The organism is Pseudoselenomonas ruminantium, from assembly GCF_900113715.1.
GTDB classification, from domain to species: Bacteria; Bacillota; Negativicutes; order Selenomonadales; family Selenomonadaceae; genus Selenomonas_A; species Selenomonas_A caprae.
In genome coordinates, this window is sequence record NZ_FOQK01000007.1 from 57,672 (window position 1) to 115,342 (window position 57,671).

47 protein-coding genes and 2 pseudogenes (2 of these 49 cut by a window edge) are annotated in these 57,671 nt (G+C 54.4%); 41 read left to right on the top strand and 8 right to left on the bottom strand.

From position 1 onward, the window contains the following. Positions 1–444, bottom strand: the 5' portion of a protein-coding gene (locus BM181_RS05210) for a nitrous oxide-stimulated promoter family protein (RefSeq protein WP_075442748.1). Its footprint begins 18 nt before the window's first position; only the first 444 of its 462 coding nucleotides appear in the window; it begins with the start codon at positions 442–444; its stop codon lies beyond the left edge, outside the window. Between the two features lie 161 nt (positions 445–605). Here BM181_RS05210 and BM181_RS05215 point away from each other — a divergent pair, with 161 nt between their 5' ends. The 14 genes and pseudogenes from BM181_RS05215 (at position 606) to BM181_RS05275 (ending at position 15,833) form a co-directional block, all read left to right on the top strand. Further along, positions 606–809 carry a hypothetical protein gene (locus tag BM181_RS05215; protein ID WP_075442749.1) on the top strand — a complete coding sequence of 68 codons (204 nt, stop codon included), beginning with the start codon at positions 606–608 and terminating at the stop codon, positions 807–809. Between the two features lie 28 nt (positions 810–837). Beyond that, positions 838–2,118, top strand: a complete 1,281-nt coding sequence (locus BM181_RS05220) for a sensor histidine kinase (protein WP_075442750.1) — start codon at positions 838–840, stop codon at positions 2,116–2,118. Next, on the top strand, positions 2,115–3,590 hold the full coding sequence (locus BM181_RS05225; RefSeq protein WP_075442751.1) for an aminotransferase class I/II-fold pyridoxal phosphate-dependent enzyme: 1,476 nt from the start codon (positions 2,115–2,117) through the stop codon (positions 3,588–3,590). The genes BM181_RS05220 and BM181_RS05225 overlap by 4 nt, the downstream gene beginning before the upstream one ends. Beyond that, positions 3,587–4,258: a dTMP kinase gene (locus BM181_RS05230; protein WP_075442752.1), complete on the top strand. Its 672-nt coding sequence runs from the start codon at positions 3,587–3,589 to the stop codon at positions 4,256–4,258. Before BM181_RS05225 ends, BM181_RS05230 begins: the two co-directional genes overlap by 4 nt. A gap of 21 nt (positions 4,259–4,279) precedes the next feature. After that, positions 4,280–4,828 carry a ribonuclease M5 gene (gene rnmV / locus BM181_RS05235; protein WP_075442753.1) on the top strand — a complete coding sequence of 183 codons (549 nt, stop codon included), beginning with the start codon at positions 4,280–4,282 and terminating at the stop codon, positions 4,826–4,828. Next, entirely contained in the window at positions 4,825–5,697 is an 873-nt protein-coding gene (rsmA, locus tag BM181_RS05240; RefSeq protein WP_075442754.1) for a 16S rRNA (adenine(1518)-N(6)/adenine(1519)-N(6))-dimethyltransferase RsmA, read from the top strand. The genes rnmV and rsmA overlap by 4 nt, the downstream gene beginning before the upstream one ends. 112 nt (positions 5,698–5,809) lie before the next feature. Beyond that, the gene (locus BM181_RS05245; protein ID WP_075442791.1) at positions 5,810–7,315 is read left to right on the top strand and encodes a Na+/H+ antiporter NhaC family protein; all 1,506 of its coding nucleotides are present in this window, start codon (positions 5,810–5,812) and stop codon (positions 7,313–7,315) included. 157 nt (positions 7,316–7,472) lie between these two features. Then, positions 7,473–7,874: pseudogene (locus BM181_RS15090) on the top strand (flagellin); the annotation flags it as partial. 2,094 nt (positions 7,875–9,968) lie between these two features. After that, complete coding sequence (locus BM181_RS15515) at positions 9,969–10,313, top strand: flagellin (protein WP_256211302.1); 345 nt, start codon at positions 9,969–9,971, stop codon at positions 10,311–10,313. A gap of 279 nt (positions 10,314–10,592) precedes the next feature. Beyond that, a pseudogene (locus BM181_RS15725) lies at positions 10,593–11,222 on the top strand (flagellin); the annotation flags it as partial. An 846-nt stretch (positions 11,223–12,068) separates the two neighbouring features. Beyond that, positions 12,069–12,413 (top strand): flagellin, encoded by a 345-nt coding sequence (locus BM181_RS15730; RefSeq protein ID WP_231473926.1) that lies wholly within the window; start codon positions 12,069–12,071, stop codon positions 12,411–12,413. Between the two features lie 207 nt (positions 12,414–12,620). Further along, positions 12,621–13,901 (top strand): glycosyltransferase family 8 protein, encoded by a 1,281-nt coding sequence (locus BM181_RS05265; RefSeq protein ID WP_075442756.1) that lies wholly within the window; start codon positions 12,621–12,623, stop codon positions 13,899–13,901. Between the two features lie 11 nt (positions 13,902–13,912). Beyond that, positions 13,913–15,100 (top strand): glycosyltransferase family 8 protein, encoded by a 1,188-nt coding sequence (locus BM181_RS05270; RefSeq protein WP_075442757.1) that lies wholly within the window; start codon positions 13,913–13,915, stop codon positions 15,098–15,100. A 13-nt stretch (positions 15,101–15,113) separates the two neighbouring features. Then, positions 15,114–15,833 carry a class I SAM-dependent methyltransferase gene (locus BM181_RS05275; RefSeq protein ID WP_075442758.1) on the top strand — a complete coding sequence of 240 codons (720 nt, stop codon included), beginning with the start codon at positions 15,114–15,116 and terminating at the stop codon, positions 15,831–15,833. Between the two features lie 38 nt (positions 15,834–15,871). Here BM181_RS05275 and BM181_RS05280 read toward each other — a convergent pair whose 3' ends face one another. Beyond that, positions 15,872–17,095, bottom strand: a complete 1,224-nt coding sequence (locus BM181_RS05280; protein WP_256211300.1) for an MFS transporter — start codon at positions 17,093–17,095, stop codon at positions 15,872–15,874. 89 nt (positions 17,096–17,184) lie between these two features. Between BM181_RS05280 and BM181_RS05285 the strand changes: the two genes are divergently transcribed. Next, positions 17,185–17,607, top strand: coding sequence for a GtrA family protein (locus BM181_RS05285; protein WP_256211301.1), 423 nt, complete (start codon positions 17,185–17,187; stop codon positions 17,605–17,607). An 85-nt stretch (positions 17,608–17,692) separates the two neighbouring features. Here the strand turns inward: BM181_RS05285 and BM181_RS05290 are convergent, their stop codons facing one another. Further along, on the bottom strand, positions 17,693–19,576 hold the full coding sequence (locus BM181_RS05290) for a sensor domain-containing diguanylate cyclase (RefSeq protein WP_075442760.1): 1,884 nt from the start codon (positions 19,574–19,576) through the stop codon (positions 17,693–17,695). A 170-nt stretch (positions 19,577–19,746) separates the two neighbouring features. Between BM181_RS05290 and BM181_RS05295 the strand changes: the two genes are divergently transcribed. From BM181_RS05295 to BM181_RS05350, 12 genes are all read left to right on the top strand, one after another. Continuing rightward, positions 19,747–20,013, top strand: coding sequence for a TIGR03905 family TSCPD domain-containing protein (locus BM181_RS05295; RefSeq protein WP_075442761.1), 267 nt, complete (start codon positions 19,747–19,749; stop codon positions 20,011–20,013). Positions 20,014–20,019: 6 nt separating this feature from the next. Beyond that, the gene (locus BM181_RS05300) at positions 20,020–20,793 is read left to right on the top strand and encodes a histidinol-phosphatase HisJ family protein (protein ID WP_075442762.1); all 774 of its coding nucleotides are present in this window, start codon (positions 20,020–20,022) and stop codon (positions 20,791–20,793) included. 67 nt (positions 20,794–20,860) lie between these two features. Beyond that, positions 20,861–20,998 carry a six-cysteine ranthipeptide SCIFF gene (gene scfA / locus BM181_RS05305; RefSeq protein WP_075429106.1) on the top strand — a complete coding sequence of 46 codons (138 nt, stop codon included), beginning with the start codon at positions 20,861–20,863 and terminating at the stop codon, positions 20,996–20,998. A 101-nt stretch (positions 20,999–21,099) separates the two neighbouring features. Next, entirely contained in the window at positions 21,100–22,503 is a 1,404-nt protein-coding gene (gene scfB / locus BM181_RS05310; protein ID WP_075442763.1) for a thioether cross-link-forming SCIFF peptide maturase, read from the top strand. 278 nt (positions 22,504–22,781) lie between these two features. Further along, entirely contained in the window at positions 22,782–23,792 is a 1,011-nt protein-coding gene (gene gap, locus BM181_RS05315) for a type I glyceraldehyde-3-phosphate dehydrogenase (RefSeq protein ID WP_075442764.1), read from the top strand. A 107-nt stretch (positions 23,793–23,899) separates the two neighbouring features. After that, entirely contained in the window at positions 23,900–25,093 is a 1,194-nt protein-coding gene (locus BM181_RS05320) for a phosphoglycerate kinase (protein WP_075442765.1), read from the top strand. Between the two features lie 30 nt (positions 25,094–25,123). Further along, positions 25,124–25,873 (top strand): triose-phosphate isomerase, encoded by a 750-nt coding sequence (tpiA, locus tag BM181_RS05325; protein ID WP_075442766.1) that lies wholly within the window; start codon positions 25,124–25,126, stop codon positions 25,871–25,873. Between the two features lie 24 nt (positions 25,874–25,897). After that, positions 25,898–27,427, top strand: coding sequence for a 2,3-bisphosphoglycerate-independent phosphoglycerate mutase (gene gpmI / locus BM181_RS05330; RefSeq protein ID WP_075442767.1), 1,530 nt, complete (start codon positions 25,898–25,900; stop codon positions 27,425–27,427). Between the two features lie 160 nt (positions 27,428–27,587). After that, complete coding sequence (locus BM181_RS05335) at positions 27,588–28,283, top strand: iron-sulfur cluster assembly scaffold protein (RefSeq protein WP_081342189.1); 696 nt, start codon at positions 27,588–27,590, stop codon at positions 28,281–28,283. A gap of 55 nt (positions 28,284–28,338) precedes the next feature. Next, a complete protein-coding gene (locus BM181_RS05340) occupies positions 28,339–29,340 on the top strand; it encodes a GGGtGRT protein (protein WP_075442768.1) in 1,002 nt (333 codons plus the stop codon). Between the two features lie 187 nt (positions 29,341–29,527). Continuing rightward, complete coding sequence (locus BM181_RS05345) at positions 29,528–30,421, top strand: NAD(P)-dependent oxidoreductase (RefSeq protein WP_075442769.1); 894 nt, start codon at positions 29,528–29,530, stop codon at positions 30,419–30,421. 117 nt (positions 30,422–30,538) lie between these two features. Further along, complete coding sequence (locus tag BM181_RS05350) at positions 30,539–30,916, top strand: RidA family protein (protein WP_075442770.1); 378 nt, start codon at positions 30,539–30,541, stop codon at positions 30,914–30,916. Positions 30,917–31,012: 96 nt separating this feature from the next. Here the strand turns inward: BM181_RS05350 and BM181_RS05355 are convergent, their stop codons facing one another. Genes BM181_RS05355 through BM181_RS05375 form a run of 5 tightly spaced genes read right to left on the bottom strand, consistent with a single transcriptional unit; the run spans position 31,013 to position 40,454 of the window. Continuing rightward, the gene (locus BM181_RS05355) at positions 31,013–32,743 is read right to left on the bottom strand and encodes an MATE family efflux transporter (protein ID WP_075442771.1); all 1,731 of its coding nucleotides are present in this window, start codon (positions 32,741–32,743) and stop codon (positions 31,013–31,015) included. Continuing rightward, positions 32,740–34,326 carry an anti-sigma factor antagonist gene (locus tag BM181_RS05360; RefSeq protein ID WP_075442772.1) on the bottom strand — a complete coding sequence of 529 codons (1,587 nt, stop codon included), beginning with the start codon at positions 34,324–34,326 and terminating at the stop codon, positions 32,740–32,742. The genes BM181_RS05355 and BM181_RS05360 overlap by 4 nt, the downstream gene beginning before the upstream one ends. 31 nt (positions 34,327–34,357) lie before the next feature. After that, a complete protein-coding gene (locus tag BM181_RS05365; RefSeq protein WP_075442773.1) occupies positions 34,358–35,815 on the bottom strand; it encodes a DUF3329 domain-containing protein in 1,458 nt (485 codons plus the stop codon). Continuing rightward, positions 35,809–37,329 carry a DUF3329 domain-containing protein gene (locus tag BM181_RS05370; protein ID WP_256211303.1) on the bottom strand — a complete coding sequence of 507 codons (1,521 nt, stop codon included), beginning with the start codon at positions 37,327–37,329 and terminating at the stop codon, positions 35,809–35,811. The genes BM181_RS05365 and BM181_RS05370 overlap by 7 nt, the downstream gene beginning before the upstream one ends. A 2-nt stretch (positions 37,330–37,331) precedes the next feature. Beyond that, positions 37,332–40,454 (bottom strand): efflux RND transporter permease subunit, encoded by a 3,123-nt coding sequence (locus BM181_RS05375; protein ID WP_075442775.1) that lies wholly within the window; start codon positions 40,452–40,454, stop codon positions 37,332–37,334. Between the two features lie 177 nt (positions 40,455–40,631). Between BM181_RS05375 and BM181_RS05380 the strand changes: the two genes are divergently transcribed. The 14 genes from BM181_RS05380 to ccsA form a co-directional block, all read left to right on the top strand. Beyond that, positions 40,632–41,396 carry a TSUP family transporter gene (locus BM181_RS05380; RefSeq protein WP_075442776.1) on the top strand — a complete coding sequence of 255 codons (765 nt, stop codon included), beginning with the start codon at positions 40,632–40,634 and terminating at the stop codon, positions 41,394–41,396. A gap of 13 nt (positions 41,397–41,409) precedes the next feature. Further along, positions 41,410–42,876: a DUF3375 domain-containing protein gene (locus BM181_RS05385; protein WP_082336183.1), complete on the top strand. Its 1,467-nt coding sequence runs from the start codon at positions 41,410–41,412 to the stop codon at positions 42,874–42,876. Next, positions 42,876–43,541 carry a DUF4194 domain-containing protein gene (locus tag BM181_RS05390; protein WP_075442777.1) on the top strand — a complete coding sequence of 222 codons (666 nt, stop codon included), beginning with the start codon at positions 42,876–42,878 and terminating at the stop codon, positions 43,539–43,541. The genes BM181_RS05385 and BM181_RS05390 overlap by 1 nt, the downstream gene beginning before the upstream one ends. Next, entirely contained in the window at positions 43,516–46,908 is a 3,393-nt protein-coding gene (locus tag BM181_RS05395; protein WP_075442778.1) for an ATP-binding protein, read from the top strand. The genes BM181_RS05390 and BM181_RS05395 overlap by 26 nt, the downstream gene beginning before the upstream one ends. Before the next feature lie 268 nt (positions 46,909–47,176). Further along, a complete protein-coding gene (locus BM181_RS05400) occupies positions 47,177–48,886 on the top strand; it encodes a methyl-accepting chemotaxis protein (protein ID WP_075442779.1) in 1,710 nt (569 codons plus the stop codon). A 279-nt stretch (positions 48,887–49,165) separates the two neighbouring features. Then, a complete protein-coding gene (locus BM181_RS05405; protein WP_082336184.1) occupies positions 49,166–50,854 on the top strand; it encodes a methyl-accepting chemotaxis protein in 1,689 nt (562 codons plus the stop codon). 200 nt (positions 50,855–51,054) lie between these two features. Continuing rightward, positions 51,055–51,576, top strand: coding sequence for a hypothetical protein (locus BM181_RS05410; protein ID WP_075442781.1), 522 nt, complete (start codon positions 51,055–51,057; stop codon positions 51,574–51,576). A gap of 175 nt (positions 51,577–51,751) precedes the next feature. Beyond that, entirely contained in the window at positions 51,752–53,386 is a 1,635-nt protein-coding gene (gene hcp, locus BM181_RS05415) for a hydroxylamine reductase (protein WP_075442782.1), read from the top strand. A gap of 217 nt (positions 53,387–53,603) precedes the next feature. Further along, entirely contained in the window at positions 53,604–54,284 is a 681-nt protein-coding gene (locus BM181_RS05420) for a Crp/Fnr family transcriptional regulator (protein WP_075442783.1), read from the top strand. A gap of 3 nt (positions 54,285–54,287) precedes the next feature. Further along, a complete protein-coding gene (locus BM181_RS05425; protein ID WP_075442784.1) occupies positions 54,288–54,917 on the top strand; it encodes an ABC transporter ATP-binding protein in 630 nt (209 codons plus the stop codon). Next, positions 54,889–55,560 (top strand): heme exporter protein CcmB, encoded by a 672-nt coding sequence (locus BM181_RS05430; protein ID WP_075442785.1) that lies wholly within the window; start codon positions 54,889–54,891, stop codon positions 55,558–55,560. Before BM181_RS05425 ends, BM181_RS05430 begins: the two co-directional genes overlap by 29 nt. A 26-nt stretch (positions 55,561–55,586) precedes the next feature. Continuing rightward, the gene (locus BM181_RS05435) at positions 55,587–56,243 is read left to right on the top strand and encodes a cytochrome c biogenesis protein (protein WP_439653954.1); all 657 of its coding nucleotides are present in this window, start codon (positions 55,587–55,589) and stop codon (positions 56,241–56,243) included. Beyond that, the gene (locus BM181_RS05440; protein WP_075442786.1) at positions 56,240–56,605 is read left to right on the top strand and encodes a cytochrome c maturation protein CcmE domain-containing protein; all 366 of its coding nucleotides are present in this window, start codon (positions 56,240–56,242) and stop codon (positions 56,603–56,605) included. The genes BM181_RS05435 and BM181_RS05440 overlap by 4 nt, the downstream gene beginning before the upstream one ends. Before the next feature lie 18 nt (positions 56,606–56,623). Then, a protein-coding gene (gene ccsA / locus BM181_RS05445) for a cytochrome c biogenesis protein CcsA (protein ID WP_075442787.1) crosses the window boundary here: on the top strand, positions 56,624–57,671 show its start. Its footprint extends 1,052 nt past the window's final position; the window shows 1,048 of its 2,100 coding nt (coding positions 1–1,048); it begins with the start codon at positions 56,624–56,626; its stop codon lies beyond the right edge, outside the window.

Consider the following 57,671-nt stretch of genomic DNA (forward strand, 5'->3'; position numbering starts at 1 on the left):
GTCTTTGGCGCGTTTCTTGGAAGCCTCTTCCTTGGCCTTGACCTTATCGTCGATTTTCTTGGCCTGCTGGTATTTCGCATAATCGACGCCCATGCTGGCCAGCTTGTGCTTGACAGTCATGATGGGGTGGGAGAAGAACATGCGCTTCTGGCTCGAACCCATGATGTGCAGGAACTCCTGCGCCTGCTTGGAGCCGAAGCACTGCACCGTGCGGTCACAGCGGTCGCAGATCGGCTTCGTGATGCCATAGGGGCAGCGGTTCATCTTCGTCATGACCGTGGCCAGAAGGGCCTGGCACTGCGGGCAGAGTTTATCGCCCGATGTCTTGTGATGGCTGTGGCAGTAGATGCCGAAAGTCTTTCGGATGGTGGCCTTTTCTTTCGGCATGTTGTTCTTTATTTCTACCGGTTTCCTTTTCGGCAAGAAACGAGAAAAAATGCTCATGTTGAATCACCTTTCGCTAGTTGGAATGTACCGTGTGGAGGCACTCTATATATTTTAAAGGTATTTAACGATAAAAGCAAGTCTCCCTTGACTTCTGTAACTTTCATAGTAAAATTTATAAGTAAGAGTATTTTGGGGGTCGTGTACGTCATGGCCGGGAGGTGAGTACGATTTCTTTTTGGAAACAGCATGGCAAGGCCATCTCGAATGTATTGGTGGTGCTGCTGGTAGTGGGCGCAATCTATGCGAAGATCCAGGACAATGGGGTCGATTCCCTGTTCCGCCTGACGGATCTCTATATCCTGGCGGGAGCCCTGCTGGGCCTCGGCGTGATCCGTTGGCTTGGCAAGCGTCACAATAAGTAACACACTGGCGTGAGAATGGAGGCGTCGTATGTCAGCCCTCAAAGAGGAAGCCCTGCTGAACGGGGCAGGCGGATTGAAGACCGATTCGCTCAAGAGTATCCTGACCAATACAATCAATACCATCGAGGATAACAAATCACAGATCTTTGATATATATGAGACGGCGCGCGCCGAGGTGGAAAGCAGCAAGCAGCAGCTTCAGGAGCTCAAGAAGCAGGCGCAGCAGACCATCGACCGCGTGGATGACCTGGTGAAGCAGGAGCAGCGGGAGAAGCAGCAGCTCGTGCAGGTCAGCAGCAATTTCCAGGACTATTCGGAGGAGAAGATCCGCGAATGTTATGAGCAGGTCAAGAATGTGCAGGTAGAGCTCGGCGTGCAGCGCGAGAAGGAGCAGAATCTGCGCCAGCAGCGCGACCGCCTGGAGCTGCGCCTGCGCCACTTGCAGGTCATGCTCGTGCAGGCCGAGCATCTGGCGCTGGCCATTGGCTCAGTGCTTTCGTATCTGAGCTCGCAGGTCAGTGGTGTCGTTTGGAAAATCGAAGCAGTGCAGAAGGATAAGTTCGTCGGTGCGCGCATCATCAAGGCACAGGAGGAAGAACGCTATCGGGTTTCCCGTGAAATCCACGATGGCCCGGCACAGGATCTGGCGAACCTCATCTTCCAGACCTCGATTGCCGAGAAGCTCATCGACTACGACCCGGAGGAGGCCAAGAACACGCTGCGCGAACTGCGCCAGCAGATCCGCGACTGCCTCGTCAATGTGCGGCAGGTCATCTTTGACATGCGGCCGATGGCGCTGGATGATCTGGGCCTTGCGCCGGCGCTCAACCAGCTGGTCGGACGGCTGGCGTCGCGCGGTGTCCTCTCAACGGAGTTCAGCATCGATGGCAACGCCTATGAGCTGCCCAAGCATGTGGAGATCGCGATTTTCCGCATCGTGCAGGAGGCACTCAACAATGTGGCCCATCATGCCGGTACGGATAAGGCGCGTCTGCGCCTGCTCTATACGCCGCAGGCTTTGTCGGTGCTCGTCCAGGATGAAGGCAGCGGCTTTGATGCCGAGGCTGAGCCGGAGATCCCCGACATGGATCATGCGGATGAGATCCTTGACGAAGATGCCGAGCATGTAGGCAAGTTCGGTCTTATGGGCATGCGGGAACGCGCCAAGATCATCGGTGCGGATCTCAACATCGTCTCGGAGCCCGGCAAGGGGACCCGCGTCCATCTGCGCGTGCCGAGCAAGATCCCCGCGCCCAGCGTGGACAAGGTCAAGGCCATCAAGACACCGGACAAGGGCAGAAGGAAATGACGGATAAACAGACAAAACTCAATCAGCTAAGAGCGCCGATTGCGGAGGCCATGCAGGCCTACGCGCGAGACGGCGCTCTCGCTTTTCATACGCCAGGGCACAAGCAGGGACTCGGCGCGCATCCGCTGCTCAGGAAGCTCATCACCGCGGAGGGGCTGCGCGAAGAAGTCTCGCTGATGGAGGAGCTTGACGACCTCCATGAGCCGACGATGTGCATCCGCGAAGCGCAGGAGCTGGCCGCGGATCTCTACGGTGCCGATGCGGCGTATTTCATGATCAATGGCACGAGCGGTGCTATCCATACGATGCTGATGGCGGCGCTGATGCCCGGCGATACTGTGCTGGTGCCGCGCAATGCGCACCGTTCGCTGATCGGCGGCATCATCTTGGTGGGGGCAAGGCCTGTCTTCATCCAGCCAGAGATTGATGAAAGGCTCGGCATTGCCATGGGGCTGCGCCTTAGCGACATCAAGAAGGCAATTGCTGCCCATCCCGAGGCCAGGGCCCTGGCCCTTGTCTATCCGACGTATTATGGCGTCACGGTGGACTTGCCGGCCATCGCCGACGAACTGCATGCGCATGATATGCTGCTGCTCGTCGACGAGGCCCACGGGCCGCATCTGAAATTCTCGGACAAGCTGCCGCTGCAGGCCATCGATGCTGGTGCCGATATGGCGGCGCAAAGCACGCACAAGATCACCGGCAGCATGACGCAGACCTCGCTGCTGCTCGTGAAGGGGCCGCGGGTGGATCAGGAGCGCGTGCGCCAGGCGGCGAGCCTGCTGCAATCGACAAGCCCCAACCAGCTGTTGCTGGCTTCTCTCGATATCGCGCGCTTGCAGCTGGCTGAGGTTGGCCGGGAAAGGATTGGCCGCGCTGTGCAGCTGGCCGAGAAGCTCCGCCGGGATATCAATGCGGTGGATGGCCTGTGGTCCTTTGGGGCCGACTACCTGCAGACGGAGGGCGCCGCAGGACTTGACCTCACGAAGGTCACGGTCAGCCTGCGCGGGCTGGGCATCAGCGGGCCCCAGGCCGAGGAGATCCTGCGCCATGAGTACAAGATCCAGTGTGAGCTTTCTGATGCGTATAATCTCCTGTTCATCATCTCGTATGCCGACACGGAGCATGAGACTGGTGTGCTGCTGGATGCTTTGCGGGCTTTGGCAGCCAGGTTCCAGGGCAAGGCGCAGTTTTCGGTGCCGGCGGCTATGCCTGCCGTGCCGGCGCTGGGCATGACGCCGCGGGAGGCATTCTTTGCTGCCTATGAGCTGGTTCCGTTCCCCGTGGCGGCAGGCCGCATCGCTGCCGAGCAGCTGATGTTCTACCCGCCGGGCATCCCGATATTGGCTCCGGGAGACAGGATCAATCAGGCAAGCCTTGACTACATCCGGGCGATGCAGGAGCTCGGGCTCAAAGTGGTAGGTCCGCAGGATACCAATCTGAAGACATTGAAAGTAGTGAAAGAATCGTGAGCAAAGGAAAACTCATCATCATAGAAGCCGGTGACGGCTCAGGCAAAGCCACGCAGACCAAGGCGCTTTACGAGCACCTCGTGCGTGATGGTCATGAAGTACGCCGCATCGAGTTCCCGGACTACGCGGCGGATTCGTCGATGCTCGTGCGCATGTACCTGCGTGGTGATTTCGGCGGTCATGCTGAGGATGTCAATGCGTTTGCTGCATCGACGTTTTTCGCTGTGGACCGCTATGCCTCTTTCCGCATGAAGTGGAAGGACTTTTACGATGCGGGCGGCATCATCCTGGCTGACCGCTATACGACAAGCAATATGGTTCATCAGGCCGTCAAGCTCACCGATGAGGGGGAGCGCGCTGCGTTCCTTGACTGGCTCTGGGATTTCGAGTTCGTGAAGCTCGGCCTGCCGGTACCTGACAAGGTCGTCTTCCTTGATATGGACCCGGCGGTGGCGGATAAGCTCATCGCGGCGCGGGCCAAGGAAACGGGAACGGCAAAGGACATCCACGAACAGGACACGGATTATCTGCATCGCTGCCATGCTGCCTATCTGGAGCTGGCCGCTAAATATGGCTGGGCTAAGGTGACTTGCAGCCAGCAGGGTGAGCCGCGCGCAATCGAGGCCATCCATGCAGATGTCTATGCTGCAGTCCAGGCGTGTCTATAATATAGAAGGTAAGGAGTATTTATGATAAAAGAAGTATTGGTCGTCGAGGGCAAGATGGATGTTGTCGCCATCGACAAGGCCGTCGAGGCTGACTGCATCATCACCGAGGGCTTCAACCTCAAGCCGCAGGCCTTGAAGAATATCGAGCAGGCCTATAAGAAACGCGGCATCATCATCCTGACTGACCCGGACTCGGCTGGCGAGCGCATCCGCACCTATCTTTCGCGCCGCTTTCCCGAGGCCAAGCATGCCTTTGTGCCGGTCGAGGATGCCACGGATAATGACGATATCGGCATCGAGCAGGCCAAGCCCGATGCTATCCGCAAGGCACTGGAGAAGGTGCGTACGCTGGACTGGGAGCCGACGGATGAATTCAGCGGTGCCGATCTCATCGTGAACAACCTGTCGGGGGCTGCTGATGCGAGCCAGCGCCGGGCAAGGCTCGGTGCGATCCTGGGCCTGGGCTTTGCCAATGCCAAGACGTTTTTGAAGCGCCTCAACCATTATGGCGTGACGCGGGAGGAATTTGCTGCTGCGGTTGCACAGCTTGACAAGGAGGATGGGAAATGAGTGGAGAAACCATACAGCCGAAGATTGCCAGCCGTGAAGTCACGACGCATATCCTCAAGGCCTTCGGCCTGCGCATGAGCAAGAAGCTCGGCCAGAACTTCCTGATCGATGCGGGCATCGTGCAGGGCATCGTCGATGCGGCGGAAATCGAGCCGGGAGACCGCGTGCTCGAAATCGGGCCGGGCATCGGCACGCTGACGCAGGGCCTTGCCGAGGCTGGAGCCGAGGTCACAGCCGTCGAGCTTGACAAGAAGCTGCCGGCTGTGCTCGCCGAAACGCTCAAGGCTTATGAGAATGTCACGATCGTGCCGGGCGATATCCTCAAGGTCAATATTCCGGCCATCATGGGCGATGCGCCGTTCAAGGTGGCGGCCAACCTGCCGTATTATATCACGACGCCAATCCTCATGGCCCTCTTGGAGCGTCATCTGCCGATAACGCGGATGGTCACGATGGTGCAGAAGGAAGTGGCTGAGCGCATGGTCGCTGACCCGGGATCCAAGACGTACGGTGCCCTGTCGGTAGCAGTCCAGTACTACACCGAGCCCGAGATTGTGCTCAATGTACCGCCGCGCTCCTTCATCCCCGCGCCGGAAGTCGACAGCGTCGTCATTGCCTGCAAGGTACGTGAGACGCCAGCCGTTGACGTGATGGAGGAGAAGATGTTCTTCCGTGTTGTCAAGGCGGCCTTTGGCCAGCGCCGCAAGACCCTGGCGAATGCTCTTTGCGGTGGCGGCTTCCCGAAAGAGCAGGTCCGCGATGCCATGGAGCGTGCTGGCATCGACCCGACGCGCCGCGGCGAGACGTTGTCGCTGGCTGAGTTTGCGCAGCTTGCTGACGAATTCAGCAAGATTGCAAAAAATGCTTAATTTTTTATTGCTACTATGCAAAAAATGTTATACAATAGTACACGTGAAAAATAACAAGCAAAGCATTGTAATGTTGTAAATGTACAAGTATAACAGAAAGTAGGTTATGTTCATGGCAGAATCCGTCTGGTCCGTACTGCCGCCACTGATTACGATTGCGCTGGCGCTCTGGACAAAAGAAGTATACATGTCCCTGATCATCGGCATCTTTTCGGGTGCGATGTTCTTCACGGGGGGCAACATCATCGAGTCGATCCTGACGATGTTTGCCGTCATGGCCGATAAGGTCGGCAGCAACGTCAATATCCTCGTGTTCCTCGTTATCCTCGGCATCCTGGTCGCAGCCATCACGCGCAGCGGCGCGACGCGCGCCTATGGTGAGTGGGCTGCGCGTTCGATCCGCGGCAAGCGCAGTGCCTCGCTGGTCACGGCGCTTTTGGGACTGGTCATCTTCATCGACGATTATTTCAACTGTCTGACCGTTGGTACGGTCATGCGTCCGGTGACGGATAAGTTCAAGATTGCGCGCACGAAACTCGCGTATATCATCGATGCGACGGCGGCACCAATCTGCATCATCGCCCCAGTATCGAGCTGGGCCGCTGCTGTCGGCTCCTCGCTGCCGGAGGGCAGCGACATCGACGGGTTCTCGCTGTTCCTGCAGACAATCCCGTTCAATCTCTATGCCTGGCTGACGCTGCTGTTCATGGTCTTCATCATCTGGACGGGCCGTGACTATGGTACGATGGCCAAGAGTGTCCGCGAGAGCAATGAGAACTTCGTAATCCCGAAAGAGTATCAGGACACGACGGGCATCAAGCATGAAGAGGAAGGCAATGGCAAAATCATCGATCTGCTGCTGCCCCTCATCGTCCTGATTGCGGCCTGCGTCTACGGCATGCTCTATACGGGCGGCATCCATGAGGGCAAGAGCATTGCCGATGCCTTTGCAGATTGCGATTCGTCGAAATCGCTGGTCCTCGGCTCGTTCATTGCCTTTGTCTTTACGGGGCTGCTGTACCTGCCGCGCCGTGTCATCACGTTCAATGCATTCTGTGACAGCTTCGGCTGGGGCTTCAAGGCCATGACGCCGGCTATCTTCATCCTGTGCCTGGCGTGGACGCTTTCGGGCATTTGCAGTGACAAGTATCTGAACCTCGGTGGTTTTGTCGGCGGTATCGTCAGCGCCCATGCATCGCTGATTATGTTCCTGCCGCCGATTTTCTTCCTCGTGGCCATGGGCCTGGCCTTTGCGACAGGCACATCCTGGGGCACGTTTGGCATCCTGATCCCGATTGCCGTGGCAGTTGTCGGTGCTGACCCGAATATGCTCGTGGTCTGCGTGGCAGCAATCCTTTCTGGCGCTGTCGGCGGCGACCATGCTTCGCCGATTTCCGATACGACGATACTCGCGTCGGCCGGTGCTCAGTGCCACCATATCGACCACGTCGATACGCAGCTGGCTTATGTGCTGACGGTGGCTGCCTGCTGCCTTATCGGCTACGCCGTCGGCGGCATCACCGCAAACGGCTGGATCGGCCTCGGCGCATCCCTTGCCTGCCTTGCCATTGTCATGGCCGTCATCGTGGCGAAAGTGCCATCGTTAGAAAAAGAATAAAGCCTTCCCTTTTGGGGAAGGTGCCCGTAAGGGGCGGATGAGGCAAAAGCCTTCCCATTGGGGAGGCTTTTTTTGATAGCGATATTTATTATTTCGCGAAAAAATACGATAATATAATAGAGGTGTCTGTAAAAATAGCTTCAAAGGATGAGCGGCTATGATTATCAACAACAATAGTGCGTCCATGATGACGTTGGGTGAATTGAACAAAAACATCAGCAAGGGAGCCAAGCAGCTCAAGAAACTCGCCTTAGGAGAACGCATAACCAGTGCCGGCGACGATGCGTCGGGCTATTCGATTTCTGAGCGGATGCGGGTACGGATTCGTGCGCTTGATCAAGATGAGCAAAATGTTCAAAATGGCCAGGCCCTTTTGAATGTCGCCGAGGGAGCTATCCAGTCACAGATAGAACTTATGAAGACCATCAAGCAGAAGGTCATCGATGCGGATAACGATACGAACACGGATGTCGATCGTGCGACCATCCAGAAAGAAATCAATCACGCCTATCAGCAAATCGAAGACATTGCGCAGGAGACCAACTACAACGGCGTCCGTCTGCTCGTAGGCGATAGCGTAGAGGAAACCGTCCGCAGCTGGGTGCTCAAAAGCAACTCGTCGCTCCTCGAGGGCAGTGACGCCATGAATATGATAAACGTAATTCCCAACGTCTATCCAACTCTCAATGGCATTACGGGGCCATTTGATTTGTTCCAACCTGCGAAGCTGGAGCAAACATCATTAGCTAGTATTGGATTTTCGCCAACGATTCAGTTTACAGGCGGTGTAGACAATACCTATACATTGGATAGTTCGTTTACTTCAGTAGATTCTTTTGATGGTGTATCATTCAATACTGCAGCGTATAGCTATGTTTTGACAAAAACGCCGAGCAGTACAAATGAATATCGTGGTGCTATTACGGATTACCTCATTGAGTATTCCGGTACAGGGGTCATTGAAATTGACATTAGTGCGTGTAATTCGGTGGAGGATGTGCTGACAACTATACAGGGAGCAATTCCTAGTGTGAAAGGGCATGGTGTTGATGCTAATGGAGCGAACTATTTAATTAGCGCGATGCAGATATCAGGGGAGGCATACACTGGATATAATGCAACGGTAGCTGCCGCTGCCCCGACGGGGATTTTTACTAGTCCACAGAATTTTAGTGGAGGAAGAGATAAATCAGGTGGTGGGACAGACCAGGATGCATCACCACTCCAGCCGGCAACAAGCGCTAAATTTGAATTGACGGGATTATCAGCTGATACAGGAATTACGATACATATCAATACTGGTCATGACTCACTACAATTGATGAAGTTTGTTTCGGGCAATAGCAGGCCTACTGCGTCGGTACCTCCCAATGGTGTTCTTACTGTTGGGGTTGATTATGTGGGAACCTTTAGGTATGGTAAGCTTACGGCGTCGATGGAGAATGGAAATTTGACCCTTACGGCGAATCAAGAAGGCGTACGGGGAAATTCTTATTATGTGGAAGATGGCATTTCTGCGAAAACATATGAATTTTTAGCGACAAGTCCGCTCACAGGAGCAAATACAACAACCTATGCATATGCAACGGTGGATGTTTCTGGCTATAATGATGTGGAAGATTTGATTGATGACTTAAAAGGAAAAGCCATAGCATTTACGGGGGGCGGAACAGAGGCGATGCAGGCGTATTTTGGAACGCATTGGGCAGCTGATTCAAGGTATACTTATTTTGAATTTGTGGATTCTGCCTCTACGAATCCGGTGGAGGGAATGTATACAATAAATAGATCAAAAGTTTTTGATTTAGATACTTTACGCAGTTATGTCGCAGGTGGAATGTCTATTGGAAAAGCCTTTGCAGAAATGATTGTCAGTCGTATGGATATATATGATTATAGGGAAAAACGCGTGGAAGAGGCGAAGGACAGTAATGGTCAAACCCTTGGTATAAAATTTAAAGCTTCAGAAGGGGGAACCCTGGGGAATAGAGAGAATTTATTTTTAGCCCAAGGCCAGCTGCGTTCTTACACGCTAGACTACGGCAAGTGGTTTACCAAAAATCCGAATCTTTCTATACCGGACTTCCTCAATAATAAAGGCTTTCGTGCTTATTGCGCAAGTTGTGACAATCAGGTGTTTAATTTCCATTTCATTACCGAGGATTTACCAGAGGGGCCACGTCCGGAGTCTGACCCGAATGGCGAGGATATCAAACATATTTATATCAATGTCTCAAATGTGACAGACGCATCATCGTTAGTACAGGCCATTTATGAACAGGCAACGCCGGAGCTTACGGGGGACGACCCGGATTTGAACCACTTTATGCGGTTGGTGGCTGACGGCGATAAATTGATTATTTATGATGAGCGGCGGCTTACTGATGATTACTTGCGCTATGGAAAGGATGCAAGCGGCAATCTTTTCTACGAATACCAATGGGACGATACTTATAATGTCGGTGGTGCCAAGATTGCTGATGGTGTTTGGGACAATGTGGAAATCGGCGAGCGCAAGATTTATGCTAAGGATTTGATTATTCATCATACCGATCATGCGAGCATGAATATCCATTTGAAGATTCCTCAGACCACGTTGGACCATCTCTTTGGCTATGAGCCCGGTTCGCAGAATTGGACGGATTTCAACGTGATGACCAGCAAGAGCCGTGAGGAGTTATTGGGCAATCGGGCAGGAACTACCCGCAGTGGCAAACATATCACCAAGGATGAAGAGGGGCTGTTGGATAAGGCGCTGAATTATCTTATCGGGGCGAACTGTCTGGTGGGCGCACAGAATATGCGGCTCAAAATGACGGAAGAGAATATCGTGGCGCAGCGCGAGGGAACAGTCGCCTCGGAGTCTACCGTCCGCGATGCGAATATGGCAAAAGAGATGACCGGCTACACTAAGGCAAATGTATTGGCCCAGGCCTCGCAGTCTATGCTCGCACAGGCCAATCAGAATAGTTCGGGTGTGCTGCGTTTATTGCAGTAGAGAAAGAAGCTATCCGATTATAGATTCGTAGTATCTTTTCTTATATCGTATTTTATAGTAAAATATAACTAGGAAAGTTTACGCTGGCTATTAAGGGCAGCGGACTTTTTGACGATATATAGATTAGAAATATCTGTCAGTAGAGGGCGGGGGCTTCCACCGCCCTTTGAGGTAAGGGTATATGAGCCTCGAGGAACCACAGGGACGGTATGGACGGGGCTATCATGAGGATGTGACTAGGTAGTCGGCAGACTGCTCATCAGGGAGGATGTGTCGATAATGGCAATGGTGGTTAAGAATAACATGTCGGCGGTGCAAACCTTAGGGACACTGAACAAGAATTCTTCGGCATTGGCAAAAAGTTTACAAAAGGTATCGAGCGGCATGAAAATCAATTCGGCCGCCGATGATGCTTCGGGCTATGCGATTTCTGAGCGTATGCGGGTCATGGTGCGTTCGCTGGACCAGGCGGATGCCAATACGCAGAATGGCGTGAGCCTGATGAAGGTCGCGGAGGGGGCTGTGAGCTCTACGGTCGATATCCTGCGCACGATGAAGGAAAAAGCAATCAATGCGGCCAACGATAGCAATACGGACGCGGATCGCGCGACTATCCAGAAGGAAATCGACCAGTCCATCGACCAGATCGATGACAATGCCAATGTTACCTATAACGGTAAGAGTTTGGTGGATGGTTCGAAGATGACCGAGGGTACGGCAACTAAGACGTCTATGACGAATCAGAGCCTGCATAAGGATACGTTGGGGGCGACAAGAATCGTCGATTTGCAGAACCGCAATGGCGAGAGTCTCAATATCCAGACGACGGATACGCTGACGATTTCCTATGTCATCCAGGGGGAGACCTACAGCTTTGATGTCGATATTACGGATACGACAACGCTGGATAGTGCTTTGCAGGATGCCAGCGAACCCTATACGCGCAACAATCCAATGATGCGGGCGGCCTATGCACAGTATGATGCATCGACAACGGCGGCTAATTCTACCTATAATAGTTCAGTAGGGGTGGCGAATAGTACATATAGTACTGCGCTTACGAATGCTACTGCCAACTATAATGGTAGTATCCAAAACACCTTGAGTACGATGAATTCTGCATCGACGAATGCGATTTATTATAAGTCGTTGTATGATTCTGTATATCAATCGTATGTCAATCGAGGATTTACGCCAGATGAGGCTAATACGCAGATGCAGCATGGAGCTGGTTCTACATATAATTCGAATTATATATCTGCATCAACATTATATTCAACATCGTTGTCTAATTATACATCTACGGAAGCATCGGCGGCTGCTGTTAGGGCATCTTCGGAGGTATCAGCATTAACAGTAAAGAATTCTGCTGTTGCGGTAGCACGTTCAACCCTTACCGTTGCCCTTAGTACCGCGGCATCGACTCTGGCAGATTCGGTTGGTGAATTGATTCCTTATAAACTTTCAGTTGATACGGGCAATGTAGTCGGCATCGGTGCCTCTGGCGATACGGTCTATACCGCCAATCGCGAAAATGCCATTACGATTTCCTCGGGTTCGGCAGGTCTTCAATACCAGCTGTCGGGGATTACCTTTAGTGTCAAGGACTCCAAAGGACAGGTTAAGAAGTCCGTCAACTCGGTTCTCGATAACTTTACCGAGTCGGTACGAGCCTTCAATAAGTCCAACGATAATGCCATCAATCTGCAGGTTGGCACGAAAGCCAACCAGACTATCCGCATCGGCCTTACCGATATGCGCTCCGAGGCTCTTGGCCTTAAGAGCTCGACGGGCATCACGCTTGGCGTTGGCACCCAGAAACAGGCTAATGCCGCCGTCAATGTCCTCGACAATGCCATCCAGAAGGCCCTCGACCAGCAGACGGATATTGGCTCGATTGAGGCTCGCCTCGAGATGACCTCCTCGAATCTCGTGATATCGAGTGAAAACGTTCAGGCATCCGAATCCACCATGCGCGATGCCAACATGGCCAAAGAAATGACCGAATACACCAAGAACAACATCCTCATGCAAGCCGCACAGGCTATGCTGGCCCAAGCCAACCAGAGCAGTTCGAATGTACTGAGCCTGTTGCAATAAAGAGCGAATTCGCTTTAGAAGCCCCCAGAAGGACCGCAGTCCCGACTGGGGGCTTTTTGCGTATCCGCGTTCATCTAAAAAATAACCCAGTCAATGCCGTATCAAGTGACCGATACGGCTCCTTTTATGTTTCAAGGAAGGATTTTTAGAGCCGATGGCAAACTATATAAATGAATATTTATAGATGTTATAGATGGGGTGGGTGTAATGGAACGGAAACGGATTGGCGATGATGCGCGCATGGTGCATGTGGCCTATGCGATGACGGATAAAAATGGTACGTACAGCAAATATATCGGGGCGTCGATATGCTCGCTATTTGAGCACACCGATGCCTGGGTGACAATACACCTTTTGCATGACGATACGCTGACCGAGAAGAACCGTGCGAATTTTATCAAGCTGGTGCGCGAGTATGGCCAGCAGATTTTTTTCTATAACGTGGCGGAGAAATGCAGAGATTTGTTGGCGGAGGCCCGGGAAATATTCCGGCGGGCTGTTGATACCGATTACTATACCCCTGCGGCGCTTTACCGTCTGCTAGCTCCCATCGTTCTGCCCCGTGATGTGAAACGGCTGATCTATCTCGATGCTGATACGATTGTCAACATGGACATCCGCAAATTCTGGGAAGTGTTCCTCGATGGCAATCCGCTAGGGGCCGTGACCGAGCGCACCCTGATGGAGCATTATCAGAAGCAGATTGACCGGTCAATCGATGAGCGGCTGTATCTGTTCAAGAATAGCTGGACGGATTTTGACACCTGTTTCAACTCGGGCGTACTCCTGATGGATTTGGAGAAGATGCGCGATATGGGCGGAATCCTGCTGCCGGGGCTGCGCTTTATCGTCCAGCACGAGGAGGAGTGCCGCTTCTTCGATCAGGATATCCTGAACTATTTTTTTGCCCGTGATTTTCTGCATTTGCCGTGGAACTACAATATCCTGCAGTCGTGGGATAGGGAGTGGGGCAGCCCCGAGCCAGTTGAGGGCATCTATCATTATATGGGCCGCACGTTGCGCTATAATTTCGAAGAGCCGCGCGACCGGATTTTCTATGAGGCTTTTGTCAAGACGCCGTGGTGTGATGCGGAATTTCTCTGCAAGAGCTATGCGGTTACGCGCAATATCCTGGCAGGGGAGCTCGAGAAATGCGTGGAGCGCAACCGCAAGGCATCGGCGGCCTGGGCGCGGCGCAAGCGGGTCTTTGTCGGACTCGCGAAAGATGAGGCGAAACTGCGGGAAATGTTTATGCTGGCTGATGATGAGCCCTATGTGGTGATGGAGGAGGGCAGTACGGCGCTTAACCTTCCCTATGACCTTGGCACGCATGTCTATGTGTTCTTCCTGAATGATTTCCCCGAGTGGAAAGAAAAACTCGAGGCGGCAGGCTGGCAGGAATGGGAAGACTATATCGATGGCAAGTCCATCGTCATCCCGCATCCATCGCGTCTGTTGGATGAATATCGTATTTTCATGGTGATGTGAGGTGGATGTCGATGATACATGTCTGTTATGCCGTTTCCGATAAGAAGGGCAATTATACCAAATACGTGGGGGCATCAATGTGCTCCATTTTTGAGAATACCAAGGAATGGGTGACGGTGCATTTCCTGCATGACTATACGCTGTCTACGGATAACCGTCGGATGCTGATGCAGCTGGTGCGCAGCTATGGTCAGCAGATTGTATTCTATGACTTTGAACGGTTGTTCAAAAAACGTTTTGAGGAATTGGAAGCTAATAATGAATGGATGAAGTCATATCTTAAACCTGGGGTTAGTCTGGCTATTTGGTATCGTTTGGTAATGGGCGAAGCGCTGCCCAATGTAAATCGGGTAATCTATCTTGATGCCGATACTATCGTGAATTTGGACATTGCTGAGCTTTGGGGAGAGAAAACTGGCCAAAATGGTCTTGCAGCGGTACCAGATAAGGTTATACAGGAAGGCCATTTTAGCCGGATGGTAGAGAAGGGGCTATATCCTGAGGAACGTTATTTTAATTCAGGTGTATTGCTCATCGATATGGAAAAATTCCGTCAGGAAGACCAATTAATGGAACGGGGAGCAGAATTCCTCAAGAAAAATGAATTGGTGGATTATCCTGATCAGGACATCCTCAATTATTTCATGGGGAAAGATTGCCGTTTGCTACCGGATAAGTACAATACGCTGGTAAGCTGGGAGATGGCCCAGAAACGCGAAAACGTGGGAGAATGTATCTATCATTATGCGGGTCAGCGCTATGCGATAGATGCGGTCAATAACTATCATCGGTTATTCCTGACGTATTTTACCAAGACGCCGTGGTGCAATGCGGATTTTCTCGGCAATCTTGCGCGCAATATCCATCAGGCGAACCGTTCCTTGATGCTCACTTATGCCAACTTCATTGCGGGGATGCATCGCATCGTCATTGGCGAAGAGAGCGAGAAGGACAAGCTCACCAAGATGTTGATGCTTAAGGAAAAAGAGAAGTTCTATACCCTCAAGGACTTTAATAAAAAAGGCCTGCGTTTGGAACCAAACGAGGTCATTATCTTCTTTATTAAGCAGGAAGATTACGAAAAGGTCAAAAAGAATCTGGAAGCATGCGGTGTTATGGAAGGCGTGCATTTTTGGAATGGCAATATCCTGCTTTACCGTGATGGCAGTCAGGATGCGAAAATCCTGCGTGAATCCTGATAGGAGGGCGAATATGGCGGATAAAACTCCTTATGATGAAAACTTCTACCGGACGCAAAAAGACGGCTCCTATCGTTCGGCTGAGCTTACGATACCGAAACTCTTCCGCTATGTACCAAAGCCGAAATCCGTAGTCGATGTAGGCTGCGGCCTTGGTACCTGGCTGGCGGTTTTCAAGCAGCATGGCGCTGAGGTCGCTGGTGTCGATGGCAGCTATGTCCAAAAGGACATGCTTTATATTGATGCGAAAGAGTTTGTCGAGGCAGACCTGGAACATGAATCGATAGCGAGTGGCGACGAACGGTTCGATTTAGCGGTTAGCTTAGAGGTGGCTGAGCATCTTTCGGCCGAGCGTGCCCTGAGTTTTATCCATGATTTGACCATGCTCTCGGATATGGTGTTCTTCTCGGCGGCAGTGCCCTTGCAGGGCGGCACCAACCATATCAATGAACAGTGGCAGTCCTACTGGGCCAATCTGTTTGCTGCGGAAAACTACGTGTGCCTTGACTGCATCCGCCCACAGATCTGGGGCGAAGCCGAGATAAAAACAGAGTATAAGCAGAATATCCTGTTATACGTAAAAGAAGCCGCACTGAGTAACTATCCGCGCCTGCTAGAATACTACCTGGCCCGCTGTCATGACCCGCAGCAAATCGATATGATCCATCCCAACAACTGGGTCGGCGTAGTACAGTATCTTCATGAAATGATGCGGAAAGGGATGGCAACATAAGTTCAGCACACTGAGGTAATGAAAGCATAAAGATACAATTATCTCTTTATCGTGAGTTTACACCAAATAGCATTTACAATCAGCAGTGCTGCGACCAGTAGGAAGAGGTTGCGGATGCCGATCTGGGCGGCTAGCTGGCCGCCGAAGAAGGCGCCGCTGAACATGCCGATGAATTGGGCGGACTGATTGAAGCCGAAGATGCGGCCCATCAGAGCTGGGGGCGCGAGCTGGCGGATGAGGTTGTTGGTCGCGGGCATGAGACCGGCGATGGCGATGCCGTGGAAGAAGCGCAGGACGCCGAGCTGCCAGGGGGCGGTGACGAATCCCTGGGGGATGGATACGAGGCCCGAGAGCAGCAGGCAGGCGAACAGGATGCGTTCTGAGCCGATGCAGTCGGCGAGCCTGCCAAGGCGCGAGGCGAACAGCATGCTCGCAAAGCCGGCGGCGGAGAAGACGGCGCCAGAGACGATGGCGAGGTGGTCGATGTTGCCGGCGATTTCCTGTACGTAAACGGTTAAGAGGGGGGCGACGCAGGTCAGCGAGAAGTGCAGCAGCACCGTGGTCAGGAATACGCCGAGGATAATGCCGCGTTGCGGCAAATCGCGGAACGAGGGAAGAGAGCTGTCAGCGCTTTCGGCGCGGGCGGCTTTTTTTGTCTCCTGTACCTGCGTCAACGCGAGGAAACCGAGCAGACAGCAGGTGCCGATGAACAGAAAGGAGCTGCGGAAGCCGATGACTTCGCTGAGCCAGCCGCCGAAAATCGGGCCCATCAGGCCGCCGGATACCTGCGCTGTGAAGAACATGCCCATGGCCCAACCGGAATGCTTTTTCGGTGTTTCCTGGGCGAGCAGCGGGATTACGGCGGCTTGGAAGCCACTGAGGCAGCCCTGCAGCAGCCGCAGGATCACGAGGTGCCAGACACTCTGCGCAAAGCCCATGCCAATCATGATGAGCCCGAGCCAGCCTGAGGCGCGCAGGATCATCGGCTTGCGGCCGAAGCGGTCGGAGAGCCGTCCCCAGATGGGCGAGAATATGGCTAGGCTGATGAAGTTGCAGCCAAAGACAATGCCTGCCCAGCGCGCGACATCAGCGGGATCATCGACGCCTAGTTCTGCGATATAGAGCGGCAGGATCGGTGCCATCTGGCTCATGCCGATGGAGACGATGAACGATGCGGCGCAGCAGATGAACAGATTCTTCCTCCAGATAGGAAATGATGAAAACATAAGCAAAGCCTCACTTTGTGCTGGATATAGTTCCATTATAGCACGCAGGAAAATTTATGGGACAGGGATGCTTTTTCTCGCGGGGCAGGGTATAATAGAAAGGACTTTGGATAGCGGGGAGAAGGATGGAGAACGTGGACATGGGGCAAATGACCGACAAACTGAAAAAGGAATTCTGGACAAAGGAGTTTATCCTGTTTGTCGTCGTGGGCGTCGTCAATACGCTGGACTGCAGCTTGTTTGCGGCTGTCCTCATGCAGTATGGCATCGAGGATGCCAATATCGCCTTCAACATCGGCTATGTCATGAGCAATATTCTGGCATACCTGCTGAACTGCTGGCTGATTTTCCCGACGCGGCCGCAGCTGCTCCAGTATTTCCGGTTCGCGCTCTCGTATGTCGGCAATGCAATCATCGAGAACGTCTCCGTGCTGGTGCTGTATAACTGGCTGGGCTTTCCGCCTGTCGTGAGTTTCGTGCTTGCGGCCTTGATAAGCGTGCCCGTGACATTCCTGATGGTCAAGATCTATGCGTTCAGCAAGAAATAACGATATCCGTTTTGGAGAATAGCAAAGGAGCTGGGAAACGCAGGCGGCAGTTGCCTGTGTTTCCCAGCTCCTTGTCTGTCTCGTCTCAGATGGGCTCCTGGATGACGAGCGCCAGCGGCCGGGTATCGTCGACTTTGTCGATATGGAGATTGCAGGCCCGGGTGCATGTCGGGCGGTCCTTGTCCCAGTTGCTGAGGTCGCATTGAATGTACTCGCTGCCTTCGCCGGAGAGCTGCAGAACGGGGCAGCCCGGACAAGGTGTGCTGCGCTTGTGCAATACTTGATAGCAGGGATGGCCCGCATTGACATCAGGGAGTGCCTGACGGATGCTCCGGTTGAAGTAGATGGGCGACATCGTGATTTTGTCAACGACGTAAATCATTTCCTGCATGTGATCGAGCAGGCTGCGCAACTGCATGTTCTGCTGCCGCAGCTTGTCGTCAGAGTAAGAGGTCAGCAGGATGTTGCCAAGGATGACAGCAAAGACGCTGAGAGCATGGCGGCATTCATCGTCGATTGTATGTGGCCGGCTGTATTCAAAGCCGATGCAGCCAAGTGTGTCAGAGCCGTGGGTGATCATGCAGTGGGCAAAAGCACCGAGATGGAGCGCCGCCATAGCGGGCTGGTACCTGTCGGCAGCTTTTGAAGTATCTTCGCAGATGGACATGACACCGTAGGACGTGGCCTTATAGCCCGAGAGTATGAGTGTATTGCGCATGCTGATGCTGTCGAAGGTATCATCTGCGCGCTCGGAGGATTTCAGCGAGATACCGTTAGGGCTCAGCCATTCATAGGCGGTTGTATATTGATTCGTGTCGGGATCATAGAGATCGAGGCCGACGCGGTCAAGATTGAATAGTTTACCGAACATGCCCAGTGAAATCGAAATGGTTGCATCTGGGCTATTTGTCTCATAGAGCAGCTTGAAGATGAATTCAATCATGTTGTCTTTGAAGGCCTTTTGCTGGAAGTCCTCAAAATCTTTTGGCGTGCGATGGCTGGTGACCGAGGCCTGACCGAGCAGGCTGCTGCGGTAGATGGTATACTGGTTCTTACCAAGATTTTTTGATTCATAGAGTGCCCGGTCGGCATGCTTGAATAGCTCTTGATAGGTCGTACCATGCTGGGGATACTGAGCAACGCCGATGCTGATGGAAAAAGGCAGCTCTTGCTGGCCGTTCTTGTAGCGGCGTTCGAGCTGGCGAATCAACGACTGGCAGCGGTCGTGCAGTATCTCGGGATCTGATATATTACGGAACAGCACGAGAAATTCATCGCCGCCTATCCGGCCTTTGATATCGGACTGGCGGAAATTGTGCATGATGGCATTGCCCATATCGGTGAGCACAGCATCGCCGAAGAGGTGACCAAAGCTGTCGTTGATTTCCTTGAAGCCGTCCGCATCGATGATCAGGAGTGCTTCCTGATCGATATCGGGAGACAGGCTGGCAAGATGTTTGGTGATACGCAGGCGGGTGGCATCCTTGTTGAGGAGCCCCGTGAGCTGATCGTGCGCGGCCTCGCGCTCGATGCGCTGCTGCCATAGCTTTTGTGCCTGGATATTGCGGATATTGCCATATGCGACGACAGGCATGAAGCCATCAAAATAGGTAATCAGGTGGATTTCCGACCAGATGTATTCATGGCAGCCATTGCCGCGCAGCCGGAGCTTGCAGATATGATTGCAGCTTCCCTTTGGGCGGTGGATATGGTGGCAAAAGATCGTGTTGAGATAGACACGGAGAATCGTTGCATCCTCTTGGTGCAAGAGCCCTGAATGCCAAAGGATGGTTGATGCTGGCGCTATCCGTGGTGCGATATCGTACGAATTGGGATGTGCCGGCCCGTGGAGTTCCAGCACGTCCGTAGTCAGGTCCCAGCGGAAATAAACCCGGCGGTCGAATTTCTCTAAGGCCGAGAATACATCACTGTCAAATGTAGTTGGTATTGGGTGACTTTTGGTATCCATGCAGAAAACCCTCTAATCATTTATTAAACTTATTATAGTATAGCCCATATAGGACAATTTTACCAATAAATTTTTATGGAAATCGAAAAAATAATGACTAGCGATTGAAAATATAAGTGGTTTTCAGTAAGATAGAGAAAAACAGCAAGAGAATGAAAGGAGAAAATCCTATGAGCGTCTATGAATATACAACAAAGGGGACGTGTTCCCGCAAGATTACGGTGGAGCTTGACGGCAAGATGATCAAGAAAGTGGCCTTTGAGGGTGGCTGCAATGGCAACCTCAAGGGGATTGCCAAACTTGTCGAGGGAATGGATATTGATTTTGTCATCCAGCGTTTTGCTGGCAACACCTGCAACAATCGCATGACGTCGTGTCCTGACCAGCTGGCCAAGGCTTTGCAGGCGGCGTATATAGCCGCGCAGAAAGAAGGCTGAGGACGGATGCTGTTTGATAGTCACAGTCACACGGAATTTTCGGGAGACTCGCAGATGAAGGCGCAGGACGCAATGGCGGCTGCGAAACGGCTTGGCCTGGGACTCGTGTTTACCGAGCATCTTGACCTTGATTATCCGGGGGATATCGATTTTACATTCAATCCCGACGAATACTGGCAGGCGTATGAGCCGTTGCGTGGCAGCTGCCTGCGGCTTGGGGTTGAGGTCGGCATGCAGCCGTCAACATGTGACCGCAGCCGCGCGTTTACGGAGTGGCTGCCGTTCGATCTTGTCATCGGTGCGACGCATATGGTAGACGGCAAGGATATATATTATAAAGAAGCTTATGGAAATCTTTCCAAGGCAGAGTTCTATCATAGATATTATCAAAGCATGGCGGAAAATGTGCGTACGCATACATTTATCGATGTGCTGGCTCATATCGATTACATCGCACGCTATGCACCATATGATGATCCGGAGATTGCCTATGGCAGTTTTGCTGAGGATATCGATGCGGTACTGCAGGCTGTTGTCGAGACGGATACGGTACTCGAGCTCAATACGCGGCGGCTCGGCAGCCGCCGCGCGCTCAAGGAATTAGCACCGGTCTATGCGCGTTACCGTGAGCTGGGCGGCCGGCGGGTGACGCTGGGTTCTGATGCTCATACAGCGGATGCCATCGGTGCGCATTTTGCAGCAGCCTGGGATTTTGCCGAGGCCTTGGGGCTGCAAGTTGTGACGTTCTGTGGCCGGCTGCCTGAGCCTTGTCAGAAATAATTCCTTGTACTGCCATTGAAAAGACGATATAATAGAATGAGATTCTATTTTGATAGGAGGGCTAATGATGAAACACATCAAGACGGTCAACAAGCCGAAAATGCAGGCTACGCTCAAGACGGGCGGCTGCGGCGAGTGCCAGGCTTCCTGCCAGTCCGCATGCAAGACTTCCTGCACGGTCGGCAATCAGGTTTGCGAGAAATAAGTATCGCATTGGAGCCTTCCCTTTACCGGGAAGGCTTTTTCTTATGAATCCTTTCCATTTATTTTATATAGTAGTATTGATTAAGGAGAACGGGAAACAGAATGAAAGCAAGAATCCATAAATTTGAGCAGAATGGAACCTTTATCCTGCTCGACATCAACAGTGGCGCGGTGCATGTCATCGATAAGATGATTTACGACATGATGGACACGTTTGATGGAACGAATGACGATGCGGTACGTGCGGCTATGGCTGGCGAGTATCCGCAGGCAGAGGTCGATGAGGCGCTGTCGGAGCTGCATGCGCTGATGGATGCCGGCGAACTGTTTGCACCAGATATCGATGTGCCGCCGACGTTCAAGCAGACGGGACTTGTAAAGTCTATCTGTTTGATGATTGCGCAGGATTGCAACCTGCGCTGTAAGTATTGCTTCGGCGATGGCGGCAGCTATGGCCAGGAGCGCGCTATCATGACACCGGAGGTAGGCAAGAAGGCTGTTGATTACCTCATTAAAGCCAGCGGTCCTAGAAAGCACCTTGAGATGGATTTCTTCGGCGGCGAGCCGCTTATGAATATGAAGACGGTTAAGGCTGTGACGGAGTATGCGCGTCAGCGGGAAAAAGAGACAGGCAAGAAGTTCAAGCTCACGATGACGACGAACGGTATCCTGCTCAATGATGAGAATATCAAATGGCTCAACGATAATGACTTTGCATTGGTGCTCTCGCTCGATGGCCGCAAGGAAGTCCATGATGCCATGCGTCCACTGGCCGGCGGCCAGGGAAGCTATGACCGCGCAATTGCCAATTTCAAGAAATGCCTCGCGAGCCGCAAGGGTGGTGACTACGACTATCGTGGCGTCTATACGTACCTGCGCGGTACTTATACGAAGAAGAATATGGACTTCACGAAAGATGTACTGTCGATGAACGATGAAGGCTTCAATATCCTGTCGATGGAGCCGGTGGTCCTCAAGGATAGCCCGCTGGGCTTTACGGAGGAGGATTTGCCGCGCATCCGCGAGGAGTACGATCGCCTGACGGAAGCTTATATGAAGCGTCATCGCGAGGGCAAGGGCTTCTTCTTCTTCCACTTCAATATGGATCTGTCGAATGGTCCATGTGTGGCTAAGCGCTTGTCGGGCTGCGGCGCCGGCCATGAGTATGTAGCTGTGGCGGAAAATGGCGATCTCTATCCGTGCCATCAGTTTGTTGGCCGTGAGAAATACAAAATCGGTACGGTGGATACGGGCATCACGGACAAGGAGACAAGCCAGTACTTCCGTGAGAGCCATGTGCTCAACAAGGAGAAGTGCAGCGAGTGCTGGTCGCGTTTCTTCTGCTCGGGCGGTTGTCATGCCAATGCGGATCTTTTCCACAATGATATCCGCAAGCCGTATGAGGTTGGCTGCGAGATCCAGAAAAAACGTCTCGAATGTGCGATTTATGTGCAGGCACTGCTGGAGCTTGAGAAGATGGATGATGAAGAGTCACAAGACGCATAAATAATATTTATACATCATGTTAAACAGTGACAAGCTGATTTGCTTGTCACTGTTTTTGTGTTTTAACGGTATTCCTATTGTTTATCTGTGTTTAGCGCAGCAGGGAAAACGAAAGGCTATTGTTAGGTATTCATGCAGAAAAGTCAGAAAACAACATCATCAGTTCATGGAATAATTGGTAGAATTTATGATAAAAACATTGACATTTTGGCTTTGCTTATTGTATTATTAGACCTGTAAGAACTGAACTTCTAAAGAATTTAGGGGGTATTTTTCAAATGGCAGTAAAAGTAGCTATCAATGGTTTTGGCCGCATCGGCCGTCTCGCATTCCGTCAGATGTTCGACGCTGAGGGTTATGAAGTTGTTGCAATCAACGACCTCACGAGCCCGAAAATGCTCGCACACCTGCTCAAGTACGATTCCACGCAGGGTAAGTACAAATATGCTGATACGGTTGAGGCTGGCGAAAACAGCATCAAAGTCAACGGCAAAGAGATCATGATCTACGCTCAGAAGGATGCAAAAGACATTCCTTGGGCTAAACATGATGTTGACGTTGTTCTTGAGTGCACTGGTTTCTACACTTCCAAAGAGAAAGCTTCTGCACATCTGGCTGCAGGCGCTAAGAAAGTTGTTATCTCCGCTCCGGCTGGTAACGACCTCCCGACGATCGTATACAACGTTAACCACACGACGCTGACGAAAGAGGACAAGGTTATCTCCGCTGCTTCCTGCACGACGAACTGCCTTGCTCCGATGGCTAAAGCACTGAACGACCTCGCTCCGATCCAGAGCGGTATCATGTGCACGATTCACGCTTACACGGGCGACCAGATGACTCTTGATGGCCCGCAGCGTAAAGGCGACCTCCGCCGCAGCCGCGCAGCAGCTTGCAACATCGTTCCGAACTCCACGGGTGCTGCTAAAGCTATCGGCCTCGTAATTCCGGAACTCAAAGGCAAACTGATCGGTGCTGCACAGCGCGTTCCGACCCCGACGGGCTCCACGACGATCCTCAATGCTGTTGTTAAAGGCAGCGTTTCCGTTGAGCAGGTTAACGAGGCTATGAAGGCTCAGGCTACGGAATCCTTCGGTTACAACACGGATGAGATCGTATCCAGCGATATCGTTGGCATGCGTTTCGGTTCCCTGTTCGATGCTACGCAGACGATGGTTAACCCGGTCGAGGGTGGCACGCAGGTTCAGGTTGTTTCCTGGTACGACAACGAGAACAGCTACACGAGCCAGATGGTTCGCACGATCAAATACTTCGCTGAGCTCGGCTAATTGTTTGATTCGTAACTGAATAAAACGAAGATCTTTTGAGGTCCGGCCTAAAACTTGGGCCGGACCTCAAATTTTTATCATGTAAAGATTATTTTGGAGGTTTCAACATGGATAAGAAAACCATCAAGGACATTGACGTAAAAGGCAAAAAAGTATTTGTCCGCGTCGATTATAACGTTCCGTTCGATGAGAACCAGAACATCACGAATGATACGCGCATGGTCCGCACGCTGCCGACCATCAACTATCTGCTCGACAATGGCGCTGCTGTAATCCTGGCTTGCCACATCGGTCGTCCGAGCGAGGCTCGTGAGCCGCAGTTCTCCACGAAGCACCTCGTTGCACATCTGTCCGAGCTCCTCGGCAAAGAGGTTAAATGGGCTTCGGACTGCGTTGGCGCTGAGGCTGAGAAGGCAGCTGCTGATCTGAAACCGGGCGAAGTCCTGCTGCTTGAGAACCTCCGTTATCACAAAGCTGAGAAGAAGAACGATCCGGAATTTGCAAAACAGCTCGCTTCCCTCGCTGATATCGCTGTTGACGATGCTTTCGGTGTTTCCCACCGCGGCCATGCATCCAACGCTGGCATCGCTCAGTATGTCGAGGTTGTCGCTGGCTTCCTGATGGAAAAAGAGATCAACTACATCGGCAAGACCCTTGAGGCTCCGCAGCGTCCGTTCGTTGCTATCATCGGCGGTGCTAAGGTTTCCGATAAGATCGGTGTCATCAACAACATGATTGAGAAAGTCGACAAAATCATCATTGGCGGCGGTATGGCTCATACTTTCGATGCAGCTAAAGGCCTGCCAATCGGCAACTCGCTCTGCGAGCCGGACAAATACGATCTCGCTCGTGACCTCCTCAAGAAAGCTGAGGAGAAGGGCGTTGAGGTTATCCTGCCGGTTGACCTCGTGATCGCTGACAAGTTCGCAGCAGATGCCAACACGCAGACGGTTGATGTCGATAAAGTTCCTGAGGGCTGGCAGGCTCTTGACTCCGGCGTGAAGACGTCTGAGAAATATGTCGAAGCTCTCAAAGGCGCTAAGACGGTTGTCTGGAATGGACCGATGGGCGTATTCGAGTTCGATGCTTTTGCCAAAGGTACGCTGGCTGTTGCTGAGGCTGTTGCCAAAGCTACGGAAGAGGGCGCTATCTCCATCGTTGGCGGTGGTGACTCCGTTGCTGCACTGAAGAAGACGGGCCTGACGGACAAGATTTCCCACGTATCCACGGGTGGCGGCGCTACGCTCGAGTTCCTCGAGGGCAAAGAGATGCCGGGCATTGCAGCTATCGCTGATAAATAATGACTGATTGATTAGGGAGGCTTTTATATAATGGCTAGAACTCCGATTATTGCTGGTAACTGGAAAATGAACAACACGATTGCACAGGGCGTTGAGCTCGTAAAGGCTCTGGCTCCGCTGGTCAAAGACGCAACGGTTGACGTTGTTGTCTGCCCGACGGCTACGGCTCTGTCCTCCGTCGCTGCTGCTGTCAAAGGCACGAACATCCATGTTGGTGCGCAGAACGTTCACTGGGAAGCAAATGGTGCTTTCACGGGCGAAATCTCCACGGGCATGCTGAACGAAATCGGCGTTGACTATGTTGTTCTTGGTCACAGCGAGCGCCGTGATTACTTCGGCGAGACGGATGAGGGTGTAAACAAACGCGCTCGTGCTGCTTTTGCTGCTGGCATCACGCCGATCATCTGCTGCGGTGAGTCCCTCGAGATTCGCGAAGCTGGCACGTACATCGACCATGTCGTTGCACAGATTAATGCTGCTCTCGAAGGCTTTGAGGCTTCCGAAGTTGCGAAACTCGTCATCGCTTACGAGCCGATCTGGGCTATCGGTACGGGCAAAACGGCTACGTTCGAGCAGGCTGAGGAAGTCTGCAAAGCTATCCGCGAAGCTGTTGCAAAGAAATTCGGTCAGGAAGCAGCTGACGCTATCCGCATCCAGTATGGCGGCAGCGTAAAACCGGCTACGATCAAAGACCTCATGAAACAGCCGAACGTTGACGGCGCACTCGTAGGTGGCGCATCCCTGAAGGCTCAGGACTTCAGCCAGATCGTTAACTACTGATTCTTAGAAGGGTAGTATCTTAAAATGGCAAAACTCAAAAATGCACCGGTTGCACTCATCATCATGGATGGCTGCGGCCTCGGTGATAAAAGCGACAAGAACAATGCAGTACAGGTAGCAAATACGCCGGTACTCGATGGACTGCTCGCAAAATACAAGACGAGCCAGCTGCAGGCATCGGGCGAATACGTCGGCCTGCCGGATGGCCAGATGGGCAACTCCGAGGTTGGTCATACCAACATCGGTGCTGGCCGTATCATCTATCAGCAGCTCACGCGTATCACGCGCGATATCAAGAATGGCGACTTCTTCAAGAACGAAGCCCTGCTCGATATTGTCAATGGCGTAAAGGCCAACAATGGTGCGCTGCATCTTCTGGGACTTGTTTCTCCAGGTGGTGTCCACAGCCATCAGGATCATCTCTACGCCCTGCTTGAACTGGCAAAGAAAAATGACATCAAGGAAGTCTATGTCCATGCTTTCCTTGATGGCCGTGATGTTCCGCCGCAGAGCGCTCAGCCGTTCCTCGAGGAACTTGAGGCAAAATGCAAAGAAATCGGCGTTGGCTGCATCGCTACGATCAGCGGCCGCTACTATGCAATGGACCGCGACCACAACTGGGATCGCGAGCAGAAGGCCTATGAGGCTATCGCTCATGCAGAAGGTGTAAGTGCTGATTCGGCAGTGGCAGGCCTCAAAGCCAGCTATGACAACGGTGCTAACGATGAGTTCGTTGTACCGTGCGTCATCAAGGGCTATGAGGGTATGAAGAATGGCGATGGCGCTATCTTCTTCAACTTCCGTCCGGACCGTGCGCGCCAGCTCACGCATATCTTCGTCGATGAGACGTTTGATGGCTTCGAGCGTGACGAGAATCTCAAGATTCCGTTTGCAACGTTCTCGCATTATGAGGATGGCATGAATGCCAAAGTTGCTTTTCCGCCGGAAACCATCACGAAGACTATGGGCGAAATCATCGAGTCTCAGGGCATGACGCAGCTGCGCATTGCTGAGACGGAGAAGTACGCACATGTAACGTTCTTCTTCAACGGTGGCGTCGAGGAGCCGTACAAGGGCGAGGACCGCATCTTGGTTCCGTCCCCGAAGGTTGCTACGTATGACCTGCAGCCGGAGATGAGCGCTATCGAGGTCACGGATAAAGTCGTCGAGGCTATCAAGTCCGGCAAGTACGACTTCATCATCCTCAACTATGCGAACTGCGACATGGTCGGCCATACGGGCGTGTTCCCGGCAGTTGTCAAGGCTGTTGAGACGGTTGATACGTGTGTTGGCCGTTTTGTCGATGCCATCCGCGAAGTCGGTGGCGAGGTCTGCATCACGGCTGACCACGGCAATGCGGACAAGATGATGGACTATGATAACGACCAGCCGTTCACGAAGCATACGACGAATCCGGTTCCGTTCATCGTGGTTTCCGACCGCGTCAAATCCGTCAAGGACGGCGCTCTCTGCGATATCGCACCGACGCTGTTGACGCTGGCTGGTGTTGAGATCCCGAGCGAAATGACGGGCAAAAACCTCGTCGAACTTTAATTATCCGCAGGTCAGAGGCAGCATCCCTTGAGCAAGGGTGCGTATGCGGGGGGAAGGCCGCCGCAGGTGCGGTGGCAATTTCCCATGCTAGCCCCTTACGGGCGCTTGTTTAAAGGTTGCACCTCAGTATTATATTTTAGAAAAGAGAGGAATACGAACAATGATTGCTTATTCACAGAAAGTGGAAGACATGGCATGCGTAGCGCAGGAAGTACATCATGGCGCTGCTCCGATTCCAGAGGAAGGCAAATGGGTTAAATCCAAGAATGTACAGGATATCAGCGGCCTGACTCATGGTATCGGCTGGTGCGCTCCGCAGCAGGGTGCCTGCAAACTGACGCTCAACGTCAAAGACGGCATCATCCAGGAAGCCCTCGTTGAGACGATCGGCTGCTCGGGCATGACGCATTCCGCAGCTATGGCTGCTGAGATCCTGCCGGGTCTCACGGTTCTCGAGGCTCTGAACACGGACCTCGTCTGCGATGCCATCAACACCGCTATGCGCGAACTCTTCCTGCAGATTGCTTATGGCCGTTCCCAGACTGCATTCTCCGATGATGGTCTGCCAATCGGCGCTGGTCTCGATGACCTTGGTAAAGGTCTGCGCAGCCAGACGGGTACGCTCTACAGCACGCTCAAGAAAGGTCCGCGTTACCTCGAACTCGCTGAAGGCTATGTTACGAAACTCGGTCTCGACAAAGAGAACCGCGTAATCGGCTACGAAGTTGTTCAGCTTGGCAAAGTCATGGAAGCTGTCCGTGCCGGCAAAGATGCTAACGAAGCTATCAAAGCCAACACGAGCACGAAGGGCCGCTTCGCTGACGCTGTCAAGACGATCGATCCGCGCGAAGAGTAAGAAATACTCTTGGCAGATTTCCGCAAGTTTTAGGTAAAAGGAAGGAATGAATAGAATGTCATTATTCGAAGGCTATGAGCGCCGCATTGACCAGATCAATGAAGTTTGCAAAAAATATGATATCGCATCCATCGAGGACGCAAAGAAAATCTGCGACGAGAAGGGCATCAACCCGTACAAGATCGTAGAAGACCTCCAGCCGATTGCATTCGAGAATGCAAAATGGGCTTACACGCTGGGTGCTGCTATCGCTATCAAAAAAGGCTGCACGGCTGCTGCTGATGCTGCGAAAGCTATCGGCGAAGGCCTCCAGGCTTTCTGCGTACCGGGTTCCGTTGCTGACCATCGTAAGGTAGGTCTTGGCCATGGTAACCTCGGCGCTATGCTCCTCTCCGAGGAAGCTGGCTGCTTCGCATTCCTGGCTGGTCATGAGTCCTTTGCTGCTGCTGAGGGTGCTATCGGTATCGCTCAGACGGCTAACAAAGTTCGTAAGAACCCGCTGCGCGTTATCCTGAACGGCCTCGGCAAAGATGCTGCTCAGATCATCAGCCGCATCAACGGTTTCACGTTCGTTGAGACGGAGTACGACTTCAAGTCGGACAAAGTCAACGTTGTCAAAGAGATCGCTTACAGCGATGGTCTCCGCGCAAAAGTTAAATGCTACGGCGCTGAATCCGTTCAGGAAGGCGTTGCTATCATGAAACTCGAGAACGTTGATATCTCCATCACGGGTAACTCTACGAACCCGACGCGCTTCCAGCATCCGGTTGCAGGCTGCTACAAGAAAGACTGCATCGAGAACGGCAAGAAGTACTTCTCCGTTGCATCTGGCGGCGGCACGGGCCGTACGCTCCATCCGGACAACATGGCAGCCGGCCCGGCTTCCTATGGTATGACGGATACGATGGGCCGTATGCATGGTGATGCTCAGTTCGCAGGTTCTTCCTCCGTTCCGGCTCACGTTGACATGATGGGCCTCATCGGCGCTGGCAACAACCCGATGGTCGGCATGACTGTTGCTGTTGCTGTTGCTGTACAGGAAGCAATGAACAAATAATTTCCGTTTCGGGAACCATAAATGCTAGCAGTATCCCCGCAGCGTTCAAGCTGCGGGGATATTTTATGTGCGTAGGAATAAGATTCTGCTTTGCCAAGTATGCCAGCGGTTGTATTTTTACGTTTCCTTAGGCAGGGAAATAAAGGTTTGCAGCGAAGTTTTCATGGACAGGATTATATGGTATAGAATGGAAAGGAAGATTCGTGTGAGCATTGAAAACATCGGCTTTATTGGCACGGGGATAATGGGAGCGGCTATGGCCGGCCATCTTTTGGCAGCAGGGTTTAAGGTCAGCGTCTACAATCGTACAAAATCCAAGGCGGAGGGGCTTATTGCACAGGGCGCTAAGTGGTGTGAAAGCCCTGGTGCTTGTGCACGTGGACAGGATGTAGTGATTACCATCGTGGGGTATCCCAAAGACGTAGAGGAAGTTTATCTTGGCGCTGACGGAGTACTGGCCAATGCCAAGGCTGGTGCCTATGTGGTTGATATGACTACCTCTTCGCCGATTTTGGCAGAAAAAATCTATGTTGCAGCCCGGGAAAAGGGCATCCATGGGGTAGATGCACCTGTGACTGGTGGGGATACTGGAGCTAAGAATGCATCGCTGTCAATTTTGGTAGGAGGCGATGAAAGCTCGTTTCAGGCATTGAAGCCGGTGTTCGCTGTACTAGGTAAAAATCTTGTCTATATGGGCAGTGCTGGCGCCGGGCAGAAGGCCAAGGCCTGCAATCAGATTGCTATTGCCGGAGCGCTGGCAGGAGCCTGCGAAGCCTACGCTTATGCCAAAGCCTCGGGCATAGACTTGGAGAAAACATATCAGGCCATCTCAGCGGGGGCTGCAGGCAGTTTCCAGATGAGCAATGTCGTGCGCCGCGGCCTTAATGGAGATTTTGAGCCGGGATTTATGCTGAAACATTTCGGCAAGGATTTGGCCATTGGCACAGAAACTTCGGCCGCTTATGGTGCGGCATTGCCGGTACTGGCACAGGTGCTTGGTGAGGTGCGGCAGATGGAACGGCTGGGCGAAGGGGACAAAGGGACCCAGAGCCTGTTGCATTATTATGGAATCAAGGCATGAAAAAAGTTATAAATTATAATCAATCTTTTCGGTAATAGTCCTTGTAAACTTGTAAACAACAGTGTCTTGGTGTACAATAGCAGCAGAATAAAATCCAGTATAGCAGGAGGAATAATCATGCAAGTAATCCATACGAACGATGCGCCGGCAGCTGTCGGCCCGTACAGCCAGGCCATAAAAGCTGGTAATACGCTCTATATGTCTGGCCAGATCGCTATCAATCCCGCAGAAGGCAAGATTGTTGCCACGACCATCGAGGAGCAGGCTGAGCAGTGCTGCCAGAATATCGAAGCCGTGCTCAAGGCTGCAGGGACAGATATGAAGCATGTCGTCAAGACGACATGCTTCCTGGCTGACATTGCCGATTTCAAGGCATTTAATGAAGTTTATGCCAAACACTTCATCAGTAAGCCGGCCCGCAGCTGTGTCGCCGTCAAAGACCTGCCGGCAGGTGCCCTGTGCGAAGTTGAGGCACTGGCAGTCCTCGAAGGATAAAGATGGCAAGGAATTGAGCAAACGTGGCGAATTGATTCCTGGATAAACGAAAGGCTATTGCCGAAGTGAGATGTTCACTTCGGCAATAGCCTTTTTTCATAGCGAACCGACTACCAGGATCATGCGGTTCTCATCGCCGCTGATCCAGTAGGTGCGGCGAGGGAAGCTGGTGGTGATGGAGTCGATGAAGTATTCGCGGAAGGTATATTTTCCTTGCTCGGTTTTCTGGAAGATATCATAGGGGGCGCCATTGTCCCGGATGATCATGGTGATGTCGTCGTCAGGACGTTTGCCGAGCAGGATGGAGAATTCCATCTGGAAGGGGATGCCTGCAGCGCGTTCACTGGCATGGACGCCGATTTCCTCTATCAGCAAGGCAACACGGTTGCAGCGGCGTGGCGAAATGCCCCGGCCAGCCAGTACCTGCTCCACCTGCTGGGACAGTGCGACTACGGCGTTTGCTGTGCAATCGACATCATAGGAATACTGTCGGCTGAGTATATCCGTATCCAGGAACAAGAGCCCTTCCTGGCGCGTCCACCAGCAGTTGAGGCCAAACGCAGCGAGGAAGGCGGCACTGGTTCCCAGGAACATCCCGTTCAGTGAGCTGCTGGCTCCGATTTCCATCCCCAGCCAGGGCAGGCCGAGCAGCAGGATCGCTTTCAGCAGAGCGCCATAGTTCCTTCTTTCGATGTAGATATAGTAATTGCTGTACATGAGCGTGCAGCCCAAGAATACGATGAAGATTAGGAAACAGCGTACGGCGGCGGCAACTTCTGCGACCATCTGTGCATCCTTCACGCCAAAGAGCTGGGGCAGGATGCCTGCGCCAGCCATGCCAGCTGCGATAAGGAGCAGGCTGACAAGACTGGTTACCCGTATGCCGGTCGTCATGGTCTTCTGGATGCTGTGCAGGTTGTTTTCGGCATGGTATTGGCAGATCATGGGCTGCAGGCAGTCCACGATTCCCGTGTAGATGGCGATGATGAGCGTGAGCAGGTTCACGACGACGGTCACTACGATGATATGCGCTTCGTCGAAATGAGCCAGCACGCAGTGGGTCAATGCTACGGGAAGTATTGCCAGCAGCAGCGTATCCAGTGAGTGGTAGAAGCTGAAAAAAATACCGCGCAGGACCTCCCGGGTGTTCCAGTACCAGTGGAAATGCAGCCGGCTGCGGTGCCCGTGCAGGAAGTAGAGCTGCACCAGGATAGAGGCGCCAAGGCCGCAGGAGGTGGCAATGCTGACGCCCATGACGCCGATGTGCAGGCAGAGCAGGATGTCCAGCACGACATTGACCATGAAGGCGCAGACTGAGCCGATGACGCAGACACGTTCCTGTCCTTCCGCCACAAAGACGGTGTAAAAGAATACATTCAGGAACATGAGAGGCGCATAGAACAGCAGGCCGTTGTAATAGTCACTGGCGTAGCTCATGAGATGCGGCGAGATATGCCAGAACGACAGGATATCCTGTCGCAGCAGATACATTCCGGCGGTGAACAGGATACCCGTACCCAGTGCCGAAAGCACCCCAAGGCTGAACAGATTGTCGACCTGTCTGCGGTCACCTCTGCCCATGGCATAGGAAATCATCATGACCAAGCCGTCAGCTATCAGGTAGCTGACAAAGATGATGAAGGTGATCAAGGGGAAGACCAGCGTCATGCTCATGACGGCTTCTTCGCTCACCAGTTGTCCTGCCGCTACATTGTCCGTAAGAATCAGGGTGTAGGCACTGACCATGGAGAACATGGCCGCTGTGAAGACCGAACGGAAGCGGGTGGAGATGACCGTCTTGGGGCCAAAGAAGCTCAGCCGGTTCACGACAGTATCTCCGCCAGGCAGCGATCCTCTGTCTGCATGGCCAGCAGCATTTCATCGAAGGCCGCGGCATAGCGCTGCATCATCGTTTCAGAATAACGGCTAGCATCATAGGTCAGCGTCAAGGTGTAGCTGCCGTCATCGAGCGCCGTCAAGGCGATATCCAGCACGTTTTCGGCGGCTGATCTCTTGTTGGCGGGCATATCCTGAATGGTGATAGGCTTGCCGTCCAAGACAAAGGCGGCTTTGGCATCGGTATTCTTTTGCAGGATGAAGCTGGCGCATTCGCCTTCCAAGTCTTCGTTATATACCGCATCAAGGCTGCGGGCATAGGAAAGGCCCTGCTGGACTTTCTCTTCCACAGACTGCAGGAACTGGGCGGCGGTCATATCTTCCCGCAGGGTACTGCGGATGGGCAGCTGATTCAGCATGAGCCCCATCAGGCGGAGTTCCTTGGCCGAGTTGCGGGCATGATGCACCCAGCTCATGATGACTTCTTTTTCGCCGGTGACTTTGGCCATGGCCAGCATCGCCGCCCCCAGCATGAAGCTGTGTTCAGTGGTGCCGCGCTCCCGGAAGAAGTCGTGCCGGATATTCTGGATTTCGCAGATGACCTGGCTTTCGTGCCATTTGCCATCATCCTGCCTGTCCATGGGGGGTAGGTGCTTCTGGGTATCGAAGCCTGCGAGCTGCTGCCGCCAGTAGTCATGGCCCTCCTCTGCTCCGGTCTGCAGTTCCCGATGCTCCTCCAGCACATAGTCGGCGTAGCTGCCAGCTTGGCGGCGGATTTTCTTGCCCTGGTAGCGCATGTCCATTTCGCGCCAGAACAGCAGGCAGATGGCTGTGCCGTCCATGATGGCATGGTAGAAATCTTCATAGATGAATTTGCCTGAGGGGGTCACCATCAGATAGATGCGGTACAAGGGGCGGTCGATGAGCTGGAAGGGCTTTTCTAGCTCCAGCTTGCGCTGGGCAAAGGCCTCCTCCGACAAAGTCTCGACGACGATCTTCTTCACACTGCCGTCGAAGCGCTGGCAGATCTCTCCGGTATCGGGATGGAATACCAGCCGGCAGCGGAAGACATCGTGGGCATTCAGCACGCCGTTCACTGCTTCAGCCAGCCGCTCCATATCCACGCTGTCATCCAGTTTGCCCAGTGCGCCGACATTCATCATGGTGGAGTTGGCCTTGTGGAAATGGGTATCCACAAGCCAGCGCTGGACTGGCCGCAGGGGATAGAAGCCCTGCGGGGCAGCCAGCGGTTCTGCTTCCTGTTCCGAATAGATGATTTTCAGGAATTTGTTGAATCCAGTGATGTCAAAGACTTCTTTGATTGCCTGCTGCGGGTCTTTGATGACCAGCTCTGCATTCTGTTTATCTGCTGTTCTTTTGGCCATCAGCAGTGAGCGCAGGCCAGCAGAGGCGATATAGCTGAGTTCGGAAACGTCCAGTTCGATGTTCTGGCTGCCAGCGGGGATGGCGGTAAGTTCCTGTTCAAGGGCTGGGGCCTCTATGGCGTCAAGCCGGCCAGTCAGCTTGACCTGCCAAAGTGTTCCTGTGAGTTTCGTGGTGATTTCCAATGACATAGTATTCACTCCATCTGATTTGTAGGTTGTTTTATTCTACACGGCGGTCTTCGCCGCCGGTCATGACTTTTTTCCAGCCGTAATACTGGGCGTACATGAGATTATGGCTGCCCTCGGGACGAGGCTCGAGGTCAGAGCCCCAGGCCAGCACATCAGTGTTCCAGGTGACACAGGTCCAATGTTCGCAGATTGCATTGGCGAAGGGCGGGACATCGATCTGGTTTACAATCACAAGCTCCTGATCCTGATGGGCATTGATATAGTCTATCCGTCCCAGCCATTGATTGCGGACATCCCATTCCACATAGCAGAGAAAGGCTGCGGTGGACAGGCATAGGGCCAGCACGCCGGCCAGCGCAGCCTGGCAGGCGCCTTTATGGCGCTGATAGAATCCTGCCTGTTGGGGCAGCAGCTCTTTGAGCGCCGAGAGCGAAGCAGCTATCACAGCTGCCGTGGAGAAGAAGCCCGCTCGGGCGGGAGCTACTGGCACGAACATCATGACAATCATGACGCTCAGCGCGCCTGCCAGCATGACCGCCTGGAACTTGGTATCCTTGTTCCAGCGTTGGCCCTGGGGCAGCTGCCGCCAGTAAACGATGAGGATCAGCAATAAGGGCAGCCAGAGCTTGGTCACGGGCCAGAAGCATTCCAGGAAATTGATGCTGAACATCAAGGGCGTCCAGTACATATCCGCTGGCAAGCCGGGATTGTACTCGTATAGCCGCTGCAGCTCCAGCCGTACCATCTCGCCAGGGGCCTGTACCAGCATGATGCCGCCCAGGCACAGGAAGACAAAGCCTGTCACCATCCAAGGCTGCAGCTGGTGCTGCCTTTTGAAATGCCACAAAGCCAGCAAGGTGATGAGGCCTGTCGCTGCTGCTCCTGTCTCCACGGACCAGCCGGCACACAAACCGCTGACGGCCATCAAGGGCACCGTCCAGCGAGGGGCCTCCTGCCAGAAATCCGGCTGCCAGTATTTCTGGGCAAAGGGTAGCAGGAAGAGAAACTCCAGCAGCCCCATCCATAGGAACACACAGCTGCCGCACATCCACAAGGTGGTAAGAAACGGGTCAGGCAGCAGGAACCAGAAGCTGAATACCAGCCAGAGCATATAGGTACGGTTCATCTTCTGCAGGGAAAGGCCAGTGCCGATGCGGAACAGCAGCAGCATAAGACCGCCGAATACCAGCGTATTCAGGATGTTGAACAGTTCCTTGCCCTGCCAGGCAAAGAACTGGGTAAGGCCGATGCCCAATATGCGTCCGCCCCAGGTCATGTAATGGGACCACTGGCTGACGATGATATCCTCGAAGGAGCTGATGCGCTGGCGCGGCCCGACGCCGTCCAGCAGATTCCCCCGGTCGGCACCATCCCAGATGAAGGCGTAGGGAATATCATCTGACACCATAGGCAGCATCCAGTTGCGCAGGAAGAACAGCCCTAGGAATAGCAGCAGTATCCCCTGCCAGGATAGACATTTTTTTACCATTCGTTTTCCTCCCCGTATTTTCCCCAGTCGATGTTTTTGTCGATGACAATACCTTTGAGGCCGTGATATTGGGCAAAGATATTGGAACGATTATCCTGGGGTTTGCTTTCAAGGTCCGCGCCGAACATCAGCAGGACTTCTGTCATGGAGCGGTTGCCCGCCACTTTGTCAAGATGCCAGGGAATCTCGATGGCGGGAACGACTATCGGATCGTCTTGCCGGTGTTCGGCGATGATTGTCCAGCGCGCTGCCCATTGCTGGTTGTAGGAAGTCTCGATGACCAGGCACAGCACGGTGGCTGCTAGCCAGACAAGCAGCACAGAAAAGCCGGCCGTAGCGGTAAGCAGGCGGGCTTTGCGCATGGTCTGGCACCAGGCAGCAAGCATGGGCTGGATCGCGCGCATGGCGGCAGCTGAGGCAATCAGCAGGAAGATCACGCCGTGGTACCCCGCATGTGCACGGAAATCCGGCGAAAACATCATGGCGGAGAGCACCAGGAAATTACCGCAGATCCACAGCAGGATGTACTGTGTCAGAGCGCGGCGCCGGTTCCCCTTCCAGAAATAAAGCAGGATGGGGAGGAACAGGGGCAGCTCGCCGATGAGTACGGGCAGGAATCCTTCCACGAAATTATACAGGAACATGAGTGGGGTCCACATGAGTTCCGCAGGCATGGTGTAGTCAGGCGCCAGTTCGCGCATCAGTTTTATACGCATGAGGCTGCCAGGCGCCAGCATGAGGAGAAGCATACCAGTCACAAGCCCCGCAAAGCCTGCCAGCTGCCAGCTTTGCAGCCGTCCCTGCCGATGGAAGAGCAGCAGGAAGGCTAGGGCCAGCAAGACGGTGGCAATGCTGCCAGCTTCAATGGACCAGCCTGCCAGCAGTCCCAGCAAAGCCATGGCTGGGAAACAATACCACTGGGATTTTTGCCAGAAATCGGTTTGCCAGTAGGCAAGGCTGTAGGGCAGCAGGAAGGCACAGATCGCCGCGGCTGTCCATAGGTATACGCAGGCGCCTGTCATCCAGACCATCGTATAGATATAGGCGGGGACGGTAAAGAATAGTCCCAGCAGCAGGAGCAGCAGGGCAGCCCTGCATTTGCCCAGTGCTTCGATGCGGCCAGCTGCCAGCCAGAAGAGCTGGCATACCAGCAGCACAAAGACCAAGGTAGTGGCAATGGCGAACAGTAAACGGCTGCCGCCGCCCTGCCAGGCGAAGAATTGCGCCGTAAGCAGGGCGGGAACCCGTCCGCCCCAGGTGAAATAATGTGACCATTGGGAGGCTGCCAGATCGGCAAAGGACGTGATTTTCTGCCGTGGGCCAATGCCGTCCATGAGGTTGCCGGCATTGGCACCATCCCAGATGAAAGCATAGGAATAGTCATCGCCCACCATCGGCAGCAGCAGATTCCGCCAGAGGAATATGCCAGCGCCGAAGGCGAGGAGAACCTGCCAGGTCAGACGGTGCCAAAGGGACAGCCAGAGGCTGTATAGCCGGTCGGCCAAAGAATCCATGTTCAAATGATATCCTCCTTATCCGTTGGCGGTCGTTTCCCCTTGGGAGCTACCGCGATATAAAGCACAGGAATGATGAAAATACCCAGCAGGGTGGCGACGGTCATGCCGCCTACTACGGCGATGCCCATATTGCTGCGGGCACCGCTGCCAGCGCCAGCTGCCAGCGCCAGCGGCAGGCAGCCGGCAATGAAAGCCACCGAAGTCATCAGTATGGGGCGCAGCCGCAGCTTGGCAGCCGTCACGGCAGCCCGTAGCACGGGCATTCCATGTGCCTGCCGCTGCTTGGCGAACTCTACGATGAGGATGGCGTTTTTCGCTGCCAGCGCTATGACCAGCAGGATGCCGATCTGCATGTAGAGACTGCCGGGCTGCTGGGCAATGGCTTCCGACAGGAGGGCGCCGCCTATGCCTACCGGTACGGACAGCAGCACGGCCCAAGGCAGGCGCCAGGACTCGTAGATGAAGGTCAGGCACAGGAAGACGAAGACCAGCGACAATACCAGCAGGATAGCGGTATCGCTCTGGGCCTCCTTGGCATGACGGCTGGTCCCTGTCCAGGCGAGCTGGAAGCCTTGCGGTGTAGCTTCATGCACGGCCTGCTCCATGGCATCCATGGCTTCGCCGGTCGAATAGCCATCGCTGGGGCTGAGCTCGAAATGGACACTGCGGACACCATCATAACGGGATATGTTGATGGGGCCTGAGGACCGTTCGGCCTTCACCAGCGTGTCCAAAGGGATCATTGTCCCATCGCCGCTGCGGACGCGCAGGAAGCGCAATGCTTCCATTCCTTGGCGGAAGGGTGTGGCAGCCTGCACGACTACCTTGTAGACCTGTCCGTGACGGACGAGGTCATTCACCTCTTCGCCGCCGAAATTCACTTGCAGGGCACTGTATATATCGGTCAGTTCCACGCCCAGGAATTTTGCTTTGTCCTCATCTACCGTGAAGTCGGCATAGGGCGTGTTCAGCGTAAAGTCGGCTTCGACTTCGCCGATTTCCGGGTGCTCCTTGGCGGCGGCAGTGACCTTGGCGACGGCAGCCTGCAGTTCGGTCTCGGAATGGCCCGAAAGATCCAGCAGATGCATGGAGGCACCGCCTGTCATGCCTAGTTCGGGGATGGCGGGCGGATTGGTGCCCATGACCTCTGCTTCGGGGACAGACTGTCTGGCTTCGCCATCCAGCCATTCCAGGAAATCGTCTACACTCTGCCCCTCGTCAAGGCGGTCGGACCAGTCTTTCAAGGCGATGAAGAGCACGCCCGCGTCAGGGCGGGTATTGTCACTGAGCAGATCTGTCCCGCCGATGCCGATGACGGCTTTTACAGCCGGGTGTCCTTGGATCGCTGCGGACAGGTGGTTCAGGGATTCAGCGGTGTGATTCAGCGAGGTGCCAGCGGGCAGCTTCAGCCCCGCGATGACATAGCCCTGGTCTTCCTCAGGCAGGAACTCCTGCGGGAGCAGCAGATAGAGCCCGATGGTGCCGGCGGTCAGCAGAACCAGCAAGGTCAATGCCAAGCGGCTGCGGCGGAGCCAATGGCCGAGATGGTGCCGATAGGTCCGCTCGACCCGCCGCAGCAGGCGGTCCGCATGTGCCAGCAGCCAGTTCTTCCTGGCCTGCTGGTCTTGCGGGCGCAGCAGTAGCACGCATAGAGCGGGGGTCAGCGATAGGGCTGCAAAGGCCGAGATGCCCATGGACACGACCAATGTCAAGGCGAACTGACGGTAAAGCGTCCCCGTCATTCCCGGCAGGAAAGCTACTGGGACGAAAACTGCTGCCAGCACGAAGGCAATGGCCAGTATGGGGGCCTGCACCTCAGCCATGGCGGCGGACGCCGCCGCTTTCACTGGCAGACCGCGTTCCAGATGCCTTGATACGCTTTCGATGATGACAATGGCATCGTCCACCACGAGGCCGATAGCCAGGATTAAGGCGAACAAGGTCAGAAGGTTCAAGGAGTAATCGCCGAGGTAGAAGAAGAAGAACGTTGCGATCAAGGAGACAGGTACGGTCAGCAGTGTGATCAGGGTAGCCCGGCTGTTGCCGAGGAATAGATAAACGATGAGTGCAACCAGCAGCAGAGCCTCGCCAAAGGTATAGGCGACCTCAGTCATGGATTCCTGGATGAAGCTTGTCTGATCTACGACGATGCGGTATTCCATATCCGGCGGGAACATCTGCTGGGCCTCGGCCAATACTTTCTTCACTTTGCCGATGGTTTCCAAGGCGTTGGCGCTGTCGGTCAGAGAGATGCTGAAGGAGGCGGCTTCCAGCCCATCCTGATAGGAGACATAGCGGGTGTCGCGGCGGCCTTCCGTCACCGTGGCGACATCCCGCAGGCGGATGAGTTCGTTGGGTTGGGATGAGGGCAGGATGATGCTGCCGAAATCCGCAGGTGTCTGCCGTTTGTTCTTCACACGGCCTACCAGCTGATGTTCCTGACCTTTGGCGGTTGGCATCTTGCCTAAGGTGCCGGCCGCCGGCTGGGTGTTCTGCTCCTGGACGGCGGTGAGCACATCGGCGATGACAAGATTCTTGGCCGCGAGTTTGTCGGGATGCAGCCAAATGCGCATGGCATAGTCTTCGGTGTATTCGTCGACACTGCCGACGCCGGGGATGCGTTTTATCCTGTCGAGGAAATAGGTTTTGGCGTAATCCTGCAAGAAAATGCTGTCATATGTTCCGTGCGGTGAGCAAAGCGACATGGCAAAAACCATGCCGGGCATGGAACGGCTGGTGGTCACGCCGTAGTTCTGTACGGTCTGTGGCAGTGAGGGCAGGACCGTAGCGACCCGGTTCTGCACGCTGGCGGCGGCAATCTCGCCGTCGATGCCGGGGGCGAATTCGATATCCAGCTTGTAGTTTCCGGCGGCATCGGAGTTCGAGGTCATGGCGCGCAAGCCATCGAGGCCACGGATTTCCGCTTCGATGACGCTGGCTACGGTATCCTGCACGACGGCAGCGTCGGCACCTTGATAGGTGGCTGATACGGAAACTGTCGGGGGCATGATGCCGGGATATTCTGCTATGGGCAGGCGGAAGGCGGCTATCAGGCCGGATAAGGTCAGCAGAACCGCCAATACGATTGCCTGCAGGGGATGTCGGATAAAATATTGTGCCAAGAAAATCACCTATCTTAAAATTTGAGAACAGGATATATTTCTTCATGCGTGCCCGTTTTTCCTGCCGGATGGGCAGATCAAGGCAGGAGAGATTGGGGGATACCGCGTGTTTTCTTTTCGGCGTGTGGGGATTCTGTTATAATAGAAGATAAATGAGTGGCATAGTGGGGTGTGTGCATGGAATTACTGGATATACAGACACTGGGATTCCTGGTGTTTTTTGGTTTTATGGCCTCGTTCATCGACTCGGTGGTCGGCGGCGGCGGGCTTATCTCGATCCCGGCTCTGATGTGGACGGGGCTGCCGCCGGTGACGGTGCTCGGCACGAACAAGGCGGCGGCCGTCATGGGAGCGCTGACGAGCTTTGTGGCGTTCGTGAAGTCGGGCAAGGTGGATATGTGGCTGATCAAGCGGCTGTTCCCGCTGTCCCTGATCGGTTCGGGGCTGGGGGTGCTGGCGGTGCGCCTGGTGCCGCCGGATATCCTGCGGCCGCTTGTCGTCGTCATGCTCGTGGCGGTGCTCCTGTATAGTGTGCTGAAGAAGGACTGGGGCCGGGAGAACCATTATGCGGGCATGTCGGTGCGCCTGCTCGTGCTCTCCTGCCTGGTGGCCTTTTCGTTTGGATTCTACGATGGTTTTTTCGGCCCGGGGACAGGCTCGTTCCTGTTGTTCGCCTTCCTGATGGCCGGCTTCGATTTCATCGGGGCGGCTGCGAATGCACGGGCCTTGAACTTTGCCAGCAATATCGCGGCGGCGGTATTGTTCACCTATTTTGGCCTCGTGGATTTCTCGTATGCGATCCCGATGGGACTTTCGATGATTGCCGGGGCCTGGTGTGGCGCGCGCATGGCGCTTTCCAAGGGGACGGGCTATGTGCGGCCGCTGTTCATCATCATGACGACGGTGCTCATTGGCAAGCAGCTAGTGGATCTGTTTAAATAAGGGAGCGATATTTTTGGTCGGGATACCGGATTATATGGATTATGATCATCTGCGCAATCTGCGCATGAATCACGCAGCCTGGCGGTTACTCCGAGCCGACCAGGCTGCGTTCATTGCGGCGTTCTTCTATCGGGAGTTCATCGCGGGCAAGCGCCGTGGCATCGAGGCGCAGGAGCTCTTGGAGCACCTTGACCTGTTCCTTTACGATGCCCAGCGGCAGACAGAGGGCGAGGCCTTTGGCCGGTCGCCCCAGGATTATCTGGAGATCTGGTCGGACAGCGACCACGGCTGGCTGCGCAAGTATGAATATCACGATGAATGGTATTATGACCTCACAGCCCCTGCACAGAAGGCGGTCGAATGGCTCGTGAGCCTGCATAAGCAGGATTTCGTCGGTACGGAGTCGCGGCTGCGCACGGTATTCAATCTGCTGCATGAGATCGCGCGTGAGACTGACACGGATGCCGAGCATCGCAAGGCCTACCTGTTGGCGCAGCAGGAAAAGATCGCGGCGGAGCTGGCGGAAATCGAGCAAAGCGGTGTGGTGAAGCCACGGCTCGATGAGGTGCAGGTCAAGGAGCGGTTCCTGCAGGCAGAGGATACGGCCCAGGCCATCCTGGCCGATTTCCGTGAGGTTGAGGAGAATTTCCGCGAACTCACGCGCAAGGTACAGGATGATGTCGTCAAATGGACGCGCGGCAAGGGTGAGCTGCTCGAGAAGATCTTCAGTGAGAGCGATATCATCCGCAAGTCGGAACAGGGCCGGAGCTTCATGGCGTTCTGGCGTTATCTGATGCTTTCGCAGCAGCAGGAGGACTTCCGGACGACTATGGCACAGATCAGTGAGGCGGCATCAATCCGCGAACTTCTGCCGGATCATCCGCTGGCCTCCATCAACCGCGAGTGGGTGCGGGCGGCAGGTTCTGTCCAGCAGACCCTGGCACAGCTGTCGGCACAGCTCAGGCGTTATGTCGATGAAGCGTACTTGCAGGAGGAGCGGACCATCTATCAGCTGATCCAGCGCATCGAGACGCAGGCTCTGGAGCGGCGCGATGACATGCCAGCGGGGGAATTTACGTCCATCCGGGAGACGGCTCCGGCTGTGCAGCTGCCGATGGAGCGGCGCCTGTATGCGCCGCCGCAGGCTACAAAGCTCGTAAGTCCTGTCTTGCAGGCAGGAAGTGGCGACGACGGTGAGCTTACGGCTATTTTCGATCAGGTTATCGTCGATCGGAAAAAGCTTCAGGAAAATATCGAAGAGCTTCTGGCCGAGCGTCCGGAGGTCACGCTGGCGGAGGTGCTGGCTGTCCATCCGCTGCAACAGGGTCTGCCCGAGCTCCTGGGCTATCTGGTGCTCGCCAGCCATGCAGCTTCGGAGGCTTTTGACAGCAGTGCGTTGGAGCACATCCTGTTTGAACGTGACGGTCATAGGCTTATGGCTGTTTGTGATAGAGTCGTATTTTGGAGGAATCAGGAGTAATGGAATTAGAAAACACCGCAATAGCTGCTGGTGAGAATCCGCAGGAGCAGGCTTTTTCGCGGGCGGCAATCCTGCTGCTCAAGGGTATCGTGAGCCGCGGGAAGGATGAGGCCTTGTGGCAGGATATCTTGAGCAATCAAACGGGATTGCAGGATTATTTCCGGCGGCTGGGGCTTACGTTGATCATTGATGAGCTCGATGAATATGCTTACTTGCGTCAAGAGGAAAATAGCGGGCTGCCGCATCTGGTACCGCGCTATCCCTTAAGCTATAATCTGTCGATGCTTTTGGTGCAGCTGCGCAAGGTGCTGGCCGAATACGACCGCGCAGCGGGCAGCAGCCGTGTCGTTATCAGCTTTGAGGATATCCTGCGCCGCATGGAGCCGTTTTTACCCGTACAGATCAATGAGATGAAATACCGCCAGTCGGTTGAGCATCTGGTGCGGGCCGCTATGCGCATGGGGTTTTTGCAGAAAATAAAAGGCAAGGATACGGACTATGAGGTAAGACCCATCCTGCGCAGCTTTGTTGATGCGCAGTGGCTGGATGATTTTGCGCAGAGACTTGAGGCCTATGAGAAATATGGACAGGACCGTCATGCGGATACCGTCGCGGAAAATGGGGAAGGAGAGATGATGGATGAACTTATTCGAGACGACGACTGAGCTCAAGGACATCCCGCTTGGCTTCCGTTTGCAGCGGCTGGAAGTTTATAACTGGGGCACGTTCGACCAGAAAGTCTGGACACTTGATCTGCAGGGCGATACGTCGCTGCTGACCGGTGATGTCGGCTCGGGCAAGTCGACGCTCGTCGATGCCATCATCACCCTTTTGGTGCCGCCCCGTAAGGTGACCTACAACAAGGCGGCGGATGCAAGTGCCAAGGAGCGCAGCCTGGCTTCGTATGTGCGCGGCTACTATGGGCAGAAGCGCACCGAAGATGGCGGCGGTCGCCCCGAGGCCCTGCGAGGCAAAGATCAGTACAGTGTCGTTCTCGGCGTGTTCTCAGACCGCAATTTCGGGCGCACGGTGACGTTGGCACAGGTATTCTGGTTCCCCGAGGAGGCGGCGGCCTCGCCCAAGCGTTTTTATGTGTTGGCGCAGAAGACGCTTTCAATCACCGAGCGCTTCTCGGCTATCGGCGGCGATATGCGCGCGTTCCGCAAGCAGCTGGAGCGTGACTCGTTCATCAAGACCTTTGACGACTATCCGCAGTACGGCCATGAATTCCGCAAGATTTTCGGCATCCGGCAGGTACAGGCCATGGACCTTTTCCAGCAGACGATCTCGATGAAGAAGGTCGACAGCCTTACCGGCTTTGTGCGCCAGAACATGCTTGAGGTGCCGGATGCCGAGCAGGAAGTCGAGGTCATGCTGCGGCAGTATCATGATCTTGAGGCAGCGCATCAGGCGGTAGAGCGAGCCCGTGAGCAGCAGAAATACCTGCAGCCCATCGAGACCCTCGGCCAGGAATACGCGGCGGTCAGCCAGAAACAGCGGGAGAATGCAGCCATGCAGCAGCATCTGGCCGGCTGGCTGGCAGGCAAGGCCTATAAGGTGCGTGAAAGCATGCTCGGCCAGTCGGAGGCCCGGCTGGCCGAGCTGAAGGCGTCCTTGAAGGAGGAAAATGCTGCCTGTGATGGCCTGCGCCAGCAGCTGGCGGGAATCCAGCGGGAGATGGCGCGCAATGGCGGCCAGCAGCTCGATGAGGTGCGTCACCGGCTGGAGCTTTGCCAGCAGCAGAAGGGACAATGCGAACAGGTGCGCAAAAGCTATCAGGCGCAGCTTGACCTGCTGGTGCTGTCCATGCCGCAGACGCCGGCGGCCTTCCGTGACAATGCGCAGGCCATGGAGCAGCGCGGCCAGGCCATCGAGCAGGAGCTTGAGGAGCTTATCGCCGATGCGGGAGCCATCGAGGCCAACCGCAAGGAAGCCGCAGCGGCAGAGAAGCAGCTGACTGAGGAGATCGAGTCGCTGGCGGGCCGCAAGTCGAATATCCCGAATGTCTTCGTCAAGATCCGTGAGCAGCTCTGCGCAGACCTGAACCTGGCTGAGGACGAGATGCCCTTTGCCGGCGAGCTCATGGCGGTGAAAGAGGAGGAAGCTGAGTGGGAAGGTGCCTTGGAGCGCCTGCTGCATAGCTTCGGCATTTCCCTGCTCGTACCCGAAGCGCATTACGGCGAAGTCGCCGGCTGGATGGAGCAGCATGACCTGCGGGTGAAGCTCGTCTACTTCCGGGTGCCCGACTATGCAGAGCCGGCAGAGCTTGACAACCTGCCGGATGATGCGGCCTGCCGCAAGCTGGTGCTCAAAGAGGAGTCAGCCTACTGTGACTGGCTGTGCCATGAGCTTTATATGCGTTTCCGCCATAGCTGCTGCGAGACGATGCAGGAATTCCGTCAGGCGAAGTTCGCGTTGACCCTGCATGGCCAGGTCAAGATCAATGGCCGCCGCCATGAGAAGGACGACCGTCATGACCTCAACAACCGCCGCAATTATGTGCTGGGTTTCTCGAATCTGCGCAAGATCCAGTCGCTGCAGGAAGAGCGGGAGAACGTCCGTGAGGAGCAGAAGTTCTTCCAGCAGAAGCTGCGGCAGAACCGAGGGGCGCAGAAAAAACTGCAGGGCGAGAAGGATGCCATCATGCTGGCCGGACAGGTCAAGAGTTTTGCGGAGCTCGACATCGCGCCGCTTGAGGCGCAGATCGGGAAGCTGCGCCTGCGTGTCGATGAACTGCAGCAGAAGAACGATGTCTATCGCAAGCTGCAGGAGGAAGAGCAGGCGCTGCTGCGCCAGGTGGCACGCAGCCAGCAGGAAATCAGCGCGAAGCAGGATGAGGCCGGCAGAGTCCAGGAGCGCTGCCAGAGCACCCGCGAGCAGATGCTTGAGGAAGCGGAGCTCATAAGCGAGGAGACGCCGGAGGCGCAGGCCGAGGTCTATCCGCTGCTGGAGCGCTATATGGCAGAAGCCCTGCCGGGGCAGAGCTTTGAGCTTTCCAAGCGGCAGAAGCAGCAGGCGCGCTATGGCAGCTGGCTGCAAGCGGAGGGCTTGCGCCAGCAGGAAATCCTGCGTCATCATGGCGAGGAACTCACGCGCTGCATGACAGGCTTCTGCCAGAAGTGGCCTGAAGCCAGCGCTGAGCTGCTCTGTGCGCCGGAGGCGGCAGCGGATTATATCGCCGTGCTGGATCGCCTGCGCACCGATGACCTGCCCAAATTCGAAGGCCGGTTCCGCGAACTCTTGCGGGAAAATACAATCAATCAGATTGCGCTTTTCCAGACGCATCTGGAAAATACCTGCCAGGAAATCGAGGACCGCATTGCGCGCATCAATCATTCGCTGGCGGAAATCGACTATAATGAAGGCCGTTATATCCAGATAGAGTGCAGCCATGCCGTCAGCGATACCATCCGGCAGTTCCGTCATGATTTGCAGGCCTGCACCGATGATGCCTTGACGGGGACTGCTGATGATACCTATAGTGAACAGAAATTCCAGCAGGTTGCTAAGATCCTGGAGCGGCTGCAAGGCCGCCCTGGATCGGCAGAAATCGATGCGCGCTGGCGCCGCGAGGTCATCGATGTGCGTAACTGGTATACGTTCGCAGCTTCGGAACGCTGGCGCAATCCGGCCCCTGGCGAAGATACCGAGTACGAGCATTATACGGATTCGGGCGGCAAGTCGGGCGGTCAGAAAGAGAAGCTCGCTTACACGATACTGGCGGCGAGCATCGTCTATAACTTCGGTCTTGAGGGCAAGCGTGCCGGGGAGCAGTCGTTCCGCTTCGTCGTCATCGACGAGGCGTTCCTCAAGAGTTCTGATGAGTCGGCGCGGTTTGGGTTGGAGCTGTTCCGCAAGATGGACTTGCAGTTGCTCGTCGTTACGCCGCTATTGAAGATTGCGACAATCGAACCATTTGTGCGCCATGTCGGCTTTGTCTACCAGAAGGATGAGGAGCATAAGTCCTATTTACGCAATCTCACGATAGAAGAATTGCAGGCAGAAAAACTGGCACATACTGCCGGAAAGTGAAGAAACACAATAGTTTGAGGGCATCTCGCTTTAGAGATGCTCTTTTTTACTGCGATAAGGCAATAGTAAAAATGGTAGTTTTCAGAATAGAGAAATGTAGATTTTTAACGACAAAAGTCCTATTTTTGTATGAATATATACTTGTGCAAGTTAAGTGAGTGGGGTAGAATAAGCACTATGTTGTTTTTGGATATGAAAGCAAATTGTAATGTTATTTTCGAGAAGCCTGTTGGGATAAGGCTGACGTAGAAAGGTAGTGTGTAAGGAAATGCGACTAAAAGACATTGGTATTGGGTACAAGATCCTGGTGTTGGTAGTAATTGGCATTATTGGTATGGTGTCGTTGGGAATATCGAGCTACTTGGGGATGAGTAAAGCTAGCGATGACCTCGACAACATGTACAGCCGTAAATTGCAGGCAACCCGCTTGCTCGGCACGGAAATCAGCCTGATGCGTGCCGTCAAGGTAAGTGCAGTCGAATACATCCTGGAGCCGAACGACACAAAAATCGAGGAATCCATCGATGTAAACGTCAAGAAGTACGAAAGCTATTGGTCGGAATACAGACCGCTTGGTATGCGGGCAGATAAGGCGGCGGCAGAGATTCCCAATACGGAAGCCAAATGGGCCGAGTTCAAGCAGGGCGTAGAGGAATCGCGCCGGCTGATGAAAGCCGGGAAAAAACAGGAAGCTTGGGAAAAATTCCGGAAGGTAGAGATGACAACGGCTGAGGATTTGCTCAAGAGCCTGCAGGCTTTGCGCAAGGTTGCCGATGATAACGCAGAAATCCTCAACACAGAAATCAAGGCCAGCAATACGCATCATATCGAGTTCTCGTTCACGGTAAATATTTTGGCACTGGCTATTTTGATTGGTCTGGCTGTATTTATCATTCGCGATATCACGAGCTCGCTGCATCGTGGTGTAGCTATCTGCAATGCGATGAAGAATGGTGATTTCCGTACCAATGGCCTGCACAGTGTAGACCGTGGCGATGAGCTTGGCATGATGGCGAATGCCCTTTTTGGTATGCGTCACGAGCTTAATGGACTGATGCGCAATGTCAGCCAATCGGCTGAGCAGCTCGCGGCTTCGTCGGAGGAGCTTACGGCAAGTTCCAATCAGGCGGCACAGGCTTCGACGCAGGTAGCGCAGTCGGCGGCTGAAGTCGTCACTACGGTGGAAGACCAGCAGAAGGCTGTGGGCAACAGCAATGAGTCGGTAGCCCGCGTGCAGAGTGCCGTGGCCAATGTCAAGGAGCAGTCGCGCCTGGTCGCAGACAACTCGGCTTCGGCTGCTGAGCGCGCTGCGGCTGGTTCGGTAGCTATCAACGATTCGGTTGAGCAGATCCGCAGTGTCGAGCATACGGTAAACGGTTCGGCAGAAGTTGTTGACCGTCTTGGTGAGCGTTCGAAGGAAATTGGTGAAATCGTCGATACGATGGCTGGTATTGCCGAGCAGACGAACCTGTTGGCGCTCAATGCGGCAATCGAGGCAGCGCGTGCCGGTGAGCATGGCCGTGGCTTCACGGTCGTAGCCGAAGAGGTTGGTAAGCTCGCGCATGAGTCGCAGGAGTCGGCTGAAAAGATTGCGCGTCTTATCAAGGATATCCAGCAGGATACGGCGGATGCTGTGGATTCGATGAAGTCTGGCCGTGAGGCTGTTGTGTCCGGGGCTCGTTCCGTGGAAGAATTGCGGTCGATGTTTGAGGAAATCAATGGACTCGTCAAGGGCGTATCCAACCAGATCCAGACGGTGGATGAAGCGGTCGATGCGATGACGCAGGAAGCCAACGCCATTATGGGTGAGGTAAACAATATCAGCGGCTACAGCAATAAGGTAGCTTCGGAGATGCAGGCTGTATCGGCAGCAACCGAGGAACAGTCGGCTTCGGCGGAAGAAATTGCTTCGGCCAGCGATTCTCTGGCTGTTTTGGCACAGAAGCAGCAGGAGACGCTGTCGCATTTCAGATTCTAATTGCATAGAGAAGGATAGAAGCTGTCGTTCCATACGCAAGTATGGAGCGGCAGTTTTTTTGCTTTAGAGATATATCCAATAAGTATCATAACATTTTCGTATAGGCAAATTGGGCATTTTGGACGGTTTAACACTTGTAAAGGTGGGTGATTTAAGCTACAATTGGCAATACGACTGTAAAGGGGAAACAGCGCAGTTTATGTTATAGTGAGGCTCAGCAGGGAGAAATGAGCCGCAGTAGAAAGGCAGTGTGAGGATTTGAGACTGAAAGACATTCGCATGGGGTACAAGATTCTGGTGCTGGTATTGGTGGGCATCATCGGCATGGCGGCTCTGGGCCTCTCGGGGTATCTGGGAATGAGCAAGGCCAGCGATGATATCGATGATATGTATAGCCGCAAGCTGAAGGCTACGCGCTGGATGGGCTCGGAGATGAGCCTGATGCGCGGTGTGCAGATGAACATCGTCAAGCATATCCTCGATCCGAAGGATAAGGCCATCGAGGAGGCGCTGGCTGAGCGCATCAACAAGTATGGCGAAAACTGGGCGAAGTACAAGCCGCTGGGCATGCAGTCCGAGCTGGCGGCGGCAGAAATCCCCCATACCGAGGCACTCTGGGACAAATATATGAAGGAAATCCAGGATGTGAAAAACCTGGTAGCCGAGGGCAAGAAAGACGAAGCTTGGCAGAAATACAAGAACATCGAGAATACGACGGTCAAGGATCTCTTGAAGAGCCTGCAGGGCCTGCGCCAGGTGGCCGATGATGATGCCGAGAATCTCAATAACGATATCAAGGCCAGGAACAGCCAGCAGATTACGTTCTCGACGATGCTCTGCCTGATCGCATTCCTCATCTTGGGCGGCCTGTCCGTCATCATCATCCGCGATATCACGGAGTCGTTGGGCCGGGCTGTGGCGGCATGCAACAAGATGCGTGATGGTGATTTCCGACTGGTAGGCCAGTCTGTTGTTGATCGCGGGGATGAGCTGGGCCAGATGCTCACGGCCCTGACGCAGATGCGCGGCGAGCTCACGAAACTCATGCGCAATGTCAGCGAGTCCTCCGAGCAGCTCGCGGCTTCCTCCGAGGAGCTCACGGCCAGCTCGAATCAGGCTGCCCAGGCTTCGACGCAGGTCGCCCAGTCGGCTGCTGACGTCGTGAACTCGGTCGAAGACCAGCAGAAGGCTGTGGTCAAGAGCAATGAATCCGTAGAGCGCGTTCAGAGTGCCGTAACAGATGTCAAAGCACAGTCAACGAAGGTAGCAGATAACTCGGCATCGGCCGCTGAGCGTGCTGCCGCAGGCTCGATTGCCATCGATGATTCGGTCAATCAGATTCGCAGCGTTGAGCGCACGGTAAATGGTTCGGCTGAGGTGGTTGACCGCCTGGGCGAGCGCTCGAAGGAAATCGGCGAGATCGTCGATACGATGGCCGCAATCGCCGAGCAGACGAACTTGCTGGCCCTCAATGCTGCCATCGAGGCAGCCCGTGCTGGTGAGCATGGCCGCGGCTTCACGGTCGTAGCGGAAGAGGTCGGCAAGCTTGCGCATGAGTCGCAGGAGTCGGCAGAGAAAATCGCTAAACTCATCAAGGACATTCAGCATGATACAGAGGATGCCGTTGACTCGATGAAGACGGGCCGTGAGGCGGTCGTCGCGGGAGCCCGTTCGGTCGAGGGCCTGCGCACGATGTTCGAGGAAATCAACGGCCTCGTCAAGGGCGTGTCGCAGCAGATCCAGACGGTGGATGAAGCCGTCGATGCGATGGCTCAGGAGGCTGCGACAATCACGACGGAGGTCGCCAATATCAGCGGCTACAGCAATCAGGTCGCCTCGGAGATGCAGGCCGTATCGGCTGCCACCGAGGAGCAGTCGGCTTCGGCTCAGGAGATTGCCTCGGCTAGCGATTCGCTGGCTGTACTGGCACAGAAACAGCAGGAAGCTTTGGCACGGTTCAGATTCTGATAGGAATCCGTAAAGGGGCATCTTTCCCGCCCTCTGGGAAAGATGCTTCTTTTTCACAAAAACAAGTAAAATGAAACAATTATAAAACCGTTACAAACCTATTGAAAAACGATAAAATGGATATTATAATATATATGTAGAGAAATATACCTATTGATATAAAGGATTAAGGAAATGGACAAGGAAAGAGAGGGATTGTCATGGGTATATCCGCGGTAAGCATCACAACGCTGACCAGTTTCCCGCAAATGAACCGTGAAGTGACGGCGAAGGGACAGCAGGCGGCGAAGGCGCATAGCGAGGCGGCAGCATCTTACACGAAAGTGTCGAATTTTGGCAACGAGACCAAGCTCGGCAGCAGTGCTTTCCAGCATGCCAATCGGACGATTGTGGACATTGGGGAAAGCAAGACTGCAATGCTCATGGATCGAAGCAAGTCTTATTATGAAGTTTCGAACTTTGGCAATGAGACCAAGCTCGGCTCGAGCAAGTTCCAGCAGCAGATCAAAGCCGATGCGGAGCAAGGGGCCAAAAATTTGTCCAAGGGGATGAAGGCAACCGCAGACATCACGCGGGTGTCGAACTTCGGGACGGAGACGAAGCTGGGCAAGAGCGGCTTCCAGCAGATCAATGCTCAGATCATGCAGGCCCGTCAGAAAGCCTATACGCAGTTCGCTGATTTCCAGAAAAAAGCCGGCGGCAGCATTGACATTGGTGCGTAAAATGAAAACATGGATACGACCTTCTTCTTTGTGAAGAGGGTCTTTTTTTATCTGTAGCGAATGTTACAGCCAGCCGGGGAGCGCGCCGCTATAATGGGAGATGTTGATAGGTCAAGCGACTATGCTTTGTGTATTATTACTCCGCCCCAGCGGCGCGGAAAAGGAGCGATTATTTATGGAAAACAAGATGTTTTGCTATCAGTGCCAGGAGACGGCTGGCTGCAAGGGTTGCACGCAGGTCGGCGTCTGCGGCAAGAAACCGGAAGTGGCAGCGATGCAGGATCTTTTGATTTATGTGACGAAGGGGCTGTCAGCTGTTACGACGCGTCTGCGCGCTGAGGGTAAGAAGGTTTCGGCGGAGGTCAATCACCTGATTACGCTGAATCTGTTCGTGACGATTACGAATGCAAACTTCGACCGCGAGGCAATCATCAGCCGCATCAAAGATACGCTGGCTGCGAAGACAGAGGCGCTGGCTGTGCTTACGGATCGTGAGAATCTGCCAGAGGCGGCGCTCTGGAACGATACGGAAGATGGTTTTGATGCTAAGGCTGCCAAGGTTGGCATCCTCGCTACGGAAAATGAGGACATCCGCAGCCTGCGCGAGCTCATTACTTATGGTCTCAAGGGCTTGGCTGCTTATCAGAAGCATGCCAATGTGCTGGGCTATGAGAATGAGGCTATCGATGCTTTTGCCCAGTCGGCTCTTGCCAAGCTGCTCGACGACAGCTTGACGGGGGATGATCTTACGGCGCTTACGCTCGAGACGGGCAAGTGGGGCGTCGATGGCATGGCGTTGCTGGACAAGGCCAACACGGAGACGTATGGCAATCCGGAGCTCACGCAGGTCGACCTCGGGGTACGCCAGAATCCGGGTATCCTGATCTCGGGGCATGACCTCAAGGATCTGGAGATGCTGCTGGAGCAGACCCAGGGCACGGGTGTCGATGTCTATACGCATGGCGAGATGCTGCCAGCCCACTACTATCCGAAGTTCAAGAAATACGAGAACTTCGCGGGCAACTATGGCAACGCCTGGTGGAAGCAGAAGGAAGAGTTCGAGGCGTTCAACGGCCCGATCCTCATGACGACGAACTGCGTGGTACCGCCGAAGGCATCGTATCAGGACCGCCTGTTCACGACGGGGGCCACGGGGGTGCCGGGCTGCCAGCATATTGCCTTGCAGGCTGATGGCACGAAGGACTTCACGCCGGTCATCGATCTGGCCAAGAAGTGTGCTGCCCCGACAGAACTCGAACAGGGCAAGATCGTCGGCGGCTTTGCGCATGAGCAGGTATTTGCCGTGGCCGACAAGGTCGTTGAAGCTGTCAAGTCTGGTGCTATCAAGAAGTTTGTTGTCATGGCTGGCTGCGATGGCCGCATGAAGTCCCGTGACTATTACACGGAATTTGCCAAGGCGCTGCCGCAGGATACGGTCATTCTTACGGCTGGTTGTGCGAAGTACAAGTACATCAAGATGGATCTTGGTGATATCGGTGGTATCCCGCGCGTGCTTGATGCTGGCCAGTGCAATGACTCCTACAGCTTGGCCCTCATTGCCTTGAAACTCAAGGAAGTGTTCGGTCTTGAGGATGTCAATGAATTGCCGATTGCCTACAACATTGCCTGGTATGAGCAGAAGGCTGTTATCGTGCTTTTGGCTTTGCTGCATCTCGGTGTCAAGAATATCCATCTTGGCCCGACGCTGCCAGCCTTCCTGTCCCCGAATGTGGCGAAGGTACTCGTCGAAAACTTCGGCATTGGTGGTATCACGACTGTTGAGGAAGATATCAAGAAAATGATACAGTAAAACCGTCCCATAAGGGATGGGATGCTAGAGAAAAGCAACCTGTTTGGTGGTTCCTACCACAACAACAGGTTGCTTTTTGTGCAAATGGCTGAAGCAGGACTTTCGTCCAAATAGTAGAATAATTGCAGTAATGAGTTGCCTGTGCAACATATGCATGTGATTAGAGATGATATAATGAGGCGAAATGGAACCGGAAGAATAGCAAGGAGGGAATTGGATGCAGATCTATCATTTGGATTTACAGGAACTACCCTTGTTTCGGGATGTTTCTCCGGCGGAGGTCGATCGTTTCATCGTAAGTACAGGAACTTCGATCAAACGCTACGAGAAGGGGACGCGTATCCTCAAGGCCTATGAGCCCAATGCCAATATTGGTGTGATGGTCGAAGGGAAGGCCCAGGTCATCGCCGAGGATCGCTTCGGCAATGAATCGATTGGCCATACGCTGGAACGCGGTGCGATGATGGGCAGTGCCTCGGCAATCCTGCCACTGTTCCAGCCGAACAACAATACTTCGATCGAAACGCTGACCGATGCCATCGTGCTTTGGGTGCCCTACCGGTCGCTGCTGGTAGCCGGGCCGAAGCTCGGCCGTACGCATGGCATGGTCATGCGCAATTTATTGGAAGCTTTTTGCCGCAAGAATGTCATGATGATGGAAAAGATCGAGCTCTTGTCGCAGAAGACCTTGCGTGAGCGGCTGATCCTCTATCTGCTCCAGCGTGAAGGGCGCTATCAGAGCGAGCAGGTCAAGGTGCCGGGACGCGTGCAGCTGGCCAAGGAGATCGAGTGCAACCGCAGTGCGTTGACCCGTGAGATCGCGTCGATGAAAGCGGAGGGCGTGCTGACTGTCGGTGAGGACTGGCTGCGGCTCAATAAGGACAAAATCGGGTGTTGAGTCATGATAACGATAAAATTTGAAGCGGTCACCCAGTCCTTCTATGGCCGGACAATCTTCCAGGATATCAATGCCGAGCTGCGGAGCGGGACGATCACGGCTGTGACCGGTCAAAATGGCAGTGGCAAATCGACGCTGCTGAAACTGGCGGCCCGGTTCATGCTGCCAGCTGCTGGACAGGTAAGTGTCTGGGAGGAGGCGCGTGAGCTGCGGCGGGCGGAGCTGCGCAGCCGGCTGGCGATGGTGACGCCGGAGCTGAGGTTCTATCCACGGCTCACGGCGCGGGAAAATCTCGCCTTTCTGCTGGGGCTCAGGGGAATCACGCTGGATGATGCGGCCTTTTCGGCTTTGATGATGCGTGTTGGCCTGCGGGAAACGGAAATCGCGGCAGTGTTCACGGGGGAGTTCTCGACGGGCATGCGTCAGCGATTGAAGCTGGCCGCGCTCCTCGCATCAGGCGCTGATATCTGGCTGCTCGATGAGCCTGGGGCGAATCTCGATGCGGGGGGCCGCGAGCTGGTGCTGCGCGAGGCGCGGCAGGCGGCAGACGAGGGCAGACTGGTGCTCTGGGCGACCAACGACGGACGAGAGGAGGCGGCAGCAGATGCAGCAATCCATCTGGCAGGGCATTAAGCTCGTATTCATCAAGGAATTGACGGCGGGGCTGCGGTTCAAGGCGGCCTGGGCGGCCATGTTCATGTTTGCGCTTACGACGCTGGCTTGTGTCAGCATGGCGCTGCAAGGCGGTGTGGTGGAGCCGCGGCTGCTGGCAGCTCTTTTGTGGGTCTGTCTGTTCTTCGCCGCGATGGCTGGGGCTGACCGCGTGTTTGCCGATGAGGATACGGCCGGGACATTGCTCACGCTGCGCATCTTTGGGCCGTCGCAGGCCGTGCTGCTGGGGAAGATGCTCTATACATTATTCCTGCTGGTGCTGCTGGCCATGTTCATAACGCCGCTGTTCCTGCTGCTGATGGATGTGACGGTGGCCGCACCTCTGGTGCTGTGGGGGACCATGCTGCTGGGATGCACAGGCATAGCGGCGGCGGGGACGCTGATTGCGGCACTGACAACAGGGGCTAGTGTCCACAGTGGCTTGTTTTCGATATTGATGCTGCCGGTCATCTTGCCCGTGTTCCTGCCAGCGATATCGCTGACGGCAGGCGCCTTTGGCAGTGGGGGGATAACGGGCTCGTACCTCGGCGGCATGGCGCTCTACGATCTTATCTTGTTGGTCGGGGCATCGATTTTGTTTGATTATCTTTGGTATGAGGATTGATTATCTGATTATAGGATACGGGGATGATGAAAGTGATACAGGCGAGAATGCTGCCGTGGGCGGTTGGCCTGCTTACAGCAGTGGTGATATATCTGGTGTTCTTTGTGGTGCCGCCTGCACAGGGACTGGGAGATTATGTGCGCATTGCATTCTTCCATATCCCAATGGCGTGGGTGTCTGTGCTGGCATTCCTCATGAGTGCCTGGTGGGGCGCAGGCTATCTGCGGCGGCAGGAGATGAGGGCTGACCGCCTGAGTGCGGCATCGGCCAAGCTGGGCTTGGTATTTGTCGTGTTGGCGACAGTCAGCGGTGCAGTCTTCTCCAAGCTGACCTGGGGAGCATATTGGAACTGGGATCCACGGCAGACGACGATTTTCGTACTGCTATTGATCTACGGTGCCTATCTGACACTGCGGGCAGCAATGCCTGAGCCGCGGCGGCGGGCACGCGTGACGGCAGTCTATGCGTTGTTTTCGTTCCTGACGGTGCCGTTCCTGGTGTTCATCATCCCGCGGCTGTACTTTTCGCTGCATCCTTCGCCGGTCATCAATGGCAGCGGCTCGCTGGACATGGATCCTGTGATGTTGGGGACATTGCTGGCGGGGCTGCTGGATGCGACACTTCTCTATGTTTGGCTGGTGTTCCGCAGCGTTGGCGGCAAGGATAAGGAGGCGTTACCATGAACCGGAAAATATTGTTGGGACTGCTGATCCTGGCGTTTATCGGTTATGCGGGGTACAGCTTTGTCGATTCGGTCACGCCGTATGTCGGTATTGCTGAGGCGCGGACGGCGACCAGCAGTGTCCAGGTCAAAGGGCTTTTGGATGAAAAGGCGGAAGCACCGTATATGGAAGGCGATAACTTCGTATTCACGCTGCGCGATGAAGATACGGGCGAGACGATGCTCGTACGCTATCATGGGACGAAGCCGGATCAATTTGATGAAGCACATCATATTGTCGCTGTGGGCAAGTATCGGGATGGTGCGTTCCAATCCGATAAACTGCTCATAAAGTGCCCGTCGAAATACGAGCAGCAGAAATAGATAAGGAGGTTTCTTCTCTTGGTTGGTACGATATTTTTGGCGCTTGCACTGGCGCTGTCCTTGTGTGCTTTGCTTTGCTACGGCGCGCGCACGGAGCGCATGGAGCGCTATGGCCGGTGGCTGACAGTCCTGTCCTTTGCCGGTTCGCTTGGTGCAAGCATTTATCTGCTGGTCTTGATTTTTGGCAATCACTTCGAGATCGCTTATGTGGCCAGCTATTCGTCGGCAGAATTACCGGCGGTATACAAGTTCTCGGCCTTTTGGGCTGGACAGCAGGGATCGTTCTTGCTCTGGCTGCTGTTCCATGCGGCGGCTGGTGTTATCCTGGGCTATCGTCAGCGCTTGTCAGCTGTAGGCATGTGCGTATATATGGTTTTGCAGACGCTGCTCACCATTCTCGTGCTGGCCAAGAGCCCGTTCCTGCCGCAGGAGGTTGCCGTCGAGAATGGCGTTGGCTTGAATCCTTTGCTGCAAGATCCGTGGATGGCTGTCCATCCGCCGATCATCTTCCTTGGTTATGCGCTGCTGGCCGTGCCCTTTGCCTGCTCGGCAGCAGCTCTTATCGAAGGGCAGATGGCGAAAGACTGGCTGGAGACGGCGCGCCGGTGGGCCTTGGTGGCTTGGGCCTTCCTCGGAGCCGGTATCTTCATTGGCGGCTATTGGGCCTATAAGGTATTGGGCTGGGGCGGCTTTTGGGGCTGGGATCCGGTGGAGAACTCGTCACTCGTGCCCTGGCTGGTTGCTGGTATCTTCATCCACGTGCTGCGCGTGGCCCGCGTGCGCGCTGCGGCACTGTCGATGGTGCATCTTGCGGCGGTCTTTGCGTTCTCGCTCGTCCTTTATGGCACGTTCCTGACGCGCAGCGGCATCCTCGGAGACTTTTCGGTACATTCCTTCAGCGGGACGAGCATCGGCATGACGATTGCCGTGGTCAATGCGCTGGTCCTTGTCGGCGGACTGCTGCTCCTGACTGTCCGGGCGGGGAAACTGCCGCAGGGGGAAATGTATCCTGCCTATGAAAGCCGTGAATTCCTGGTACTGCTCGGCGCCCTGCTGTTGGTATTCC

What these genes read in the sequence shown, in the direction of transcription:
- BM181_RS15515 (WP_256211302.1), top strand. Translation starts at nt 9,969, where the DNA reads ATGACCAGCAAGAGCCGTGAGGAGTTATTGGGCAATCGGGCAGGAACT.
- BM181_RS05335 (WP_081342189.1), top strand. Translation starts at nt 27,588, where the DNA reads ATGATTGCTTATTCACAGAAAGTGGAAGACATGGCATGCGTAGCGCAG.
- scfB (WP_075442763.1), top strand. Translation starts at nt 21,100, where the DNA reads ATGAAAGCAAGAATCCATAAATTTGAGCAGAATGGAACCTTTATCCTG.
- scfA (WP_075429106.1), top strand. Translation starts at nt 20,861, where the DNA reads ATGAAACACATCAAGACGGTCAACAAGCCGAAAATGCAGGCTACGCTC.
- BM181_RS05395 (WP_075442778.1), top strand. Translation starts at nt 43,516, where the DNA reads ATGAACTTATTCGAGACGACGACTGAGCTCAAGGACATCCCGCTTGGC.
- BM181_RS05320 (WP_075442765.1), top strand. Translation starts at nt 23,900, where the DNA reads ATGGATAAGAAAACCATCAAGGACATTGACGTAAAAGGCAAAAAAGTA.
- BM181_RS05225 (WP_075442751.1), top strand. Translation starts at nt 2,115, where the DNA reads ATGACGGATAAACAGACAAAACTCAATCAGCTAAGAGCGCCGATTGCG.
- BM181_RS05220 (WP_075442750.1), top strand. Translation starts at nt 838, where the DNA reads ATGTCAGCCCTCAAAGAGGAAGCCCTGCTGAACGGGGCAGGCGGATTG.
- BM181_RS05420 (WP_075442783.1), top strand. Translation starts at nt 53,604, where the DNA reads ATGCAGATCTATCATTTGGATTTACAGGAACTACCCTTGTTTCGGGAT.
- BM181_RS05390 (WP_075442777.1), top strand. Translation starts at nt 42,876, where the DNA reads ATGGAATTAGAAAACACCGCAATAGCTGCTGGTGAGAATCCGCAGGAG.
- BM181_RS05275 (WP_075442758.1), top strand. Translation starts at nt 15,114, where the DNA reads ATGGCGGATAAAACTCCTTATGATGAAAACTTCTACCGGACGCAAAAA.
- BM181_RS05245 (WP_075442791.1), top strand. Translation starts at nt 5,810, where the DNA reads ATGGCAGAATCCGTCTGGTCCGTACTGCCGCCACTGATTACGATTGCG.
- BM181_RS05440 (WP_075442786.1), top strand. Translation starts at nt 56,240, where the DNA reads ATGAACCGGAAAATATTGTTGGGACTGCTGATCCTGGCGTTTATCGGT.
- BM181_RS05380 (WP_075442776.1), top strand. Translation starts at nt 40,632, where the DNA reads ATGGAATTACTGGATATACAGACACTGGGATTCCTGGTGTTTTTTGGT.
- BM181_RS05345 (WP_075442769.1), top strand. Translation starts at nt 29,528, where the DNA reads ATGGAAAGGAAGATTCGTGTGAGCATTGAAAACATCGGCTTTATTGGC.
- BM181_RS05435 (WP_439653954.1), top strand. Translation starts at nt 55,587, where the DNA reads ATGAAAGTGATACAGGCGAGAATGCTGCCGTGGGCGGTTGGCCTGCTT.
- BM181_RS15730 (WP_231473926.1), top strand. Translation starts at nt 12,069, where the DNA reads ATGCGCTCCGAGGCTCTTGGCCTTAAGAGCTCGACGGGCATCACGCTT.
- BM181_RS05400 (WP_075442779.1), top strand. Translation starts at nt 47,177, where the DNA reads ATGCGACTAAAAGACATTGGTATTGGGTACAAGATCCTGGTGTTGGTA.
- BM181_RS05405 (WP_082336184.1), top strand. Translation starts at nt 49,166, where the DNA reads ATGGGGTACAAGATTCTGGTGCTGGTATTGGTGGGCATCATCGGCATG.
- gpmI (WP_075442767.1), top strand. Translation starts at nt 25,898, where the DNA reads ATGGCAAAACTCAAAAATGCACCGGTTGCACTCATCATCATGGATGGC.
- BM181_RS05425 (WP_075442784.1), top strand. Translation starts at nt 54,288, where the DNA reads ATGATAACGATAAAATTTGAAGCGGTCACCCAGTCCTTCTATGGCCGG.
- BM181_RS05410 (WP_075442781.1), top strand. Translation starts at nt 51,055, where the DNA reads ATGGGTATATCCGCGGTAAGCATCACAACGCTGACCAGTTTCCCGCAA.
- hcp (WP_075442782.1), top strand. Translation starts at nt 51,752, where the DNA reads ATGGAAAACAAGATGTTTTGCTATCAGTGCCAGGAGACGGCTGGCTGC.
- BM181_RS05265 (WP_075442756.1), top strand. Translation starts at nt 12,621, where the DNA reads ATGGAACGGAAACGGATTGGCGATGATGCGCGCATGGTGCATGTGGCC.
- BM181_RS05370 (WP_256211303.1), bottom strand. Translation starts at nt 37,329, where the DNA reads ATGGATTCTTTGGCCGACCGGCTATACAGCCTCTGGCTGTCCCTTTGG.
- rsmA (WP_075442754.1), top strand. Translation starts at nt 4,825, where the DNA reads ATGAGTGGAGAAACCATACAGCCGAAGATTGCCAGCCGTGAAGTCACG.
- BM181_RS05340 (WP_075442768.1), top strand. Translation starts at nt 28,339, where the DNA reads ATGTCATTATTCGAAGGCTATGAGCGCCGCATTGACCAGATCAATGAA.
- rnmV (WP_075442753.1), top strand. Translation starts at nt 4,280, where the DNA reads ATGATAAAAGAAGTATTGGTCGTCGAGGGCAAGATGGATGTTGTCGCC.
- BM181_RS05285 (WP_256211301.1), top strand. Translation starts at nt 17,185, where the DNA reads ATGGAGAACGTGGACATGGGGCAAATGACCGACAAACTGAAAAAGGAA.
- BM181_RS05300 (WP_075442762.1), top strand. Translation starts at nt 20,020, where the DNA reads ATGCTGTTTGATAGTCACAGTCACACGGAATTTTCGGGAGACTCGCAG.
- BM181_RS05350 (WP_075442770.1), top strand. Translation starts at nt 30,539, where the DNA reads ATGCAAGTAATCCATACGAACGATGCGCCGGCAGCTGTCGGCCCGTAC.
- BM181_RS05280 (WP_256211300.1), bottom strand. Translation starts at nt 17,095, where the DNA reads ATGGAACTATATCCAGCACAAAGTGAGGCTTTGCTTATGTTTTCATCA.
- BM181_RS05270 (WP_075442757.1), top strand. Translation starts at nt 13,913, where the DNA reads ATGATACATGTCTGTTATGCCGTTTCCGATAAGAAGGGCAATTATACC.
- BM181_RS05290 (WP_075442760.1), bottom strand. Translation starts at nt 19,576, where the DNA reads ATGGATACCAAAAGTCACCCAATACCAACTACATTTGACAGTGATGTA.
- BM181_RS05430 (WP_075442785.1), top strand. Translation starts at nt 54,889, where the DNA reads ATGCAGCAATCCATCTGGCAGGGCATTAAGCTCGTATTCATCAAGGAA.
- BM181_RS05360 (WP_075442772.1), bottom strand. Translation starts at nt 34,326, where the DNA reads ATGTCATTGGAAATCACCACGAAACTCACAGGAACACTTTGGCAGGTC.
- BM181_RS05365 (WP_075442773.1), bottom strand. Translation starts at nt 35,815, where the DNA reads ATGGTAAAAAAATGTCTATCCTGGCAGGGGATACTGCTGCTATTCCTA.
- gap (WP_075442764.1), top strand. Translation starts at nt 22,782, where the DNA reads ATGGCAGTAAAAGTAGCTATCAATGGTTTTGGCCGCATCGGCCGTCTC.
- tpiA (WP_075442766.1), top strand. Translation starts at nt 25,124, where the DNA reads ATGGCTAGAACTCCGATTATTGCTGGTAACTGGAAAATGAACAACACG.
- BM181_RS05295 (WP_075442761.1), top strand. Translation starts at nt 19,747, where the DNA reads ATGAGCGTCTATGAATATACAACAAAGGGGACGTGTTCCCGCAAGATT.